The organism is Halomonas sp. 1513, from assembly GCA_001971685.1.
In the GTDB taxonomy this organism is placed as follows: Bacteria; Pseudomonadota; Gammaproteobacteria; order Pseudomonadales; family Halomonadaceae; genus Franzmannia.
Window position 1 is genome coordinate 3378592 of record CP019326.1, and the last position, 54039, is coordinate 3432630.

At 62.0% G+C, this 54039-nt stretch carries 60 protein-coding genes and 2 pseudogenes (2 of these 62 cut by a window edge); 35 read left to right on the forward strand and 27 right to left on the reverse strand.

What is annotated here, in order from left to right; translation table 11 throughout:
- Positions 1 to 497 (forward strand): annotated as a pseudogene (locus BWR19_15285) (integrase); it begins 124 nt to the left of the window's first position.
- A gap of 124 nt (positions 498 to 621) precedes the next feature.
- Here the strand turns inward: BWR19_15285 and BWR19_15290 are convergent.
- The 3 genes from BWR19_15290 to BWR19_15300 all read right to left on the reverse strand — a co-directional run bounded on the left by BWR19_15290 (position 622) and on the right by BWR19_15300 (position 2711).
- Complete coding sequence (locus tag BWR19_15290; protein ID APX94192.1) at positions 622 to 1239, reverse strand: hypothetical protein; 618 nt, start codon at positions 1237 to 1239, stop codon at positions 622 to 624.
- 92 nt (positions 1240 to 1331) lie between these two features.
- Complete coding sequence (locus BWR19_15295) at positions 1332 to 2150, reverse strand: Sir2 family NAD-dependent protein deacetylase (GenBank protein ID APX94193.1); 819 nt, start codon at positions 2148 to 2150, stop codon at positions 1332 to 1334.
- The gene (locus BWR19_15300; GenBank protein ID APX94194.1) at positions 2151 to 2711 is read right to left on the reverse strand and encodes a non-canonical purine NTP pyrophosphatase; all 561 of its coding nucleotides are present in this window, start codon (positions 2709 to 2711) and stop codon (positions 2151 to 2153) included.
- A 32-nt stretch (positions 2712 to 2743) separates the two neighbouring features.
- On the opposite strand from BWR19_15300, the gene BWR19_15305 reads away from it, so the two are divergent.
- Positions 2744 to 3046, forward strand: a complete 303-nt coding sequence (locus tag BWR19_15305; protein APX94195.1) for a hypothetical protein — start codon at positions 2744 to 2746, stop codon at positions 3044 to 3046.
- Positions 3047 to 3572: 526 nt separating this feature from the next.
- Here the strand turns inward: BWR19_15305 and BWR19_15310 are convergent.
- From BWR19_15310 to BWR19_15325, 4 genes and pseudogenes are all read right to left on the reverse strand, one after another.
- Entirely contained in the window at positions 3573 to 4688 is a 1116-nt protein-coding gene (locus BWR19_15310; GenBank protein ID APX95055.1) for a hypothetical protein, read from the reverse strand.
- Positions 4689 to 5051: 363 nt separating this feature from the next.
- Positions 5052 to 5666 (reverse strand): annotated as a pseudogene (locus tag BWR19_15315) (hypothetical protein).
- A gap of 134 nt (positions 5667 to 5800) precedes the next feature.
- Positions 5801 to 6643, reverse strand: coding sequence for a hypothetical protein (locus tag BWR19_15320; GenBank protein APX95056.1), 843 nt, complete (start codon positions 6641 to 6643; stop codon positions 5801 to 5803).
- Positions 6644 to 6975: 332 nt separating this feature from the next.
- Positions 6976 to 7665, reverse strand: coding sequence for a TIR domain protein (locus BWR19_15325; GenBank protein ID APX94196.1), 690 nt, complete (start codon positions 7663 to 7665; stop codon positions 6976 to 6978).
- A gap of 213 nt (positions 7666 to 7878) precedes the next feature.
- Here BWR19_15325 and BWR19_15330 point away from each other — a divergent pair, with 213 nt between their 5' ends.
- Positions 7879 to 8136 (forward strand): hypothetical protein, encoded by a 258-nt coding sequence (locus tag BWR19_15330; protein APX94197.1) that lies wholly within the window; start codon positions 7879 to 7881, stop codon positions 8134 to 8136.
- A gap of 378 nt (positions 8137 to 8514) precedes the next feature.
- Here the strand turns inward: BWR19_15330 and BWR19_15335 are convergent, their stop codons facing one another.
- The gene (locus BWR19_15335) at positions 8515 to 8847 is read right to left on the reverse strand and encodes a hypothetical protein (protein ID APX94198.1); all 333 of its coding nucleotides are present in this window, start codon (positions 8845 to 8847) and stop codon (positions 8515 to 8517) included.
- Positions 8848 to 9052: 205 nt separating this feature from the next.
- Between BWR19_15335 and BWR19_15340 the strand changes: the two genes are divergently transcribed.
- Entirely contained in the window at positions 9053 to 9514 is a 462-nt protein-coding gene (locus BWR19_15340) for a hypothetical protein (protein ID APX94199.1), read from the forward strand.
- Here BWR19_15340 and BWR19_15345 read toward each other — a convergent pair.
- Entirely contained in the window at positions 9477 to 9767 is a 291-nt protein-coding gene (locus tag BWR19_15345; protein APX95057.1) for a DNA polymerase subunit beta, read from the reverse strand. The two genes, BWR19_15340 and BWR19_15345, sit on opposite strands and share 38 nt — an antisense overlap.
- A gap of 216 nt (positions 9768 to 9983) precedes the next feature.
- Between BWR19_15345 and BWR19_15350 the strand changes: the two genes are divergently transcribed.
- Together BWR19_15350 and BWR19_15355 are read left to right on the forward strand one after the other, a co-directional pair.
- Entirely contained in the window at positions 9984 to 10385 is a 402-nt protein-coding gene (locus BWR19_15350) for a DUF2384 domain-containing protein (protein ID APX94200.1), read from the forward strand.
- Positions 10382 to 11062, forward strand: coding sequence for an RES protein (locus BWR19_15355; GenBank protein ID APX94201.1), 681 nt, complete (start codon positions 10382 to 10384; stop codon positions 11060 to 11062). The genes BWR19_15350 and BWR19_15355 overlap by 4 nt, the downstream gene beginning before the upstream one ends.
- A gap of 17 nt (positions 11063 to 11079) precedes the next feature.
- Here BWR19_15355 and BWR19_15360 read toward each other — a convergent pair whose 3' ends face one another.
- Together BWR19_15360 and BWR19_15365 are read right to left on the reverse strand one after the other, a co-directional pair.
- Entirely contained in the window at positions 11080 to 11376 is a 297-nt protein-coding gene (locus tag BWR19_15360; protein ID APX94202.1) for a hypothetical protein, read from the reverse strand.
- Between the two features lie 82 nt (positions 11377 to 11458).
- Positions 11459 to 12667 (reverse strand): cytochrome C, encoded by a 1209-nt coding sequence (locus tag BWR19_15365; GenBank protein ID APX95058.1) that lies wholly within the window; start codon positions 12665 to 12667, stop codon positions 11459 to 11461.
- A gap of 440 nt (positions 12668 to 13107) precedes the next feature.
- Here BWR19_15365 and BWR19_15370 point away from each other — a divergent pair, with 440 nt between their 5' ends.
- The 4 genes from BWR19_15370 to BWR19_15385 are packed head-to-tail and all read left to right on the forward strand — an operon-like array spanning position 13108 to position 15991.
- Complete coding sequence (locus tag BWR19_15370) at positions 13108 to 14733, forward strand: ABC transporter ATP-binding protein (protein ID APX94203.1); 1626 nt, start codon at positions 13108 to 13110, stop codon at positions 14731 to 14733.
- A 58-nt stretch (positions 14734 to 14791) separates the two neighbouring features.
- The gene (locus tag BWR19_15375; GenBank protein ID APX94204.1) at positions 14792 to 15103 is read left to right on the forward strand and encodes a hypothetical protein; all 312 of its coding nucleotides are present in this window, start codon (positions 14792 to 14794) and stop codon (positions 15101 to 15103) included.
- Positions 15078 to 15353, forward strand: a complete 276-nt coding sequence (locus tag BWR19_15380; GenBank protein APX94205.1) for a hypothetical protein — start codon at positions 15078 to 15080, stop codon at positions 15351 to 15353. Before BWR19_15375 ends, BWR19_15380 begins: the two co-directional genes overlap by 26 nt.
- Positions 15353 to 15991 carry a 5'-methylthioadenosine/S-adenosylhomocysteine nucleosidase gene (locus BWR19_15385; GenBank protein APX94206.1) on the forward strand — a complete coding sequence of 213 codons (639 nt, stop codon included), beginning with the start codon at positions 15353 to 15355 and terminating at the stop codon, positions 15989 to 15991. The genes BWR19_15380 and BWR19_15385 overlap by 1 nt, the downstream gene beginning before the upstream one ends.
- Before the next feature lie 9 nt (positions 15992 to 16000).
- Here BWR19_15385 and BWR19_15390 read toward each other — a convergent pair whose 3' ends face one another.
- Positions 16001 to 16540, reverse strand: a complete 540-nt coding sequence (locus tag BWR19_15390) for a superoxide dismutase (GenBank protein ID APX94207.1) — start codon at positions 16538 to 16540, stop codon at positions 16001 to 16003.
- 118 nt (positions 16541 to 16658) lie between these two features.
- Here BWR19_15390 and BWR19_15395 point away from each other — a divergent pair, with 118 nt between their 5' ends.
- Positions 16659 to 17303 carry a disulfide bond formation protein DsbA gene (locus BWR19_15395; GenBank protein ID APX94208.1) on the forward strand — a complete coding sequence of 215 codons (645 nt, stop codon included), beginning with the start codon at positions 16659 to 16661 and terminating at the stop codon, positions 17301 to 17303.
- Between the two features lie 13 nt (positions 17304 to 17316).
- On the opposite strand, the gene BWR19_15400 is transcribed toward BWR19_15395, so the two are convergent.
- Entirely contained in the window at positions 17317 to 18522 is a 1206-nt protein-coding gene (locus tag BWR19_15400; GenBank protein ID APX95059.1) for a hypothetical protein, read from the reverse strand.
- 315 nt (positions 18523 to 18837) lie between these two features.
- On the opposite strand from BWR19_15400, the gene BWR19_15405 reads away from it, so the two are divergent.
- Complete coding sequence (locus BWR19_15405; GenBank protein ID APX94209.1) at positions 18838 to 20259, forward strand: coniferyl aldehyde dehydrogenase; 1422 nt, start codon at positions 18838 to 18840, stop codon at positions 20257 to 20259.
- Positions 20260 to 20345: 86 nt separating this feature from the next.
- On the opposite strand, the gene BWR19_15410 is transcribed toward BWR19_15405, so the two are convergent.
- Positions 20346 to 21464, reverse strand: coding sequence for a hypothetical protein (locus BWR19_15410; GenBank protein ID APX94210.1), 1119 nt, complete (start codon positions 21462 to 21464; stop codon positions 20346 to 20348).
- Positions 21465 to 22029: 565 nt separating this feature from the next.
- Here BWR19_15410 and BWR19_15415 point away from each other — a divergent pair.
- The 4 genes from BWR19_15415 (at position 22030) to BWR19_15430 (ending at position 25032) form a co-directional block, all read left to right on the forward strand.
- Complete coding sequence (locus BWR19_15415; protein ID APX94211.1) at positions 22030 to 22518, forward strand: pyridoxamine 5'-phosphate oxidase; 489 nt, start codon at positions 22030 to 22032, stop codon at positions 22516 to 22518.
- A gap of 182 nt (positions 22519 to 22700) precedes the next feature.
- On the forward strand, positions 22701 to 23267 hold the full coding sequence (locus BWR19_15420; GenBank protein APX94212.1) for a TetR family transcriptional regulator: 567 nt from the start codon (positions 22701 to 22703) through the stop codon (positions 23265 to 23267).
- Entirely contained in the window at positions 23264 to 24571 is a 1308-nt protein-coding gene (locus BWR19_15425) for an MFS transporter (GenBank protein APX94213.1), read from the forward strand. The genes BWR19_15420 and BWR19_15425 overlap by 4 nt, the downstream gene beginning before the upstream one ends.
- A gap of 128 nt (positions 24572 to 24699) precedes the next feature.
- Positions 24700 to 25032 carry an antibiotic biosynthesis monooxygenase gene (locus BWR19_15430; protein ID APX94214.1) on the forward strand — a complete coding sequence of 111 codons (333 nt, stop codon included), beginning with the start codon at positions 24700 to 24702 and terminating at the stop codon, positions 25030 to 25032.
- Between the two features lie 20 nt (positions 25033 to 25052).
- On the opposite strand, the gene BWR19_15435 is transcribed toward BWR19_15430, so the two are convergent.
- Both BWR19_15435 and BWR19_15440 read right to left on the reverse strand, forming a co-directional pair.
- A complete protein-coding gene (locus BWR19_15435; GenBank protein ID APX94215.1) occupies positions 25053 to 25643 on the reverse strand; it encodes a hypothetical protein in 591 nt (196 codons plus the stop codon).
- Positions 25644 to 25849: 206 nt separating this feature from the next.
- Complete coding sequence (locus tag BWR19_15440; protein APX94216.1) at positions 25850 to 26278, reverse strand: aldehyde-activating protein; 429 nt, start codon at positions 26276 to 26278, stop codon at positions 25850 to 25852.
- Between the two features lie 210 nt (positions 26279 to 26488).
- Here BWR19_15440 and BWR19_15445 point away from each other — a divergent pair, with 210 nt between their 5' ends.
- The gene (locus BWR19_15445; GenBank protein APX94217.1) at positions 26489 to 27508 is read left to right on the forward strand and encodes a hypothetical protein; all 1020 of its coding nucleotides are present in this window, start codon (positions 26489 to 26491) and stop codon (positions 27506 to 27508) included.
- Here the strand turns inward: BWR19_15445 and BWR19_15450 are convergent.
- Positions 27429 to 28595 carry a mandelate racemase gene (locus BWR19_15450; protein ID APX94218.1) on the reverse strand — a complete coding sequence of 389 codons (1167 nt, stop codon included), beginning with the start codon at positions 28593 to 28595 and terminating at the stop codon, positions 27429 to 27431. The genes BWR19_15445 and BWR19_15450 overlap by 80 nt on opposite strands.
- Positions 28596 to 28697: 102 nt before the next feature.
- Here BWR19_15450 and BWR19_15455 point away from each other — a divergent pair, with 102 nt between their 5' ends.
- The 4 genes from BWR19_15455 to BWR19_15470 all read left to right on the forward strand — a co-directional run bounded on the left by BWR19_15455 (position 28698) and on the right by BWR19_15470 (position 32232).
- A complete protein-coding gene (locus BWR19_15455; GenBank protein ID APX94219.1) occupies positions 28698 to 29603 on the forward strand; it encodes a LysR family transcriptional regulator in 906 nt (301 codons plus the stop codon).
- Between the two features lie 147 nt (positions 29604 to 29750).
- Entirely contained in the window at positions 29751 to 30218 is a 468-nt protein-coding gene (locus BWR19_15460) for a bacterioferritin (protein ID APX94220.1), read from the forward strand.
- 206 nt (positions 30219 to 30424) lie between these two features.
- Entirely contained in the window at positions 30425 to 31630 is a 1206-nt protein-coding gene (locus BWR19_15465) for an MFS transporter (GenBank protein APX94221.1), read from the forward strand.
- Complete coding sequence (locus tag BWR19_15470; GenBank protein APX94222.1) at positions 31630 to 32232, forward strand: glutathione S-transferase; 603 nt, start codon at positions 31630 to 31632, stop codon at positions 32230 to 32232. Before BWR19_15465 ends, BWR19_15470 begins: the two co-directional genes overlap by 1 nt.
- A 13-nt stretch (positions 32233 to 32245) precedes the next feature.
- Here the strand turns inward: BWR19_15470 and BWR19_15475 are convergent, their stop codons facing one another.
- The gene (locus tag BWR19_15475) at positions 32246 to 33043 is read right to left on the reverse strand and encodes a class D beta-lactamase (GenBank protein ID APX94223.1); all 798 of its coding nucleotides are present in this window, start codon (positions 33041 to 33043) and stop codon (positions 32246 to 32248) included.
- Between the two features lie 128 nt (positions 33044 to 33171).
- Between BWR19_15475 and BWR19_15480 the strand changes: the two genes are divergently transcribed.
- Positions 33172 to 34065 carry a LysR family transcriptional regulator gene (locus BWR19_15480; GenBank protein ID APX94224.1) on the forward strand — a complete coding sequence of 298 codons (894 nt, stop codon included), beginning with the start codon at positions 33172 to 33174 and terminating at the stop codon, positions 34063 to 34065.
- 27 nt (positions 34066 to 34092) lie between these two features.
- Here BWR19_15480 and BWR19_15485 read toward each other — a convergent pair whose 3' ends face one another.
- Together BWR19_15485 and BWR19_15490 are read right to left on the reverse strand one after the other, a co-directional pair.
- Complete coding sequence (locus BWR19_15485; GenBank protein ID APX94225.1) at positions 34093 to 34431, reverse strand: hypothetical protein; 339 nt, start codon at positions 34429 to 34431, stop codon at positions 34093 to 34095.
- Between the two features lie 45 nt (positions 34432 to 34476).
- Complete coding sequence (locus BWR19_15490) at positions 34477 to 34959, reverse strand: YfcE family phosphodiesterase (GenBank protein ID APX94226.1); 483 nt, start codon at positions 34957 to 34959, stop codon at positions 34477 to 34479.
- Between the two features lie 384 nt (positions 34960 to 35343).
- Between BWR19_15490 and BWR19_15495 the strand changes: the two genes are divergently transcribed.
- Entirely contained in the window at positions 35344 to 35568 is a 225-nt protein-coding gene (locus tag BWR19_15495; protein ID APX94227.1) for a hypothetical protein, read from the forward strand.
- A 70-nt stretch (positions 35569 to 35638) separates the two neighbouring features.
- Here BWR19_15495 and BWR19_15500 read toward each other — a convergent pair whose 3' ends face one another.
- The gene (locus BWR19_15500; GenBank protein APX94228.1) at positions 35639 to 36208 is read right to left on the reverse strand and encodes a tRNA-specific adenosine deaminase; all 570 of its coding nucleotides are present in this window, start codon (positions 36206 to 36208) and stop codon (positions 35639 to 35641) included.
- Between the two features lie 233 nt (positions 36209 to 36441).
- Between BWR19_15500 and BWR19_15505 the strand changes: the two genes are divergently transcribed.
- Complete coding sequence (locus BWR19_15505; protein APX94229.1) at positions 36442 to 37317, forward strand: cobalamin biosynthesis protein CbiX; 876 nt, start codon at positions 36442 to 36444, stop codon at positions 37315 to 37317.
- A gap of 66 nt (positions 37318 to 37383) precedes the next feature.
- Here BWR19_15505 and BWR19_15510 read toward each other — a convergent pair whose 3' ends face one another.
- Positions 37384 to 38115, reverse strand: a complete 732-nt coding sequence (locus BWR19_15510) for a nitroreductase A (protein ID APX94230.1) — start codon at positions 38113 to 38115, stop codon at positions 37384 to 37386.
- 167 nt (positions 38116 to 38282) lie between these two features.
- Here BWR19_15510 and BWR19_15515 point away from each other — a divergent pair, with 167 nt between their 5' ends.
- From BWR19_15515 to BWR19_15560, 10 genes are all read left to right on the forward strand, one after another.
- Positions 38283 to 39173 carry a LysR family transcriptional regulator gene (locus BWR19_15515; GenBank protein APX94231.1) on the forward strand — a complete coding sequence of 297 codons (891 nt, stop codon included), beginning with the start codon at positions 38283 to 38285 and terminating at the stop codon, positions 39171 to 39173.
- A 131-nt stretch (positions 39174 to 39304) separates the two neighbouring features.
- Positions 39305 to 40108, forward strand: a complete 804-nt coding sequence (locus BWR19_15520; GenBank protein ID APX95060.1) for a hypothetical protein — start codon at positions 39305 to 39307, stop codon at positions 40106 to 40108.
- A 34-nt stretch (positions 40109 to 40142) separates the two neighbouring features.
- Positions 40143 to 41207, forward strand: coding sequence for a C4-dicarboxylate ABC transporter substrate-binding protein (locus BWR19_15525; GenBank protein ID APX94232.1), 1065 nt, complete (start codon positions 40143 to 40145; stop codon positions 41205 to 41207).
- Between the two features lie 63 nt (positions 41208 to 41270).
- A complete protein-coding gene (locus BWR19_15530) occupies positions 41271 to 41867 on the forward strand; it encodes a TRAP transporter small permease protein (GenBank protein APX94233.1) in 597 nt (198 codons plus the stop codon).
- Positions 41864 to 43150 (forward strand): hypothetical protein, encoded by a 1287-nt coding sequence (locus tag BWR19_15535; protein APX94234.1) that lies wholly within the window; start codon positions 41864 to 41866, stop codon positions 43148 to 43150. The genes BWR19_15530 and BWR19_15535 overlap by 4 nt, the downstream gene beginning before the upstream one ends.
- Positions 43151 to 43183: 33 nt before the next feature.
- On the forward strand, positions 43184 to 43861 hold the full coding sequence (locus BWR19_15540) for a hypothetical protein (protein ID APX94235.1): 678 nt from the start codon (positions 43184 to 43186) through the stop codon (positions 43859 to 43861).
- Positions 43858 to 45231 (forward strand): amidase, encoded by a 1374-nt coding sequence (locus BWR19_15545; GenBank protein APX94236.1) that lies wholly within the window; start codon positions 43858 to 43860, stop codon positions 45229 to 45231. The genes BWR19_15540 and BWR19_15545 overlap by 4 nt, the downstream gene beginning before the upstream one ends.
- The gene (locus BWR19_15550; GenBank protein APX94237.1) at positions 45225 to 46028 is read left to right on the forward strand and encodes a hypothetical protein; all 804 of its coding nucleotides are present in this window, start codon (positions 45225 to 45227) and stop codon (positions 46026 to 46028) included. Before BWR19_15545 ends, BWR19_15550 begins: the two co-directional genes overlap by 7 nt.
- Before the next feature lie 116 nt (positions 46029 to 46144).
- Positions 46145 to 47212: an oxidoreductase gene (locus BWR19_15555; GenBank protein ID APX95061.1), complete on the forward strand. Its 1068-nt coding sequence runs from the start codon at positions 46145 to 46147 to the stop codon at positions 47210 to 47212.
- Between the two features lie 140 nt (positions 47213 to 47352).
- A complete protein-coding gene (locus BWR19_15560) occupies positions 47353 to 48123 on the forward strand; it encodes a hypothetical protein (GenBank protein ID APX94238.1) in 771 nt (256 codons plus the stop codon).
- A gap of 31 nt (positions 48124 to 48154) precedes the next feature.
- Here the strand turns inward: BWR19_15560 and BWR19_15565 are convergent, their stop codons facing one another.
- From BWR19_15565 to BWR19_15575, 3 genes are read right to left on the reverse strand one after another with little or no spacing between them, the layout of a single operon-like run.
- Positions 48155 to 48757 (reverse strand): hypothetical protein, encoded by a 603-nt coding sequence (locus BWR19_15565; GenBank protein APX95062.1) that lies wholly within the window; start codon positions 48755 to 48757, stop codon positions 48155 to 48157.
- Between the two features lie 29 nt (positions 48758 to 48786).
- Positions 48787 to 50055, reverse strand: coding sequence for a peptidase M42 (locus BWR19_15570; protein APX94239.1), 1269 nt, complete (start codon positions 50053 to 50055; stop codon positions 48787 to 48789).
- Between the two features lie 56 nt (positions 50056 to 50111).
- A complete protein-coding gene (locus tag BWR19_15575) occupies positions 50112 to 51335 on the reverse strand; it encodes an amino acid oxidase (GenBank protein ID APX94240.1) in 1224 nt (407 codons plus the stop codon).
- A gap of 152 nt (positions 51336 to 51487) precedes the next feature.
- On the opposite strand from BWR19_15575, the gene BWR19_15580 reads away from it, so the two are divergent.
- Complete coding sequence (locus BWR19_15580; GenBank protein APX94241.1) at positions 51488 to 51901, forward strand: aminoacyl-tRNA hydrolase; 414 nt, start codon at positions 51488 to 51490, stop codon at positions 51899 to 51901.
- 9 nt (positions 51902 to 51910) lie between these two features.
- On the opposite strand, the gene BWR19_15585 is transcribed toward BWR19_15580, so the two are convergent.
- Together BWR19_15585 and BWR19_15590 are read right to left on the reverse strand one after the other, a co-directional pair.
- A complete protein-coding gene (locus BWR19_15585) occupies positions 51911 to 52957 on the reverse strand; it encodes a proline racemase (GenBank protein APX94242.1) in 1047 nt (348 codons plus the stop codon).
- Positions 52954 to 54039: the 3' portion of an alcohol dehydrogenase gene (locus BWR19_15590; protein APX94243.1), read on the reverse strand. Its footprint extends 90 nt past the window's final position; 1086 of the gene's 1176 nt are visible here — the last part of the coding sequence; its start codon lies off the right edge, out of view; the stop codon is at positions 52954 to 52956. Before BWR19_15590 ends, BWR19_15585 begins: the two co-directional genes overlap by 4 nt.

The window sequence follows — 54039 nt, forward strand, 5'->3', positions numbered from 1 at the left end:
CTCGAGATCTGGCGCTATTTGAGCTAGCGATCGATAGCAAACTGCGCGCCTGTGACTTAGTCAAGTTACGCGTCCGAGATATATCCCATGGCAACCATGTGTCTTCAAGAGCCATCGTCACTCAGCAGAAAACGAAGAGGCCAGTACAGTTTGAGATAACCGAGCAGACTCGCACTGTCTTAGAAGAGTGGATGCAGCTCGCAGATCTCCGTAAAGATGACTACTTGTTTCCAAGTCGCCGGAGTAGATAGTGTCACATGTCTACGCGGCAGTACGCGCGCATCGTTAAAAACTGGGTAACCGCTATTGGCCTGGAGCCTTCGGCCTATGGTACTCACACGTTGCGACGCACCAAGGTATCGTTAATTTATCGCCGAACGAAAAACCTGAGAGCCGTTCAAATGCTCTTAGGCCACACGAAACTCGAAAGCACCGTCAGATACCTAGGGATTGAGGTGGATGACGCATTGATCATAGCTGAGCAGACAGAGGTCTAACAGGAGCTAACGACGGCATAGGTGCTATGCCGTCGCTATCCGGCCAGAAGCGGTCATTCAGAAATAACGCCCAGCTCAGCGAAAAAATTTAGCGCAGAGAAATTTGATCCTCTGCAGTTACTTGTTAGCTATTCTTAAGCATAGCCTCGACTTCCGAGTATAATTGATCGGTTGCATCACAAGCTTCCGATGCTTCAGCAGTCATCCCCCAGAATTCATCACTGAAGATTTCGATAGCAATCAGCAGGTGTTCCGCAGCCAGACTAAGACTTATACTCTGTGCTGGTATATGCAATCCTTTATTAGTTCGCGCAAAATACAGCGACTCTTCCCTGAGCGATGAATAGATTCCCGACTCATAACCTTCAAATATTTCCTTGGCTCTTTCATTCCCAATACTGTTGGCAATGCGATCACCAATTAAGTAAATAGGGTCTACCGAAATCTTATGTTTCTTGCCGTGATGAAAGAGAGGGTCTCTTCCTCGATTTACTTTTTCTCGTTCGCCTTTCCACGAGCGCATGTGACCAGCTTTTATTTTGGCAATCTCTTCAAATATAGTGATAGATAGGAAAAGAGAAGGAGCGAAGCTACGATTCATAAATAAAGCATATGATGCTCGTATTAAATCACAAGCGTGAGCTACAGCAGCGTTGTATTCTTCATAACCATGTAAGCCTGTATATTCATCAGAAACTACCAAAGAGGCTTCATGCGCTATGCGATATCCCTTCTTCTTCACGGTGTCTCCTTTGAAACTAACGGTATGCTAAGGGGCATCAAAAGCATAGCGATGTACGAGCGCAGATTGTTGATGGCCCTTGGGGATAATTGTTAGAGAGCAGCGGTCTTACCATATGCCTCATGCATTAACTCCTTCAGAAACGATAGCGTCGCTTCCTTAGCGTCGTCAGACTCAGCCACAATCGGAGTAACCCCTCTAGCTCTCAGCAGTTCTTCTTGAACAATGTTGGGCTTCGTAAGGAAGATGTAAGACTTTGGACGCCCTTTGCCATTTGATGATTGTGTCCACTGCTTCTGTAGCTTGTGCAGCAAATACCGGATATTAATGTCGGACAAACTATAGCCAAGAAACAAGATTGTTTTACCCAGAACATCACTACGCAGCTTGATGTCCAGAGGCGACTCAAAATCCAGTCGATCAAAGTAGCTTGACTCCGTCAAAACGATGGATTCGTCATCGTCGAAGTCCCCGTGTAGCTTGACGATTTGTGGGAGAGAATCGTGTGCCGCCGCGAGATCCGAAACGCTCGCTATTTTGCAAAAGTCCTTTCCCCACAGCTCAAAAGCCCTCTCGATCCAACGGTCGTAATTAGTTGTATAGATCGTTGGAAATTCGAGCTCGACAATAGTCTTATGAATATCGGATCTTTCTAGGTCAATGTCACCTGAATGCCAAGTTGTGTCCATCCAACTTCTCAGCGGCCCCAAACTTCCCTTCTTCTGATAATAAAATTCTGCCAGTGCGAGATAGTCGCCACAACTGTGAAAGACCTCTGGATCAAAATCCAGATCTACAGCAAGCTTGTCGATTAGCCTTCCGAAAGAAGGCAAACCCAAGTTCATTGAGAGTCCCGCTCCAGCGAACAGAACGGCCCTCTTTTCTCTAATCGCCGCCGCTAGTTCTTGCATCTATACCATCCCCCGGTTCTTCAAGAATTCTGAGAACTGGTCTAAAGCACGTCTTCGCATTGAGATCTTATGCTTGTACTCGCCCATTTCCGCGAAGGTAGAATTATGCCCTTCAGGAACGAAGACACAATCCCACTGGAATGACCTATCCCCTCGTGGCTCACTCGCCACATGGCCACGAATAGCTCCTTCAAATGAGAAAAACTTTTGACCATCAATAAATCCGATTATGGTTTTTGCCTCGAGTGAGCTCTGAGAGGCCGCGCCAAACAGCTGACAAAATTTGTCCGCTTGAAGATTATCCCAGAATATTTGAGTTAAACCACCAGGCAGGCCATTCATGTAGTCGATATACAACCCTGTGTGCTCCACAAAAAGCGGGCGACCGACTTGCTTGAATGCCTTGATAGCCTTGTCCTTGACTAAACGCTTCGAGTCCTCTGTTTGCAGTTCCTCTACCTTGCTCGGTATTGGAACCACGGACACCCCGGTGTTTTCAAGAATCGAACGGGCCTCAGTAACTTTGAATTGATTCTGAGAGAGAAAGCGAATTTCTAGCACTTTTGTCCCTTTAGCATTTGTCGAGCGCTCTAATGCCGCGCTCTGCGGCAATTTTGGAGAGCAGCGGAAAATTGTCCGACAGCAGCGCTTTGTTAGGCTCAGTGACGGAGCACAAGAAACGGTGCGACTTTTTGCTCCAGGACTCGGAGCTGATCGGCAAGCCAGTCCTTGATCTCTCGTTGCTCACGGATGATCCTCGTGCGCTCCTCTCCGACTGGAAGGTTATCGAGTTCGGATTCAAGGGTACCAAGGTCAACCACCTTATGCCAGATATCCTCTTCAAGATACTTGACGATCTCTTCGTTATAAAGCCACCGAGCACCTCGGATACCTGACTGGTACTTGAACTCTGCCACTTGAGATACACGCCCCGACCCTCTGGCTGAAACGATTAGGTGGCGTGCAGCCTCGTAGATGGCAACGCGCCTATCAAAGAGGTCAAGCTTCAATTTATTCTGCGCTGTTCTCCACTGTCTGTAGGCTATGTACGAGCCAAAAATCGCTACCAGAGGGACAAGGAGGGCGCTCAGTACTGTTTTCCAATGTGGGCAGATCATAGAGCCTAACTGTTCAGCATTTGTCGGGAGGGCTGCTCTGGGTAGTCAACTACCTCAGCCATCCCATCAGCGTAGACTGAAGTTCCTCTCACGGCCAGGAGCGGACATGTCATGTGCTAGGTCCACGCTGGCATTTTGGTTTTGAAACAGTGTTAGAAAGGTTAGCCATCTTGTCATGCACCTTAAAACAGTGAATCGTAACGACTTGTAGGGGCGATGTCACAAGCGACTACAGTCAATGGACAGATACCTGATAACTTGTATCACTTTTCTTTAATGGACCGTGCCGATCATATCGGCGATATTATGACTGATCACTGACAAGTTCTTGCTGGGGGATAAGAGTAAAAAAATTAGGGCTCCGTTGGTAATCAACGTCTCCATTGATTGCGTCAACGGTGATCTGGCGGATGCAGGCTGTGCCGGGAAGCGCTCTAACAGCCAGACGCCCAGCAAGCTCTCTCGAGCGCGTCGGCCACGTGTTTACATGCAATGTCATAGGAAGATGGGGGATGGGTGTTGGATTCCATAGAACACGGCGATGTACCTGGACGCCGTCAACGAACCAGCGGATCTCATCTAGCCCCCACTCAATCGCGTAGGTATGGAGTCCCTTGGAGGCGTTGAACCCCAAGGCGATGCTCACGGGTGAGCCCCGATAGCCGTAGTCGTACTTCGCCCCTTCTGTCCCTGGGTTGTAGAAGACGTTGACTAGGAGGCGATCCGGTCGGTCGCCAGTAATTTCGATGTCGATCTCCTGTCGTGGTGAATCGCGGTGGAGGAAGAATCCGGTCACGAGGCCTGGCACATTCGTGGCCTGAAATGTCGCTTCAAAGCGGCCGAAGAGGAAGCGGCCCCTACTCGAGATAGATGCAGCGCTCAAATCCCGGACGCCCAGCGGTTCTTGCCGAACGGTAAGGATAGCGCCACCATCCGGCGCCATGGTTACATTTCCGGGCCGGAAGAGTCCGAGATTTCCGGGAAACGTATCGTCTCGGAACATCCAACGCGACAGGTCCACTACATTTAGATCATCCTGAAATCTCACCCAAAGCTCCTCACCGATAGTTCGCACATTAGACGGACTGACATCAATCCCCGTCCAGTTGTCACGCGGAGGTACGATCCAAGGTGACCTATCGTGCCGCCGCTGACTCGCGGTTCGGGACGGTGATCTATCGGCTCCGTGCCGACGAATCTTCCGGAGCCCCACATCAGGTACGATAGGATATGAAGCACTTGGTGGCGCAAGGTGAAGGTACTCACAGAGCGAACGCCAGCTCGGACTGTCATCCCCGGAAAGACTGAGCACGTCGTCTCCAAGGGTGCTGAGCACGTCGAAAGCTTCACCCCCGCCATCTAGAGGGCCAACTAAAACTATAAACTTGGCACTAGGATATTTCTGCCGTAGCACAGTAATATGAGAAGTGAGTGAAGCAATATTTACATAAGCGTCGAACCGACGGCTAGCTTGGCCATGGAGCAAGGCGGACATCTCGCTCTCAGGCAAGTCATCAAGGTCACTGCAGCAACGATAGCCCAGCATGGACAGCGCCATTGCAAGTGATGAGAGGCCGGAGCCAGCAGCACCCAATACGAATACAGGAAATACAGTAGGCCGTTGGTTAAAAGTTCCAGGCGTTTCGTCGTTAAGCACACCGATCTGGCTCAGTGCAGGAAGAATCGAGTACAAATTTGTCGACTGATAATCAAGTCTCTGGCTGATAACCGATCGCCGGACGGCTCGCACTTCAAGATCCCGAAATTTGTGGTTGATCCAGAGGTCAACGGGGCCGCGGCACGGGAGTAACCTGAGCAGACGCTGCGCCCCCCGTCTGGAGAGCACGTATCCGGATAAATACCAAAGGCCGCGTTCAGGACGATACACGCTTGGTGAAACCAGCACCTTTGGGGCACCGTACCTAACTTCCTTGTATGAAACGTAGAGAACGTCAAATGCCGCTTCAGCTTCGTCAGCATCCTCCAAAAGTTCTCCCCACGCTTGATCGACGAGTCTCCCGAATCTGTGATCGAATAACACGTCGTCCTCTAGCACTAGCGCATACGACGAGTTCGATGCTGCAACTTTCTTCCAGACGTCTACATGCGATCGGGCGACAGCGGCCTCTGCATCGCTCATCCCAATTGGGCGATCCAGATCGAATCCGGCCGGGAGTGTCTGAGGCTGTGGCTCAACAAACAGTTGGTCAGCTAGAGTGTAGTAAGAAACTAATTCAGGTATCTCGCTTCCTACGAAGCCGTCCGCCTGTGCGTCAAACGCCGGGTGCCGAATCAATCGTCGTGTAAGGGGATTGCCAGCCGCGTCTAAAATGCGGGCAAGCTCGCAATGAACGGCTGCCAAGCGATCGGGCTGTCGATCCAGATTGATGACGTAAATGTCATTGATCTGTGAACTACCTATCTCACTAATCGGGCCAAATGCAACACACCGCTGCCGGGGCAGAAAAGTGCGGCATTTTATCAGTAGTGAATGAACCAGACGCTGTGCGCCACGCAGAGGTCGTGAGAGATTCATTTCGCACTCTCTTCGGACACGTCAAACGACCTTTGATTGGAATGACGCCAGTTTCGCGCATCGCCGCGGTAGCTGAGTGGCCACTTTGAAATTGCAGTCGCTTCCCAGTCTTTCAGAATCAATAAATCACCTTCAATATCCGAGACCTTCCCCATCTCAAAGATGGTCCTTGACAAGTTCCCTGGCCCGGTTGCCGACTGGATCTCAAGAAGCTCGCCCCTTCGGGCTTCATTCAATCGTCTCGTCGATCTCATCAAAGATCGTTCGACGATGGGGTCTCCTTTTCTGCCGACAAGCGGATTATTATTGACATAGAAAATCCAATTTTTAGGCTGAGACGATTTCTTTAAAAAATCTGCAGGCTCAATCATCGTGTCCAAATCGATGTCGTAGCAAAGCGGCTGGACTTTAAGCTGCGGACCGCGAAACAAAAAACTAATGTCTGAGGCAATGCAGACATCATCAGCGTCGACGTACAGCCCACCTTCCACGAATATGTAGCATAGTCGAAAATAGTCGGCTTGCATGGCAGGGTGGTAGCAGCGACCGAACGCCAGTACATGCTCATGACCGAGCGTATGACTGATAAAATCTTCAGCACTCTGCCTATCGAAAAGTCTATGTACAAAGCCGCGGCTTTCCCACTTTGACCAAGACGAGATGCATTCTGCGACGTCTTCCGGAAGTTCCGAAATATCGTGCCAAAACTGCATGATCGTCTTAGGGATGCCGTGGGCATCATCCCTCGTGGATTGCGCTTTTTGTGTTTTCTGAACCAAGTTTCGGATGAATTCTGAACGCTGACGATGATGATCGGAACTGTCGGACTCGGATGGCATTTCGATAACCTCGGTGGCCTGGATCACATCACGTCCATCTTCTTATATAATTAAAGAAATTCCGGACAGGTAAAGGTATAACTTGACTTTCCAGTCTATCTTGATGCCTTTTTTCAAAATAGTGCGCCAGCTGCCAACCTGGCTCCATCAGCATAGACTAACATTCATCATTCGGCCAGAAGCGCCCATAGTGATCTTCCTGATGAATAACGCCCAGTGAAATCACAGTCAGCTCGAAGTGCCTTTTGTGTTAAGTTTAGCAATGGCGAGTAACATAAAAGGCGTGGATTATTGGCTGTTGTGCTGCTACTTCTTGTTTGAACACTAGATCGCTAGACGGTGACCAGCTCGGCGAGTTTGTCCACGACATCCGACATCGAACCTTCCGCCGTGCTAAGACCACTTCGCGAGCCAAGTAACGGGCTGACATCGCGGAGTGCTTCATAAGTTGTGTCGTGCACTATAGGAACGAGAAGGTCACGAGCCAGGAGTGTTGAAAGCTCTTTGTCAGCGATACCCTCTGCTTTAATACGGCTAAGAAACGCAGGAGTTACCAGAACGATCCCGACTCTCGACCTGGCCAGTCCTTTATCGATTTCGCGGAGTAATGGCGCTCCGAGCGTGACATCCTTTTCGCTGAACCATACTGAGACGTTGAGCGCTTCAAGTAAGTCGTGAAGCTCCTTTGCAGCCCCCTTCCGGTCGTCCCACGCATGGCAAAGAAATACGTCCCGACGTTCAGGCAGCTTCGCTCGCTCCTCGACGCTGCGCCGGATTGGCTTAAGTGCTCGCACCTCGGAAGGCGTGTACCCAACAGAGGAACCAGCTGGTGACCAGCTAGGCCTTGTGCTATGGGCGGAGCCTCCACTACTACTCCGACTGCTCCCCAACGAGGAGTCATAAGACGGGGATGGGTATGATCTGTAGCTGCTATAGCCATGGAAGCGGCCACCGCATGCAGGGCAGGCAGCTGCAGCAGCCGCTGAGCGATGACCTTGTACTGGTGCAGTGCATCTTGCCATGTTCTTTACCTCGTCATTTTGAACGAATCGATTCTAAAGCCTAAGCTCAGTCGCCGCTGTATCGGACGGCTGGGGCGCCTGGTTAGCGATTTACTGGGCCAATGTTTGACTTGCCTGATTATCTATTCGATCGGCTATTTCACTGATTAAATTTATGCAGCTTCGTGCTTGGGTGCGATGCACTCTGACTGTTTTTCCTTGATGGACAATTTCATGTCGCTTTATTGTCCACTCTTCCAACTCTTCCGCTGCATTTGCAAAGCCGCAGCCATTCAGAGAACTCCACAAATTCTGCGCTTTTCCGCCAAGCAACTCAACTGTTCTAGATGCGGCTTTTTTGCCGTGATTACTAACCCTATTGTGAAAGTGGTCCGCAACAGCCTCTTGGACTCGATGAACTCGGTCTTCATGGTCTGGCACAAGAGAAAGCTCGAGCGGGAGTGTCGGGATTTCGCTTTGAACACGTTTTAGCATATCCCTAACTTGTGCCTCGGGCAAATCTCGTTGCAAAAGTTTAACTATCACTTCTGCTGACACGTCGGACAGATACGAGTCGAACCCGCCAATTGCAAACACAACTGCAGCTCTCGGCAACTCTCGCACCGGATTACGAGGAGCGCCTTGCCCACCACCATGTACTGACTGATGCAAATCTAAAAAGTAGCCTGCCCTCGTCAAGTTCAGATCTAGAGTGGCTTTCGTTTCCGTTGGCATACCTATCCCTTTATCGCTAACTGTTCAGCATTATGTATAAATCGGCTGCATAACACCAATCATCGCACATGCTGCATATCCCCGATGTACGCGCTTGCTGTCTTTGCCGGCATGTCAGCTTTGGGTCGTCAGCTGTCATTCCACTATTTCCTCATAGAATGCCAACCTACCCGCAATCTCCTCCATACCCTCCAACGGCCGCTCATAACTCCACGCCACATTGGTCCGGTTACCAAACGAGAAATACGCAGCATTGCCCTTGAAGGGGCAATGGGTAACGGTATCGGAGGCCATCAGCAGCTCCATCCGTACGTCTTCGTGGGGGATATATTGCCGCGGCGGGTAGCCGCGTTCGCGAAGCTCGATAGCGCGGGTGGTGTCGGCGAGTAGGGTGCCATCAATGATGACTCGCACGCGTCGGGCGTGCGGGTGCAAGGTGATGCGGGGCTCTGTGGAAGCCGTTGCCATGGGGCCATCCATTGCGTTTTGGTTGTATCGTTATGTTGCTTTGTGTTTCACACTAGCACTTAAATATGGTTTGTCCCATTCTTGCCATCAACGGGCGCCTAGGTATCCGTCCTTCAGGCTGGCGACGATATAGGGGAAATGCATGCGGCCACCTGATAGCCACAAAACCAGCGCCTATGAGAGTTGGCGCCGTCGCCTTTACCTGATGCTCGAGCCCACCGCTCGTGACTCCCCTGGACTATCGATCACCAACCGCTTCATAGCCGGTCTGATCATCCTCGCAACGGCACTGACTGTTCTGGAGACGGAGCCGGTAGTCCGAGCGCTGGCTCCAAGCCTCTTCGTCACCGCCGAGGCAGCGCTGGCCTTGGCTTTCCTGGTCGAGTACGTCGCGCGCGTGATCGCGGCTGGGGAAGATCCTCGCTATCGCGGGCTGGCCGGGCGCTTACGCTTTATGGTCAGCCCATGGGCGATCATCGACCTGCTCGCTATCTTGCCGTTCTTCCTCACCATGGGGGCAGTAAACGCTTTCGCGTTACGTCTGCTCAAGCTGATCCGGCTGCTCAGGCTCGCGAGGCTGGGGCGCTTCTCCAACGCAATCGACGATCTCTATCAGCTTGGGACGAGAATCAGACACGCAATGCCTCACGCTCAACATGGGGCCTAAGCTCGGGACGAAGCGCCTTGTCGGTCACTAGATCTACTGGATGGCCCAGTAGATCCTCCAGGTAGAACTGCACCCCGAAATAACGAGCCGAAGTCGCCGGGCCGTCGAAGCTCACCAGGATATCGATATCGCTGTTGTCGCGAGCCTCATCGCGCGCCATGGAGCCAAAAAGCGCCAACGAGGTGACGCCATACTCGCTGGATAGAGACGGCAGGTGCTCTCGCAACAGCTGTAGCGTCTTGGTTCTGTCCATCTTGCCCCACCTCTGCAACGTCGAGCCTTCGGGAAGCTGATCACTATTTCTGCCCATGGCTTAGCCTAGCATGGGTGGCGGCCTGGGGCTGCTCGAGGGATAGGCTGTCGCAGCATCGCTTTTGCCGAGGCGTTCGGCATGCAGTCCAACCATTGGCGCAATATCGCCATTTGAGCGATAATTACGCATATCCGCCACTTGGCGAAGGAGGTTGTCATGGCCCTAACTCTGCTACCCGTCGAAAAGCGCCATCACATGAGCGCGGCGGCGATGCGTACCTACCCCAACATCGCCAACGACTGGGGGTTGAAAGAGCAGGAAGCCGCCTTGCTCCTTGGCGTGCCTGAGTCGACCTATCGGCGCTGGCGCAAGCAGCCCACGGCGGCGCGGCTCGACGTCAATCAGCTTGAGCGCATGTCATTGATCCTGGGGATCTACAAGGCCCTTCAGATCCTGCTGCCGCGGGCCGATGCCGCGGATTCCTGGTTGCGCCGGCCCAATCGCAACCCCCTGTTTTCAGGCCAGCCACCTCTGGATCGGCTGCGCAGCGGCCTGGTGCAAGATCTCTATGTGGTACGCCAGCACCTTGATGCAGCCCGAGGTGGGGGCCATGCATGACGTTTCCGCTGTCCCCTGTCTGCTGGCGCCCTTGCTACCGGATCATTCCTTCGCGTTTCCCGCCTATCGACTTGTTCGAGCGGGTTGCAGCAGCTGACGACTGGGATCTGCTCCAGGAACTTGAGGGCGAGACCTCGGCGCGTCTGCGCGAGCAGACCGGGGCAATTCACCTGGTACGCGACGAGGACCGCCGATACGGCCCCGGGTGGACGCCGGTAATGGCGGCGTTCTGTCACTTTAGCGAACACGGCTCACGGTTCACCGACGGCTCCTTTGGCGCTTACTACTGTGCCTTGACCGAGGCCACGGCCATCGCAGAAACCCGCTATCGCGCCGAGCGCTTCATGCAGGAATCCAATGAATCGCCCATGCAGCTTCAACAGCGGGTCTACCTGGCAGACCTTGAGGGCGAACTCTTCGACTTGCGCGGTAATCCTCCTGGGGCCGCCCCTCTGCTGGTCCCAGATGACTGGAGCGCTGGCCAGGCGTTTGGCCGCAAGGCCTGGGAGGCCCATGCCGATGGGATTGCCTACCCAAGCGTTCGTGATCCGGATGGTGAGTGCGCCGCGGTGCTACGCCCGCCGGTATTGTCGGCTACCTGGCAGGGCCGCCACCTTGGCTATGAGTGGGACGGTGAGAGAGTTCGCCATGTCCTCGAGCTGCGGCTGGTGGAGTGAGGGCTGTGTCGAGATGATCACACATGCGGATCGAACAGCCGCACCTCTTTGATATCGACGTGCTCCCATACGCGGCCGGTCATGTAAGGCTCGGTGGCGAGCCAGGCATCGAAGGCCTGCCGGTCGGCGAACTGGAAGTGGGCATTCGAGCCGATCATCTTGCCTTGTTCATTGAGAATCGCCCCGCCGCTGAGGAAACTCCCCCTCTTGGTGAGCTGGCGAATCCCGGCCAAATGCGCTTCGCGATTTGCCATGCGACGATCCAGCGCTTCGGGGTCGGTGTAGTCGTAGGCGATAACGGCATACTGCTTCATGTAGTGTCCTTTTTTGCTCATGTTCATCTGAATTGGATGAAGCAGCGTAACAGCACTTCCTGCGACGTTGTTGAAGGCCCGCCTACTTCGGATCGCTACCGTCCACGGTCACCCTGCCAATGTGGTTGGTGCCGCTCTGATGGATCAGCAGGGCTTCACCGTCGAGGGTGGTGCGCATATGGCGCAAGATACCGGCATAAACCTCGCCTGAGGGGATCGGCCAGCTCTGGAAGGTTTCCGCCTCAGGCTCGAAGCGCACCAGCATGTCCGGCCGCACGCCGCTTTCGTTATACCAGACCGCCCCGTCGAATATGGCGATGGCGTAGGGGTGAGAGCTCGGGCCGCTGGGTGAGTCCCACTCCTGGATATCACCGCTGTCGGGGTCGTAACGCCCCAGCCGGCCCAGCCCGGAATTGACCCACCAGATGATGCCATCTGCGTCGATGTCGAGCCGGCGCACCGTAGTGCCGGCCTCGGGCAAGGTGATCTCGCTCACTTCCATCGATTCGGGATCGACGCGCAGCAGGCAGTTCGCCCCGTTGCATGAGACCCAGACCGTGCCATCCGCAGCGATCTTCAGGCCATAGGGACGCGAGCCTTCACGCGGGCTGGTGGCCAGCTGTACATCTCCGGTTTCCGGGTCCAGCCGGCCGATCATGTTGCTCTGCTGCAGGCTGAACCAGAGAATACCGTCTTCCGCGAACTCGGCGGTGTGCGGATCGCGCGCGGCTTCGTCGGGCATGGGATATTCGGTGATCTCGCCGGTTTGCGGGTCGAATCGCCCCATGGTGGCGTTGCGGTTACCGGTGTACCAGGCTGCGCCGTCGGGGCCGATATTGACCGAGTGGGGCCGTGCGCCCGAGGGCAAATCGAACTCTTCCATCTCGCCAGTCTCGGGGTCGATCCGACCGAGGATGTCCAGCCACTGCCCTACCCACCAGATGCTGCCGTCCGGTGCCTCGACCGGATCTCGAGAGCGCTGCCCCAGCGTGGGCACCTTCCACTCTTCGAACTGGATGCCCAGCGGGCCATCGACCGGCGTCGCTGCCCGGTTCTCGCTGGGCGGGAAGTGCTCGGCCAGGTAGCCGGGGATGTCTTCCTGCTGGTCGGGAGCGCCCGACAGGTCGACCATGGTGGAGATGAGAAAGTCCCACTCCTGGTGGGAGTACCCTGAGCTGCGCTCAATCAGGTTGACGCCGTGGCAGGCAGCGCAAACGGCTTCGACCGTCTCCCGGCCTTCCCCGTCCGGCAGCGCGAGGGCTGCGAAGGGGTGGCAGAGCGCCGCTGCCAGAAAAACGGAACCAAGCGTTCTGCGAGCCATGTCGTTGTTCTCGGTGGTGGCGGGGTCCTCTGAGCGTAGCCAATAACCCCGGGCACCCCGTTATTTTCCTGCCGCGTCTTCAATGCAGCCGATGGAATCAGGCGCTCCATCATGGTCTCTCCCCAGTAGGTTTAAAGGCCCCTGTCCGTTCACGGGGCAGGGGCGGGGCAGCCTCCACCACTTGGTAGCGCGTGCTTCGCCCTCCTCCCGGCAGTTTCTCCAGGCAGCCCTTGGCCGGCAAGTCGCTGAGATCCGGGTTTTCTGACAGCTGAGGGGTGCGCTACACTCCTATCATCACCCTTCATCATGAGGTGTTCGTCCAATGCGCCATTGATGCCGCCGTCGGTATGACGGCCAGTCTCCACCGGCCCCTATCGCAGGGGGAGGACTAGGCATCGCAGGAATAGCGCATGACGAAACCCCATCTCGTACTTCAGGACGTATCCCTCGTTCTGCCAGACGGTAAAGAACTTTTCTCCGGCCTCAACGAGCAGTTCAACCTGTGCCCGACGGGGCTCGTGGGACGCAATGGCGTGGGCAAGACCTTGCTGGCACGCATCCTTGCTGGATTACTTCAGCCCACCACCGGGCACTGTCGGCGTTCCGGCAGAGTCCATTACCTCGCCCAGCTAGTGGCGCATCCTGATGATGCAACCGTGGCAAAGCTGGCGGGGTTACGGCACACGCTGGATGCGCTGGCGCGCATCGAGTCAGGCAGCACGGCAGCGGAGGACTTCGATGCCGTGGGCGATGACTGGGACATCCAGCCGCGGCTGCGCCTGGAGCTTGAGCGCAATGGCCTGAGCCACCTTGACGCCGAAACGCCCGCAGGTGCTCTTAGCGGCGGTGAGGCGATGCGAGTTTCGCTGATTGGCGCCATGCTCTCGGGAGCGGACTTTCTGATCCTCGATGAGCCGAGCAACCATCTCGACCGGCCGAACCGCCAAGCGCTGATCGAACAGCTGCGACGCTGGCCGCGTGGGCTGATTGTGGTCAGCCACGACCGGCAGTTGCTGGAATCCATGCAGCGCATCGTGGAGCTCTCTTCTCTGGGGCTGCACAGCTACGGGGGCAACTACTCGTTCTATGCCGCTGCCAAGGCACACGAGCGGCAGACCGCCCAGGAAGCGCTGGCCGAGCGTAAGCTCGAGCGCCAGCGCCAGGCACAGGCGATGCACAAGCAGCTGGAACGTCAGGAGCGGCGCCAGGCACGCGGCAAACGGCACGGCAAGGAGGCCAATCAAGCCAAGGTGCTGCTGGATGCGCAGAAAGAGCGCAGCGACGTATCGGCGGGCGCGCTGCGCAAGCACCAGACGGCCAGCTTGGCGCAGCTCAATCAGCGCGTGCGGGACGCCGCCCAGCAGGTCGAAGAGCAGACGCCGATCGCCCTGCATGACATCCCCGTTGCGCAGCCCGCAAAACGTCGCGTAGTCGAACTGGACGGCGTGGAGCTGCCTTACATAGCCGGCGCCACCCGCCATATCAGCCTGATCGTGAGTGGGCAGCAGCGCATCGCTATCGTCGGGCCCAACGGCTGTGGAAAGTCCACGCTGCTGCGCTCGATAGCAGGCAGGGTGGCGCCCTTGACCGGTGCCTGCAAGGTGACCTCCGAGCGTGCATACCTGGACCAGCGACTGCAGAACCTTGACCCGGAAAAGACAGTGCTCGAGCAGTTACTGTCAGCCAATCGCATGTCTAGCGAGGCGGAGCAACGCACGCGCCTGGCGCAACTGGGGCTCGATGCGCAGAAGATCGCGACGCCCAGTGGGTCACTGAGCGGGGGTGAACGTTTGAAGGCGGCTCTTGCCTGCATACTCTACGCCGATACGCCGCCGCAGCTGCTACTGCTCGATGAGCCGAACAACCACCTGGACTTGCCCTCGGCACAGGCACTCGAAAGCATGTTGTGTAGCTATCGGGGCACATTGATGGTGGTGTCGCATGATGACGCCTTTCTGGATAACCTCGGACTAACGGATCGCTTGCTGGCTGATGAGCAAGGCTGGAGGTTGGAGCCGCTGAGATTGGGGGGGTGAGGATTGTGGAAGGGCCAGCCTTTATTGACGCCTTTGTATATGGTGATAATATACATTCATGATCAATTGGGCACGAGTTACCGGCTTCGACTGGGACGAGGGCAACTCCCGCAAGAATGTGGAGAAACACGGCGTCGGCCAGTCCGAAGCGGAGTCGATATTTTTCAATGAGCCGCTTCTGGTTCTAGAAGACGCCAGGCATAGCCAGGCGGAAGCCCGTTTCCATGCCTTGGGTGAGACGGATGACACGCGGCAGTTACACATCACGTTCACGTTGCGACAGGGTGGGACGTTGATACGGGTGATATCCGCTCGCGCCATGCACCGCAAAGAGAGGGCCGTTTATGAGCAAGCTAAAAAAGACGCCTGAATTCAAGACCGAAGCCGAGGAACGGAAGTTCTGGGAAACCCACGACTCATCCGGCTACGTGGACTGGAGCCAAGCAGAACCCGCCTCTTTCCCGAAACTGAAGCCATCCACGAAAACCATCTCGCTGCGTCTTCCTGAAGCGTTACTCGACCGCATCAAGGTAGAAGCCAACAAGCGTGACATGCCCTATCAATCCCTGATCAAGGCCTGGCTTGCGGATGATGTCAATGAGAGCCGCCGGAGCGGGTAATGGTACCCAAACTGACGACACTGGGCGGCCGCAGCGTGCTCTTCGTGATGGCGGCCGAGGCCGAGTACGGCCCGCATCTCAGGCAGCGTTTTACCCCGTTCATGACCGGCGTGGGCCCGGTGGAGGCGGCGGTCGAGCTCAGCGCTGCGCTGGCTAGCCTGGCCCATCGCGGGCGCCTGCCGGAGCTGGTGGTGTCGCTGGGTTCGGCGGGCAGCCGGGTGCTGGAGCAGACCGAGGTCTATCAGGCGACCAGCGTCTCCTACCGCGACATGGACGCCACGCCGCTGGGCTTCGCCAAGGGCATCACGCCCTTTCTCGACCTGCCGGCGACGCTTCCGCTGCCGCTGCGCATCCCCGGCATTCATGAGGCCACGCTCTCCACCGGCGCCAATATCGTCTCGGGCGCGGCCTACGATGAGATTGCGGCCGACATGGTGGAGATGGAGAGTTACGCCTGCCTGCGCGCCTGCATGCGCTTCGAGGTGCCGCTGGTGGTGCTGCGCGGCATTTCGGACGGCAAGGCCGAGCTGCACCACGTCGACGACTGGACGGAGTACCTCCACGTCATCGACGAGAAGCTGGCATTGGCCGTCGACCGCCTCGGCGAGGCGCTCGCCGAGGGGTTGTTGGCACGCTGAGTGGTGGAATCAGCCGCCCTGCACGACGCCACAGGCGACCCGGTCGCCGGCACCGCCGATGGGCTGGCTCATGTGGTCATCGGGGTTCTCGTGGATGACCAGCGCACTGCCGTCATCGTCGAGCATGTTGCCACCGACGCTACCGTCGAGGCTTGCCCGCTCATTGAACATCTCGACCATCGCGCTGCCGTCGCTGTGGACGTAGAAGTTGGGCAGGTCGCCGGCGTCAGGTCCGTCAGGATTGAGGAAGCCGTGCTCTGAGTCATCGGGATTGAGGTGGCCACCAGAGTCCTGGAACCCCTCCTCGTGATCCTCGCAGGTACCGACGCTATGGATGTGAATGGCCTTCCAGCCCTCGTCCAGGCCATCGATGCTGAAGTTGATCAGCACCCCGGCCGGGCCCTGATCGATCGTGCCTTCCCCCACCACTTCACCGTGGTTATCGATGAACTCGACGCTGGCGGTCGGGCCGTTGCCCTCCTCGGCCATGCTCGTCAGGGAGAAGGCCCCAAGTGTCATACCGATCAGTACTGCATGTCCCTTTTTCATAACGTCTCCATATGGCTGAACGACCTTTGTTGGCCTTCCCCAGCATAGTCGCTGGGGGCGTGAATCACACCCGAGGATGGTATGGTGCGGGAAAACCTTAGCCGAGGGACCCGCTGCCATGCCCCAGGTCAACATCACCGTGATCTCCGATGCCATCTGCCCGTGGTGCTTCATCGGCAAACGCCACCTCGACCTGGCCTTGGCGGAACTGCCCGAGGACGTCAGCGTAGCGGTGGCCTGGCACCCCTTCGAGCTGAACCCCGATATGCCCGCCGAGGGCCTGTCGCGGCGTGACTACCGTACCGCCAAGTTCGGCTCCTGGGAGCGCTCCCAGGCGCTCGACGCCCAGGTGGAGGCTGCCGCCGAACAGGCCGGTATCGAGATTCACCATCAGCGCATGACGCGAACACCCAATACCTTCGACGTCCATCGGCTGATCTGGCTCGCCGGGGAGCATGGCGTCCAGTCGGCGGTGGTCGGCGCGCTCTTCCAGCGCTATTTCGTCGACGGGGAGGACATCGGCGACGGCGCAGTACTGGCCAACGCCGCCCGAGACGGCGGACTAGCGGATATCGACATCCCCGCCTTTCTCGCCAGCGACCAGGGCCGGGCCGAGGTAAAAGCCGGCCTCGATGAGGCGCGGCGCCTGGGCGTGAGCGGCGTGCCCACCTTCATCTTCAACGGCACCACCGGCCTGTCGGGCGCCCAGCCGCCCGAGGCACTGCGCCAGGCGATGCTCGAGACGTTACAGCATGGCCGGTGAGCGGTGTCTGTACTCACTGCTCCGCGATCCCGTCGCCGCACATCACCACCCGGTTCCTGCCGTCGCGCTTGCCCACGTATAGCGCCCGGTCTGCTCGCGTGATCAGCGCCTCGAGGTCGGCGTCTTCTCCACGCGCTGTCGCAATACCGATGGTGACGCTCAGGCTCAGCCCGCACATCTCTTCCGTTAACGGAAGCTCGGCGACCTTGGCCTTCAGGCGTTCCGCCACGATTCGAGCGTCGTCGGGGTCGGTATCGGGCAGGGCTACCACGAACTCTTCACCACCGAAACGGCCGATCACGTCCGTGGGGCGGAGAGAGTGCGCACAGACCTCCGCGACCTTGCTCAGAACCCAGTCACCGTGACTGTGGCCCCAGGTGTCGTTGATGCGCTTGAAATGATCCACATCGATCATGAAAAGGCTGAACGACCCCTTTTCCAGTCGCGACCTCTGCAACAGTGCCCTGGCCCGCTTCGTAAAGTGGCTCCGACTGTTCAGTCCCGTCAGCTCATCCCGCTCGGCGACCATCCGCAGCTGCTCTTCCAGTGATTTGCGATGCGCTATCTCCTTGAGCAGCTGGCGATTTTGGTCGCGCTCATCGTAAAGAAGCAAAAATTGATTGCGCTGCAGTCGCTCTAGACGCAGCAAGGCACAGAACCCCACGACATTGGTCATGCACAGCAGTAGGCCTATGCGCAGCGTCTCCACCGGTGTAATCCCGGCGAACAGTACGGCAAAGACCATGAAAGCGATGCTTAAATAGAGGCTGGCGAATGTCACCACCGTCAACAGGTTGGGGATCAGCAGATAGAACGCCATGGTGGCCAAGACCACGGCAGTTACCTGAGTGGAGAGACTCTCCGGCCGCAAGGGCACGATCAAGATGATGCCCGTCGCAAGTATCCAGAGCGGTAACGCATGCAACCAGAGTTTGTGGGAATAGCTGCCCCAGCGCGCGATGATGAATGCCAGGAGAAGGCAGAGACTGACCACCACGGTACGCATGGTGACCAATAGATAATATTCTCGCGTCAGACCTAGGAGGTAGTAGTCCGTAATGGCGAACATGCCAAAGACCAGGGCCGCGAGTATCAGCGAAAGGCAGGTCTCATACCGCACCCTGTCGTCGATGGATCGTCGATACATCGACTCCTTGCTATCTTCGCAAAACTGCCCGGTCAGCCAATGTACGCGGTATTGCGTTTTCAGAGATGACAAAGCCCCATGCTCCCTGTGAAAAGCGACGATTTCTGCCATGGTTCGATGAATAGCGTTCTTTCGTCACAACCTGGCTGCAGAAGGGCCTTCTCGACAATCGTCGTTTTTATATTATCTAAATTAATTTTTAATCATGACTGCTTTCAGCACGTCGGCACTTCTGATCACATGGGGGCGGTGAGACTGACCCTTCCGTATGGGCGGTGTCGTAATGGTTTCTGGGCTTCATCTTATCACCGAGGCATGATCCGTCTCATGCGCTGGATCAACGCAATGCCTGGGGATAGCCTGGGCAGCTAAACTAGGAGTTAGCTCGTGACCACTGCCTCTAGCGCCTCGCCTGCCGTCGACCTGGCACCGCTGCTCGCCGCCCAGCGCGCGGCCTATCGCCGCGACGGTGCGCCTTCGCTTGCCGAGCGGCGCGCCAACCTTGCAAAGCTGCGCGCCGCGCTGATCGACAACCGCACCCGGCTCGAGGAGGCCATCGACACCGATTTCGGTCATCGCTCACGCCACGAGACCAGCATCATGGAGCTCGGCAGCACCATCAGCGGGATCGACTACCTGCACAAGCACCTGCGCCGCATGATGCGTCCAGAAAAGCGCCAGGTGGCCGTTCATATGCAGTTCGGCTCGGCACGGGTGGAGTACCAGCCGCTAGGTGTCGTCGGGGTCATGGCGCCGTGGAACTACCCCTTGGTGCTCGCCGTGATGCCCCTGGCGACGGCGCTCGCGGCCGGCAACCGGGTGCTGTTGAAGCCGTCGGAATTCACCCCGACGATCAACGCCCTGCTCGAGGAGATACTCCGCACGCTGTTTTCAGCGGAGCAGGTGGCGGTGGTCAACGGCGATGCGGCGGTTGGTGCCGCCTTCTCCGCCCTGCCGTTCGACCATCTTATTTTCACCGGCAGCACGGCGGTGGGACGCAAGGTCATGCAGGCGGCCAGCGAGAACCTGGTACCGGTGACGCTGGAGCTGGGCGGCAAGTCGCCGGTCATCGTCGAGAAGGGCCATCCACTCGACCACGCCTGCGCCGGTATCGTGTTCGGCAAGCTTGTAAGCGGTGGCCAGACCTGCATCGCGCCCGACTATGCCCTCGTCCATGAGGATGACCTTGCCGGGTTCCTCACCCATTACGAGGCGGCCGTGGTAGCCGCCTACCCCGACGGCCCAGCGAGCGAGGATTACACCTGGGTGATCAACGACCGGCATCTGGCCCGCCTCAACGGCCTGCTCGAGGATGCCCGCGCCAAGGGCGCGACGCTACGCGAGATAGGCCGTGAGGCGCCGGGTGCGCATCCCCGCGCCATGCGCCCATCGCTGGTGCTCAATGTCACCGACGACATGACCATCGCCCATGAGGAGATCTTCGGGCCGATCCTGCCGGTGTTCCCCTACCGCACGCTCGATGAGGCCATCGACGTCGTCGAGGCGCGCCCCCACCCGCTGGCGCTCTACTACTTCGGCCACGACAAGGCGGCGCAGCGCCAGGTGCTCGACGGCACGACCTCGGGCAACGTCACCCTCAACGGCACGCTGCTGCACATCGCCCAGGACGACCTGCCGTTCGGCGGCGTCGGCGAGAGTGGTATCGGCGCCTATCACGGCATGGAAGGCTTCCGCCGGCTGAGCCATGCCAAGGGGATCTACGTGCAAGGGCGATGGAACGTCACGACGCTGCTGCGTCCGCCATTCGGCAAGATGGCGGAACGGCTGCTGCGCTTCGTGTTGCGCTGAACTGCGTTACCGCCCGGGGTACTGCACGCGCTGCCGGATACCGTTGCGATGCCTAACGTGGCCAGGACCTTGATCCATCCAAACGATCAGGACACCGGCTGCTGCTTGAGCCGATAGAGGACTCTTTCCGGTCTGCCATCGTCGTCGGTGTAGACCACAAAGGCCTTGTAGTGGTCGAAGAAGGTGCCGGTGAAGAAGATCCACTCGTCTGGCCGGAAGTTGACGATGTTGTCCAGTTGGACGTCCTCCTCTTCGAAGAAGTCCTCGCCAGTTAGGGTCATCAACAGTTCGCGGAAATCGTCGGCGGACGCCTCGTCGAGCACGAACTCGGAGTCGAGCAACCCACCGAAAAAGCGGCTCAAGTCGGTATCGCTGGAAGGCCGCTGGAAGGGCACCAGTTGCTCCCCGTCTCGGTAGAAGAAATGCTCGCGGGTGCTGCGCCAGCCGCTGTCGTCGGAGTGCGAGGCAAAGGTGTCATAGTCGTAGCGATAGACGCTGCACTGTACGATCTCGCTGCTATCCGGCGTAAGGACCAGCTCCACCTCCAGACGAATGTCATCACGAAACAGCGACTCGACCTCGGCGATTTCCTCCTCACTGACGGAGGGAGCGGAGGCATCGACCAGATCGTCACGCCCCCAGTCGACGACCCGCATCGAGGAGTCCCGGCTCAGCTCGCCCTCGAGCGTCAGGGATATCGCGGCGTCCTCCAGCGGCTGCTCGTCCATTCCAACCAGGCGGCCATCGAAGGACAGGCTCCACTCCAGGGTATCCTCTGTCGCCTGTTCGACGTGGACGCTGCCAGCCTCGGCAAGCACCTCGGCCAGTCCTTGCTGACGCTCTCCCAGCAGCCCCATGGCCATGAAAGTGTCGCCATCGAGGGTCTCGACGTCCGGGCCTACCAGGGCTGCCTCACCTTCCACCATCGACGTCTCGCTGTGGGGTGACAGCACCATGCACAGGTACTGCAGTTCGTCACTCTCGCTTCTCAGCATGAGCATGGTGCCAACCACCAGTCCGCTGCTGCTGTCGTTGAACCAGCCCTGGCCATAGACCCGCCAGCGCTCGTCCTGCCGCTCCCAGACACCGGCAATCGGGGGCGCCATCTCCGGATCGTCGCTATCGAGCATGGCGATGATCTCGGCATCGGACATATCCTCTGGTGGCGGCGCACAGAGCGTCGGGTCCACCATCTCGATCAGCATACCCGGAGGCATTCGCTCCTCAAGCGGGTCGGCGCTGGCTGGCGCCGTCGCGGCCACCAGCAAGCCAGCACCCATTAGACTGGTGGTCCAACGGGCGCCAGTAGATGAAAAGGATAAAAACGCCATCGTATGCACTCCCATTGTTATTGGCCGTTAGTACGCTGTTCAGCGTCAGCGCACTCGTCATCAAGCTACCAATGCACCGCGGATCACTCCCCATTCAAATGAACGGTATCTCCTTGGCTAGCTTCGGTGAGGACCATACGGATCTGACGTTGGCTTGGAGGGCATACCTGCGCCCAACACTTGGACGCTTACCCCGCAGCAGCCTGGCTCACATGCCACATGGTAGGCATGCGCATTCGTCAACGAGGCCCATGAGCCGCCCCATGACCACTGACTCCAGCGTGCGGCCCAACGTCGCGAGCGTGCTGCGCTGACTAGGCTACACGCCCTGTGTCATTTGCCCTGGCCGCTTCACATGACTAGGGTGGTCTCATCATGCTCGGTACTCCCAGCGTGATTGACTACTTCATCGCATCGCAATCGACAGGAGGTCGAAACCATGTCCAGCCCTGAGCACAAGCAGAAGATATGGAAGATGATCAAGGACATACAGGTCGGCATGCTGGTGACGCTCGACGGCGATATGCCGCGCGCCCGGCCCATGCACCTGGTTCAGAAGGAGTATGACGGCACCCTCTGGTTCTTCACCAAGCGCAGTGCCGAGAAGGTTTCGGAAACCAACCGCGACCATGACGTTTGCCTGAGCTTTTCCGATCAGGACGAGGGCGTATATGTCTCGCTGTCGGGCACGGCCAACCTGACCGATGATCGCGAGCTGATCGAGAAGTACTGGAACCCTTTCGTCGCGGCCTGGTTCACCGGCGGCAAGGATGACCCCGACATCGCCCTGCTGGAGATCGACGTGACCATGGGCGAGCACTGGAAGGCCAAAGAGAGCAAGGCGTTCCAGCTCTACGAGTTTGCCAAGGCCAACGTCAAGAAAGACGCCACCCCGAACATAGGGGAAAACGAGAAGTTCGGCGGCTGAGTGACCCTTCCAGACGGTTTTTGATGAATATACCGGAATGGCGTCATGCCATTTCGGTGCTCCCTTTCTCAGCCCCCTCCCTGCTAGACGATGGCGACTGACGCGCCGCTTGACAGCATCGCCTGCCGCGTACTTAGATGGCCGCATATTTAGATAGATCGGTCTATATAGGACGTCCACCGATGCCAGCTTCCAAGCGCGACCAACTGCTCGCCACCGCCGAGCGGCTCTTCCATGAACAGGGCTTCCACGCCACCGGCATCGACCGCATCGTCGCGGCGGCCGGCGTGGTGCGCATGACGCTCTACAACCACTTCGCTTCCAAGGAGGCGTTGGTAATGGCCGTGCTGGCGACCCGCCATACGCGCTTCCTGGCTCACCTCGATGCCGCAACGGCTAGCGCCCCGCCGGGCCAGGCCGCCTCGGCGCTGGTGGAAGCGCACGGCGACTGGCTGCAGCGCTACAGCCTGCATGGCTGCATCATGGCCAAGGCGATGGGCGAGTTCGCCGAGCACAGCGCCGAGATCCATGCCCTGGCAACGGCCGCCAAGACCGACTTGCTGGCACGCCTCGAAGATGCCGTGTCGCGCGACGGCCTGGAGCACCACGCCGGCCTGGCGCGGCATCTGTTCATGGTGCTGGAAGGCAGCAACATGGCGGTGGCCCTGCTGGGTGCCCAGACGGCCCTGGCAGACACCCGTGCCATGGTCGACACCCTGCTGGCATCAGCCCGGAGCAATACTCCATGAGGCCCCTGTCGAACATGGGGTTTGCCCTGTTTGGTGCCGGGCTCATCGCCATCAGCTACGGGCTTGCGCGTTTCGCTTTCGGCCTGTTCGTGCCCTCCATCAGCGCCGAGCTGGAGCTGACGGCCCACCGGGTCGGTATCATCGGGGCGCTGCCCTTCATCAGTTTCGTGCTTGCCACCCTGGTCGCGCCGCTCGCCGCCGAGCGCCTGGGGGCGCGCAACCTGGCGGTACTCTCCGGCAGCATCGGTGTCGGCGGCCTGACGCTGATCAGTCAGGCCGCGGACGCGCTATGGCTGGGTGCCGGGGTGTTCATCTGCGGCATCTGTACCGGCTTGATGATGCCGGCGCTGACCGCGGCCATGCAGGCCATGGTGAGCCGCACGATGCACGGTCGTGTCAGTTCGGTCATGAACGCAGGCACCAGCATCGGCATCATCGTGGCGGTTCCCACCGTGGTGTTCCTGTTCGATGCCTGGCGCTTTACCTATGCCATGTTCGCCGTGCTGGCGGGCGTCGGGGTCGTGGCGGCGTGGTTCTTGATCCCCTCGGTGTCGCGGATCGTGCCCGCCAACGCCGTACCGCCGCCGCCGATCAATCGACAGCAGTGGTCCCGTCTCACCCGGCTGACGCTGTTCGCCTTTGCCATGGGTTTCGTGTCGGCGCCCTATTGGCTGTTCGCGCCGGACCTGGCGGTGACCCTCGGCGCCCTCTCCCCCGGCCACACTGGCTGGCTGTGGTTCGCCGTGGGCATCGCCGGCCTCGGGGGAGCCATGGTGAGTGACCTGGCCGACCGCAATAACCCGCCGATCACCCAAGCCCTGATGCTGATGATGCTGGCCGCGAGCCTGGCGCTGCTCGCCGCGAGCCCGGGGCAGCTGGGGTTGGCGATCTTCTCTGCGCTGGTCTTCGGCCTGGCCTATATGAGCCTCACCGGGCTGTATCTGATGACCGGCATCCGCCTGCTGCCGGGGCGGCTCTCGATGGGGCCGGTGTTGCCCTTTATGGCGGTGGCGCTCGGCCAGGCAGCCGGCTCTCCGGTCATCGGCGCGCTGGTCGACAGGCTCGGCTATGCCGACGCCTTTGCCATCTTCGCGATGGTCGGCATCCTGGCATCGATGCTATCGCCGATCTATCCGGGCCATATCGACTACTGGGCAGACTGGACGGAGGAAACGCCAGAAACGGCACAAGAGGAACCACCCGCGGTGGAAGATACCGGCCTGCAGGCAGCGTATGACCAGCAGCTGGTGGATGAGAACGGCGACCCGGTCGAGCCGGCTGCGGAAGAGGACGAGACCGCCTAGATGCCGAGCTGTTTGGCCACGATCGGGCCGCATGAAGCGGTTCGATCCCGCTCCACCTTGTCCCCCACGGGGTAAGCTGGCATCGTCACCCGGACATCATTACCGCCTGGCCACAAGGAGCGACCGCCATGTTTATCGCCATGAACCGTTTTCGGGTCAACCCCGAGCGAGTAAAGGAGTTCGAGCAGATCTGGCTGGAGCGAGAATCCCATCTGCAGGGCCTGCCCGGTTTCGTCGAGTTCCATATGCTGCGCGGCCCCGAGGAGGAGGATCACGTCCTCTACGCCTCCCATACCATCTGGAAGTCGCGCGAGGATTTCGAGGCCTGGACGCACTCCGAGGCGTTCCGCGCCGCCCACGCCAACGCCGGCCAGAGCCGCCGCGAGGGCCTCTACCTCGGCCCGCCGAAGTTCGAGGGCTTCGAGGTCATTCAGACCATCAGCGAAGCCGGAGAGGTTTAAGGTACGAGGCGTTTGGACAATCAGCGCGACGCACCCAGCAGAGGCAGGCAACTCTCCTCGATATGACGCAAGGTGTACTGCGCCATGCGTTGCCACGCTTCGTCGCTATCACCTCGATAAGACAGGCGTTGCTCGCAGGCGAACGTGTTGTTGTCGTTCAAATCCAGCACCGCCAGATTTCCGCTCCCAATCAGCGTGCTCACCTTGTGAATCTCGCCGATAAGGAGATATTGCGCGCCGATGGCCTTGGCCTGCCCTGCAAGTGCGTCCAGGCCTGGGCTGCGGTGCGTACAGCGCTCCATCTCGCAGGTAAGGTCGACTAGCGTGACCTCTGGGTTCCCGGCAAGACCCGCGTGCAACGTCTCATTGAGAGACGTCAGCCGCGCTTCATGCGCGGCGCTTTGATCCTCGACTTCGCCAGAGGTGTCACGGAAATCGAAGTGAGCCAAGGCCAGGGTCGCTTTACCGCTATCGGCAACCACCATCGACGCCATCAACATCGTGCTGACCAAAAGCAGGAGAGAGCTTGCGCGCGCCATCCAGCAATAACCGTTCTGTGGGGTCATGACGCCTCCCGAGTGGATCCTCTGCAACATGCGCCTGGCAAGCAAGCCAGACCCTCGTGCCAACCTGGCACGCCCGAAGGAGATGGCTCGTTTTAGTCTTAGCGTATGATCGGCGTTACGGCCATCATCGGGCTGATGGGGCGGGCCTCACCAGATCTTGCTTCGATGGGCGCGCAGTGCTGCGGACACGTGGCTTCAAGGCCGATGTCGATTACCACTAGGCGGCATCGAGCGGTGTGATCCGCGCCACCTCATCCTTTATGCTCGCGGCGGGCACCTGGAGGTCGCGAGGCTTCCGGAAACTTGGGCAACTCATCGCCAAGATCGAACCACTCGGCCTTGGACGACACCCAGCCATGGTAGCGCTTGCTCGGCGATACCGGAGTATCCAGGGTGCCCAGCCGCAGTCGCTTGGCCTCGGGCCGGTCGTCGCGGGCGCTGTAGAGCGGGCTGCCGCACACCGAGCAGAACACCCGCGCCTTGTTGGGCGTGGCGCGGTACTCCGTCAAATATTCCGCGCCCTGCGTGATGCGGAAGTCGGCCGAGCGGATCGGCGCCACCGCGACGAAGGCCGAGCCCTGCGCTTTCTGGCACTGTTTGCAGTGGCACATGGAGACCTCATCGATCTCGGCGCTGACTTCGTAGCATATCTTTCCGCAAAGACAGCTTCCGTAGAGCATCACACTTCCTCCTGGTGGGCTTGTGTCACGATACCCATTTCGGCCTCGAGTGCCACTTTTCCTGCCCATGAGAATAGTGCGGATGCAGGGTGGTATATGGTTGGTAAAAGCCTCGGCGTGTCGTGACTACGCAGGCTGGGGACGTTTCCCGACCTGCGCTTATTTGGCAAGCGCCGAGACTAGCGGGACCGCTGCTCAAGGAGATACCCCATGTGGCAAGGACTCCCGAGGCGCGCCCGTGGCTACCTGATCACCGGCGCCGGCGTGCTGTTGCTCTCCCCGGATGCCCTCTTCGTCAAGGACACGCAGGTCGAGGTGGAGGTCTTCGTGTTCTGGCGGGCACTGCTGCTGGGTCTGGTGCTGGGCATGGTAGCCCTGGCCCGCTATGGCCGCGGGCTGCCCGGAGCAGTGCGCGCCTGTGGATCGGCGGCAGTGTGGTGCCCGCTGGCCTTTGCCGGCAGTGCCTGGGGCTTCGTGGCGGCGGTACGCCTGACCGCCGCCGGCAACGTGCTGGTGATCCAGAACCTGGCGCCCCTGGTGGCGGGGCTGCTGGGCCTGCTGCTATTTGGTCAGCGCCTCAGAATGCAGACCTGGTTAGTGATCCTGCTCTGCGTGCTGGGGGCGGGACTGATGGCCGCCGGTGAGATGGGACAGGGCTCGCCGCTGGGGATGGTGGTGGCCCTGGCAATCCCGCTGACGATTGCCGTCAACATGACCGTGGCCAGCGCCCAGCGCGGCGTGGATACCACCGTGATCCTGCCCCTGGGCTGCCTGGTGATGCTGCTGCCGGCCCTGGCCCTGGGCGGCATGCAGCTACCTCCCATGCAGGATCTGCTGCGCCTGCTGCTGATGGGGCTGGTGTTCCTGCCCGCGGCCTACTACCTGATCCAGACCGGGCCCCGCTACCTGAGCGGCGCCGAGGCCAGCCTGGTGATGCTGCTGGAGACCCTGGTGGGGACCCTGCTGGTGTGGTGGTGGGTGGGCGAGGTGCCGCCGCCACTGGCCTTCGTTGGCGGTGGCCTGATCCTCGCCGCACTGCTCGGCAGCGGCCTGCTGGACCTGCTACGTCAGCGCCGCAAGGTGGCCGATGGCGCCCCTGACCCGCAGCAGATCATCGCCGAAGCCGATGGGGCCCCCACCGATCTCCCGCTCAGGCCGACAGCGCCTGCATCTCGCGGTACAGGTCGGCCTTGCCCTCGAAGCCGATCCCCGGGAGGTCGGGGAGCGTGACGATGCTGTTCTCCACGCGCACGCCATCGGGAAAGCCGCCGAACGGTTGGAACAGGTCGGGGTAGGACTCGTTGCCGCCGAGGCCCAGGCCGGCGGCGATATTGAGCGACATCTGGTGGCCACCGTGGGGGATGCAGCGGCTCGCCGACCAGCCGTGCTCCTTGAGCATGTCGAGGGTGCGCAGGTACTCCACCAGGCCATAGCTCAGCGCACAGTCGAACTGCAGCCAGTCGCGGTCGGGGCGCATGCCGCCGTAGCGGATCAGGTTGCGCGCGTCCTGCATCGAGAAGAGATTCTCGCCGGTGGCCATGGGGTTGGTGTAGAAGCTGCGCAGGGTCGCCTGCAGCTCGAAATCGAGCGGGTCGCCGGGCTCTTCGTACCAGAACAGGTCGTACTGCGAGAGCGCCTTGGCGTAGGCGATTGCGGTCTCCAGGTCGAAGCGACCGTTGGCATCCACGCAAAGCTTCTGGCCGTCCTGCAGCACCTCCATGACGGCGTCGATGCGGCGCAGATCCTCCTCCAGGGAGCCGCCGCCGATCTTCTTCTTGACCACGCTGTAGCCGCGGTCCAGGTAGCTGCGCATCTCATCCTGCAGCTTGCGGTAGTCCTGCCCCGGGTAGTAGTAGCCACCGGCGGCGTAGACGAATACCTTGCGGTCGGGCTGGCCGTTGCCGTAGCGTTCGGCCAGCAGCTGGAACAGCGGTTTTTCTTCGATCTTGGCCACGGCGTCCCACACCGCCATGTCGATGGTGCCCATGGCGACAGAGCGCTCGCCGTGCCCGCCGGGCTTCTCGTTGATGAACATGGCATCCCAGATCTTGTGCGGATCGAGATTGTTGCCGCTGGCATCGAGCAGGTCCTCCGGGTTGGCCTCCATCACCCGGGGGATGAAGCGCTCGCGCATCAGCGTGCCCTGGCCATAGCGCCCGTTGGAGTTGAAGCCGTAGCCCACCACCGGCTTGCCGTCGCGCACCACGTCGGTGATGACGGCCACCAGGCTCAGCGTCATCTTGCTGAAGTCGATGTAGGCGTTGCGGATGGACGAACTGATGGGAACGGTCTTTTCGCGAATCTCGACGATCTTCATACTTGGCCTCCAAGGGTAACGACGTCTGGCCATCATCGCCCCACCCGGTAGTATCCTGCCAATGCGCAATTTCGCTGATGTCATGCACGGGACGAACCGACCATGAACTTCATCTGGCTCGAAGACTTTCTGGCCCTGGCGCCAACCGGCAACTTTTCCCGTGCGGCGGAGGAGCGTCACAGCTCCCAGCCGGCGTTCAGCCGCCGCATCCGGGCGCTGGAAGCGTGGGTCGGTGCCGAGCTATTCGACAGAAGCACTCAGCCCGCCAGGCTGACGGAGGTCGGCGAGTGGTTTCTCGGGGTGGCACAGGATCTGCTGGCGCGGGTCTCACGGGTGCCGGGCGATGCCCAGCGGGTCGCCGAAGCCAGCTCGGTGACGCTGCGCCTGGCCTCTACCCACGCGCTCTCCTTCACCTTCCTGCCACGCTGGTTGCGCGGTCTGGAAGCCACCGCCGCACTCGAGTCGGTACAGCTGATGTCGGATGTGCTGCAGCGCTGCGAGGCGCTGATGCAGGAGGGCAAGGCCCAGTTCGTGCTGAGCCATGCCCACGCGCAGGCGCCAGGCGCGCTGGATGCGGGTGCCTACCTCGCCATTCAGGTCGGCGACGACGAGCTGATCCCCGTCTGTTCACCCGACTCGCGAGGCGAGGCCCGCCACCGACTGGGCACCGGAGCGGGCGTGCCGCTGTTGCGCTACAGCGAGGAGTCGGGCCTGGGGCGCATCATCCGCTCGGTATTCGACCGACGCCTGGCAGCCGCGAATACGGTCTTCACTGCCCATGCCGCCTCGGTACTGCGCACCATGGCGCTGGATGGCAGGGGCATCGCCTGGCTGCCGCGCACCCTGGTGGAGGAAGACCTGGATGCGGCAAGACTGGTGGCGTCCGGCGGCGCGGAGTGGAGCGTCCCCGTCGCCATCAAGCTCTACCGCGAGCGTGAACTCAGCGGCCGAGCGGCGCAGGCGCTCTGGCAAGCCGTGACGATCCAGCAGGCCAGTGCGGTAGATTAAGTCCATTCGGCTTCCGGCACGCTGGAAACCGAATGCAAATCGCACGCGAAATTAATATCAAGACACTGAATTTAAAGGAAAAATTGACCAGAAGCGCAATTCTCTCTAGGATGCACTACCTATACATCGCGCTACTAAGGTAACCCCATGAAAGGCAACCAGAACATTATCGACGCCTTGAACGGCCTGCTCGCGGCAGAGCTCGCCGCCATGGATCAGTATTTCATCCACTCCGAGATGTATGCCGACTGGGGCTTCACCAAGCTCTACGAGCGCATCGCCCATGAATTCGACGATGAGAAGGACCATGCCAAGCAGCTGATCGAGCGGATCCTGTTCCTTGAAGGCAAGCCCGACATGCACACCCGTACCCCGGTGCGCGTGGGTCAGGACGTGGAGGAGATGCTCGGCAACGACCTGCAGCTCGAGTACGAGGTGGGCGACGCCCTGAAGGACGCCATCGCGCTGTGCGAGCGGGAGAGCGACTTTCAGACCCGCAGCGTGCTGCTGGGGCTGCTGGCCGACACCGAAGAGGACCACGCCTACTGGCTGGAGCAGCAGCTGCGGCTGATCAAGATGCTGGGCAGAGAGAACTACCTGCAGGCGCAGATGTAAGCCAAAACGCCTGGCAGCGCTACCCGCCACCCGACTCTGCACGGCGGGTATCGCTAGCCGCCACTTGACGCAGTGTGTCGACGAAGCGCGCCAGCTGCACGCCCGTTCATCTTCGAGCTTCTTGATAGTCGCCGTGACGTTGGTCTGCACCGTATGCAGCCGCCGCGTACTCTTGGGGTACTGCCGCTGATTCAGGACCGCCCTGCATGGTCGATAAGCGAGATATTCCCGCCCTGCTAACGGGCATCATGGCCACCCTCGCCGGGATCGGCCTCGCTCGCTTTGCCTACACCCCGCTCCTGCCAGCGCTTGTCGAAGCGCAGTGGTTCAGCGCCAGCGCTGCGGCCTATCTCGGGGCAGCCAACCTGCTCGGCTACCTGATCGGCGCACTCTCAGGCCACGTCCTCTCCGAACGCTACCCACCGCGGGCGCTGCTCGGCGTCTGTTTTGCGGCCATCGCCCTGAGTTTTGTGCTCTGTGCATGGCCTGCCGGCTTTGCCTGGTTCTTCGTCTGGCGGCTGGTCTCAGGCATCGCCGGGGCGATCCTGATGGTGGTCGGCCCGTCCCTGGCACTGACGGCCACACCGACAGGCCGGCGCGCCCATGTCGGTGGCCTGGTGTTTACCGGCATCGGCCTGGGGGTGCTCCTCTCGGCCTGGGTAGTGCCGCAGCTGCTCGAGACCAGCCTGATGGCGACCTGGCTGGCCCTCGGCGTGCTGACCCTTGTCGCGGGGTTACTCGGCGACCGCGGCCTGGCGCGCCTGGCGATACCCGCGCGCGCTTCGCCCGAGCAAGCAGGCGCCCCCCGGGCACACCCCGGGGTGGCCATCGCCGTGCTGCTGGTGATAGGCGCCTATGCCCTGGATGGCGCGGGGTTCGTGCCGCATACGGTGTTCTGGGTCGACTACCTGGCCAGGGAGAACGCCCTCGGCCACTCCCCCGCTGCCCTGCAGTGGGGCCTATTCGGGGTGGGGGCGGTGTGCGGCCCGCTGCTGGCCGGCGCCGTTGCCCGGCGGCTAGGCTGGCACCTTGGGCTGGCCTTGGCGTTCCTGGCCAAGGCCGCCGCAATTGCCCTGCCGCTGCTGTCGCTGGACCTGCTCAGCCGCTCGCTCTCCTCCTTCGTGGTCGGTGCCATGATCCCCGGCATCGTGGCGCTGACCTCCGGCCGGCTCGCCGAGCTGGCCGGCCCAGCGGCTCACAAGCGACTCTGGGGGCGCGCTACCGCGGCGTTCGCCGCGGCACAGGCGGCTTCGGGTTACGGCATGTCCGCCCTCTATGATGGGTGGGGCAGCTATACGCCACTCTTCGCCATCGGCAGCGTAATGCTGGCCGGCGGATTCGCTCTGATACTCCTCAGCCGTGGCCTGCAGGCACGCCACGGCGCTCTCTCCACCCCACCCAGGAGGCACTGATGGAACTCTTTCTCAACGCGACCTCGCCCTATGCCCGCATGGTTCGTATCACGCTGCTGGAGAAAGGCCTGGCCGAAGCGGTGACGCTGCGCTGGTGCGATCCCTGGGCCGACGATGCCGCGCTGCTGGAGGCCAACCCCGCCGGGCGCATTCCCGCACTAGTGACGGAGGATGGCACGACGCTCAGCGAATCGCTGCTGATCGCCTTCTACCTCGACGAGGTCGGCCCCGGAGAGCCGCTGATTCCGCAAGCACGCTCGAGCGAGGTGCTGCATCTTGTCGGCCTCGGCCAAGGGCTGATGGATGCCGCCTTCACCACGGTGATCGCGCGCAAGCATCACGGCGGCGAGGCCGACGACAGCGTACTGGGCCAGCGCCGCCAGCGCGCCTTTCAGCGCATCCTGGACCGGTTGGAGCAGGAGCTCGATGAGGCCCAGGCGGCGTCGGCCATGACCCTTGGCAATATCGCCGTTGCCGTCGCGCTGGATTACCTGGCGTTCCGGCTGCCCGAGGTGGCGTGGGCCAAGGGCCGCCCCAGGCTAGCGGCCTGGCAGCGCCAGATCGTCCGCCGCGAGAGCTTCACGCAGACGGCGTTTGCGTGAGGCCGGATAGCCTTTAAGGCAGCGCCTGCAACTCGCGAAGGGCTTCACGCACAATGGCATCGCGCTTGGGGATATCGTCCATGCGATTAGGGGTGTCAATGTTGAGGGCGAAGAACACCGGCCCGCTGGGCCATTCGACCCAGCCCACCCACCAGGCCAGCTCGCCGGACCAGCCGGTCTTGGCGCGCAGGATCCAGTCGCGGCCGGCCTCGCCGATCATCAGGTCCTTGACCAGCCGCTGGTCGGCCTCGTCGAACGCTAGCTCGTTGCGATAGAGCTGCTGCAGGAAGCCGATCTGCTCCTCGGCGGAGACCTCCAGGTGGCCAGGGGCGAGCCAGAAGTTCTCGAGGTCGCTGCCTATCTCGGCGTTACCGTAGTCGATCTCTGCCAGGTAGCGCCGCTCGCGCTCCTCGCCCAGCTCCCGGGCGAAATGCTGATAAAGCCACACCGTCGAGTTGCGCATGGCAGAGCGCAGGGTCTGATCGGCGTTCCACGCCGCAGCGGTGCGTTCGGTGCCGTCCCAGGCAAACACCTGAAACTCGTCGTCCGCCACGCCAGCATCCAGCGCAAACAGGGTGTGGGGCACCTTGAAGGTGGAGGCCGGCACGAAGCGCTGGCGTGCACGCTCGGCGTCATGCACCCAGGTCGCTTGGGCATCCTGACGCTGATCCACTATCAGCAAGGTGCCCTCGGCGCCATGTTCCTGAAACAGCGCCGCCCAGTCGTCCCGCTCCTGCCAGGTGTCGGCCATCGCGCCTAGTGGGGCCAGGCCCAGCACCAGGGCGCCGGCCAGTAAAAATTTTAGGGTCATGATTCCATCTCGCTGTCGTCGTTTTGATCCAGAAGCAGGCAATACGCTGCTGATGGCTAGATTAGTAGGTCGCGAAACGGCTCCACAAACTATGTTAACTTGCATCAGCCATAAACTGGATTTGGGCTATGACGAGACCTTACCTGCCGCTCAATGCCCTGCGCGCCTTCGAGGCTTCCGCCCGCCTGCGAAGCTTCACCCGCGCGGGTGACGAGCTGAACGTGACCCAGGCTGCCGTCAGCCATCAGGTCAAGCTCCTGGAACAGCGGCTGGGCGTGGTGCTGTTCAAGCGCCTGCCGCGGGGCCTGATGATTACCGCCGAAGGCGAGGCGCTGCTGCCGGTACTGGGCGATGCCTTCGACCGCATGGCCGAGATGCTGGGGCGCCTGGAGGGCGGCCAGGTCAGGGAGATCATGATGGTTGGCGCGGTGGGTACCTTTGCGGTGGGCTGGCTGCTGCCACGTCTGGCCGAGTTCCAGGCACGCCACCCGCTTATCGATGTGCGCCTCTCGACCCACAACAATCGGGTCGACATGGCCGCCGAGGGGTTGGATTTCGCCATTCGTTTCGGCGACGGCGCCTGGTACGGCTGCGATGCCGAGCCGCTGTTCGAGGCGCCGCTATCGCCCCTCTGCACACCGAGAGTCGCGGCAACGCTGGGCGCCCCTGACGACCTGATCCAGCACACCCTGCTGCGCTCCTATCGCGAGAACGAGTGGCCCAGCTGGTTTGCCGCGGCGGGCATCCCCCACCCACCACCGCTGGTGAGAGGCATCACCTTCGATTCCTCCCTGGCGATGATGGAGGCGGCCACCCAAGGCGCGGGCGTGGCACTGGCACCGCCGCGGATGTTCGAGCGCCAACTGGCAACGGCCAGCATCGTTCAGCCATTTGCGACCACCACGTCACTGGGCCGCTACTGGCTGACACGTCAGATATCCCGCGCCCCCAGCGCGGCAATGGCGACCTTCCGGGACTGGCTTCAGGATGCCGTGCATCAGGCCTATGGCGAGGCGGCCTGACCTTCGCTCGCCGACTTGTCGTAATACCTAGCCCGTCAACACCTGCGCCAGCTCGTGCCGATAGGCGGCTGCGTGCTGCGCCGGGTCGGCAGGAAAACGGCCAAGCGCCACCGCCAGCTCGAAGAAGCCCTGCCGCGGCAGATCGCCTCGGCGGCTGACCACCAGCGCCGCGATCAGCGGGCGACCGGCAGCCACGTCCTCGTGCATCAGGGCCTCCAGCGCCCGGGCAACGCGCTGGATGGTCCCCGGCGGCGTCAATCCCAGGGCCTCGGCGGCCTGCTGGTAGGTGATCGGCACGGCCTCGCTCGGCAGCTGGGTAAGCAGCGCGCGTAAGCGCGGCGCCAGCGTGGCTTCCTCGGTGGACATGTGTCTCGGCTCCAGGTCACGACAGGGTGGTCACCGCCGCTTGTCTCACAGCGGCAGATGCAGGATGGCGCCGCGCAGGCCGCGTTCATCGGCCCATAGCTTGCCCAGGGTGATGGGCAGGCGGAAGCGCCGCTTGCCGGCGGCACCGGGGTTGAACAGCAGCCGGTCATCCCGCCACTGGTTGCGCGGTTTATGGGAGTGGCCGTGGAGCACGGCGTCGCAGGGCGTGGCGGGGTCGAACGCCTCGAGGATATGCACCAGATGCAGGCGCCAGCCGTTGACGCTGAGGCCCAGCGTCGTCGGCAGTGCCTCGGCCCAGGGCGCGGTGTCGATATTGCCGCGCACCGTGGCCAGCGGGGCGAGCTCCCCCAGTCGTTCGAGGATGGCGGCGTCTTCTTCCCTGCTACCCACGTCGCCGAGGTGCAGAATCACGCCACAGCCTTCGAGCATCGCCAACGCCTCGGGACGCAGCAAGCCGTGGGTGTCGCTGATCACCCCGATGGGCCGTGCGCTGCTGATGGCCTGCATGATCGCCTCCTTCTTACCCTTCCGGTAGCCCCGCTACCTGCCCAGTGGTGCAATGCACAATATGTCGTTTTACTACAACGAGGCGTGCGGCTAATGGCGCTTTGTGCAGTGCATGATCCTGACCCATAGTGAAATCACGGTTCAGGACAGAGTATCGCTACCTCGATCCACTGACCTGACCCCAGCTACCAACTGAGCGCCATGCCTTATTTGATCCAGGCGCCAGAGCGAAGGTCTTGGAACGCTTGTGAACCTGTCGCAGTTGCAGCATTGGGCGCTTACCCGGCCCGGCATGAGTAGCTAAGGCACCAGAACGCCATCGTCGATGGCAACCCCAAGACGGGATGCTCCCGGGGGATGATGACCTTACACGAGGATGTAACCATGAACTGCACCCAACTGACCCAGCAAGCCGACGCCATTGCCAACACCTTCAGCAAGCTCGACCTTGCCAAGCTGGTGGTTGCCCTTAAGGGCAACGGCGAGTCCCTGCAGCATGCCGTCGAGGTGCTCGACACCATCGACGCCTGCCAGGGCTACACCCTCGACCAGGCCTGGGATGAAGTGCGCACCGGCGAGGCCCGCCTGCTGGCCGCCAGCGACGACTGACACTCCCTTACCGAGTCTCTCTTAGCATCAGCCTGCCCCCTCCTCGGAGGGGGCGTTTTCATTTCCCCCTTCACTTCCCGCCACTAAGGCCCTGCCAGTCTTCACGGTCAAGCTCGGGCTTCTCGGCGCGGAAGCGCGCATACAGCTCGATACCACGAGCGTCTTCCAACACTTCTACCTCTACGCCTTTGCTGCGCAGCAAGGCTTCGGTGCCCGAGGCATTGGTGACATCGCCCACCACCACCCGGTCAAAGCCGCGCATATGCACCAGGGTCGCGCAGATCTCGCAGGGGCTAAGCGAGGTAAATAGCGTGGTGCGGCTGAAGTCGATGCGGCCGGCATCGCGGATCGCCGAGGTCTCGCCGTGGTGATAGGGGTGGTTCTCCTGCACCAGGGTGTTGTGGCCCTTGCCGAGAATCCGCCGCGTGGCGTTGTCGATGATCACCGCCCCAATCGGGCAGCCGCCCTCGTCATAGCTCTTCTGCGCCAGCAGCACCGCGATACGCATCATGTCGGCGTCGCTCAGGCGCTGGGCGAAAGGCTCATCCATCAACGCCGGCAGGCTGGCCGTTGGCATATGCGCAATGGCGCTGAGTGCGGCGTCCGAGAGCTCCGCGTTTGCGTTGAGTAGCGTTTCCATCACATCTCCCAATAATCGAATAGCCACCCCGCCCGCGGGCCTGGGTGCCTATCAGGCTACTACATGCGCGGAGACGCGGCATGCGGCAGCCATTTTTCCCTGAAGGGAAAAACATGTCGTCCCATCGCGCTTTCCTTGCAATATGTCCCTATTGGGAAAATCATCGTTGATCGTGTGATTGCACGAACCGCCCAACGCAGCGCCACTCCGCCTGCCCCAGCCAAGAGACCTCCATGCGCAAGATTCTGCTCGTCGACAACGGCTCACTGCGCCCCCAGGCCGCCCTCAACCTGCGTCGCCTGGCCGATGAACTCAGCCAGGCCAGCGGCGAGGCCGTCGAGGCCGCCTCGCTGCTGCACTCCTACAAGATCCCCCCCGAGCAGCTCGGCGGCCGCAAGGCGGTATCGATGGGCCCGCTGGCCGAGCAGGCCGCCGCCCAGGGCGTCACCGAGCTGGTGATCGTGCCGTTCTTCTTCGGCCCCAGCCAGGCGTTGACCCGCTACCTGCCGGAGCGCCTGGCCGAGGTACAGGCCAGCCACCCCAAACTGAGCATCAAGGTGGCGCTGCCGCTGGTCGACAGCCAGGCGCCACTGGACCTGCGCTTGGCCCAGGTATTGGCGGACAACGTGCGCGAGCGTATGCCGGGCCTGGCACGACCCAAGGTGGTGCTGGTCGATCACGGCAGCCCGATTCCCGAGGTCACGGCGGTGCGCAACTACCTCGCCGGCCAGCTCAGCGTACTGCTCGCCGAGGAGGCCAGCTGCGTCACCTTTGCCTCCATGGAGCGCCGCGACGGCGACGCCTACCGCTTCAACGAGCCACTGCTGGAGACCCTGCTGGCCTCTCCCGCCATGGCCCAGGGCGACGTGATCCTGGCCATGCTGTTTCTCTCCCCCGGGCGCCACGCCGGCGAGGGCGGCGACATCGCCGAGATCTGCGAGCAGGCGATGGCTCACGCCCCCGCGCTCAACGTCACCACCACGCGTTTGGTGGGTGAGCACGACGGCATCATGGAGATCCTCGCTACCCGTCTGCAGCAGGGCCTGGCAGGCGAGCCGCTGCTGCTGGAGATGACGCCCTCTGCCTCGGCTTCATCCCGGCCCGTCTGATTTAAGCCTGAGCCGACAAATTCACATCCAGTGCCGGCGGGCCGAGCACTGGAAGGCGCGGGGCGCCTACTTCATCTCGAAGCCGCGCTTGACCAGGAACTCTCGCATATGCGGGCGCAGCTTGGTGTCGAACAGCGGCGACAGGTTGCGTGACCAGTCGGTGTCCTTTTTGCCGCCGCTACGCTCGCTGTAGTAGCGGTTCATGGTGGCGTCGAAGGCCGCGACCTGGCCATCCTCCTCACGGTAGGTGTTCTCCATCAGGATCGCTTCCACCGGCAGGCGCGGCTTGACGTCGGGGTCCTGGGCCGGGTAGCCGAGGCACAGCCCGAACACCGGATAGACGTGATCCGGCAACTCGAGCAGCTCGCTGATCTGCTGGGGGTTGTTGCGAAGGCCGCCGATGTAGCAGATACCCAGCCCCTCGGACTCGGCAGCCACGACCACGTTCTGGGCCATCAGGGCGGCATCGATGCTGGCCACCAGCAGTTGCTCGGTCATGCCCCGCACGACCTTGGCGCCGGTGCGCTCGGAGGCCTCGGTGGGGCGCTTCATATCGGCACAAAGTACCAGGAAATCCGAACAGCTGGCGATATAGCCCTGGCCACCGGCCAGCTCGGCGATCATCTCGCGCTTGGCCGGATCCGTGACATGGATGACGCTATACGCCTGCACGTGATTCGAGGTCGCCGCCGCCTGGCCGGCCCTGATCAGCTCCAGCAGCAGCTCGCGGGGAATCTTCTGATCAGTGAACTTGCGGATCGAGCGATGGGACTTCAGCAATTCGATGGTGGGATTCATGGGGCCTCGCTAAACGTTGCGTTGCTAACGGGTCAAATCGATAACTGCCAAGATACCACCCACACCTCCGCTCTGGCATGCTCCCAGTGCCGGCCTCGGCGGCAAGTACCCCGAGGCGGTAGTCATCATTTGCTGGCAACGCCCCCGTTTCAGGAGCAGGGATTCCGATGAATATTCGTACGCTGGAGACCTTTGTCTGGATTGCCCGGCTGGGCAGTTTTCGAGCAGCTGCCAAGCGCTTGTACGCTTCCCAGCCATCGGTATCGGCACGCATTGCGGGGCTCGAGGATCAGCTCGGCGTGGAGCTATTCGACCGCATAGGCAGGCACGTGAAACTGACGGCCAAGGGGCGCGAGCTGCTGGTATATGCCGAGAAGATGTTGAACCTGCATAGCGAGATGCTACAGGTGGTGGCTACGCCAACGGCCATCCACGGCACCATTCGCCTGGGCGTATCGGAAACCATCGCTCATACCTGGCTACCGCAGATGATAGAGCGCGTCAGCGAGGCCTACCCGGCGATCAACCTGGAGCTTGATGTCGACATTTCCGTCAATCTGGCCGACAAAGTGGCGAATCACGATATCGACATCGCCTTCCTGATGGGCAAGGTCAATCAGCCGGGCATGATCAACCGACGCCTGTGTCGCTACTCGCTGGTATGGGTGGCGAGCCCGCGCCTGGCGATCCCTGACACACCCTTATCACCGGCCGATCTGGCCAAGTGGCCGATCATCACCTACCCGCGCAAGAGCGAACCCTATACCAACATTCGCTCATTGGTGGATCCCATGAATCACTCGACCCAGATTCATTCGAGCTCGTCACTCTCCACTATCATCCGCATGACGGTCGACGGCATCGGCATCAGCGCCCTGCCCCGCGAGATCATTCAGCAGGAACTGGCCTCGGGGCGACTCAAGCAGTTCGACGTGGAGGTGTCGATTCCAGACCTGGTCTTCAATGCGGCCTACGGCGCGGCACCAGGCGGCAATGTCGTGCACGCTGTGGCCGAGCTCTCTTTTCACACCGTCTCCGAGTGCAACGTCGATACCTGACTCCGCCAGGCGTACCCACTGACGCAAGCTACTGATCCAAATCTTGGATCAATACTGATCTTAATTTTCGAATTGTATAAATCATTGTTTCTGCCTTAACTGTAATGACGTGCATTCAGAGGCAGATCTCCATGTCGTCCGCTAGCTCACTAGATGCTTATTCGACCCCACTGGCCGTTCGCCTTGCCGCCAGGGAAGGCGTATTGACAGGGCCTACCGCAGGCCTGGCCAATGGCTTCGTGCAGGTCAATCTGGTGATACTCCCCGAGGCCCAGGCCAACGGCTTTCTGCGCTTTTGCCAAGCCAATCCCAAGCCGTGCCCGGTACTCGCGGTCAGTGAGCCAGGGGCGAGAGGGTGTGAGGCGCTTGGCGATGACATGGATATTGCTCGAGATGTGCCCGCCTATCGGATTTATCGCAACGGTCAGGCAAGCGACAGCGTCGCTGAGGTAGCAGAGGTGTGGCGCGATGACCTGGTGACCATTGCACTGGGCTGCTCGTTTACCTTCGAGCATGCCTTGCAGCAGGGGGGACTCGAGGTGCGACATGTCGAGCAAGGTCGCAATGTGCCCATGTTCAACACCACGCTCCCCCTGGCCACGGCGGGGGGATTCGGTGGCAACCTGGTGGTGTCTATGCGCCCTTATTCGGCGGCCGACGCCATTCGGGCCATCCAGATCACCACCCGCTTCCCCCAGGCTCACGGTGCACCGGTGCACCTTGGCGATCCCACCCTGATAGGCATCACCAACATCGATTCCCCCGACTACGGGGAAAGCGTGTCAGTGGCTGATGACGAACTGCCGCTTTTCTGGGCCTGCGGCGTGACCCCGCAGCAGGTGTTGATCGATGCGGGTATCACGTTCGCTATCACCCACAGCCCAGGGCATATGCTGCTCACCGATATTCCTGACAGCTGCCTGTCCCTGTTGTAGCTCTACACAAACCCAAGAAAGTGAGGAAAATGCGATGATTACAAGAAACTCCCTCGTCTCCGCTGCTGCCGTCACCCTGGCCGTCGCAGGCTCCCATGCCGTGGCCCAGGAGATCGACGAAACCAGCCTTTCCTATGTCGGCAGCTGGAGCAGCCTGTCGCTGTACCAGAACTTCGAGCGTCCCTTCTGGGAGCGCCATATCCCCGAAGCCTCCGGCGAGCGTATCTCGACGGACGTTACCACCTTCGATCAGATGGGCCTTAGCGGTGGCGAGGTCTATCGTCTGATGGGACGTGACGTGGTGGAGATTGCCTCTACGGTGATCAACTACGCCGTGCAGGATGCACCTGAGCTCGAAGGCCTGGATATGCCGATGCTGGCACCGGATGTGGCAACCGCCAGGGAAGTCGCGGAAGCCTATCGCCCGGTACTGGCCGATGCCTTCGCCAAGCGCTACCAGGATGCGCAACTGCTGGCGGTGGTGCCCTACCCCTCGCAGATGGTGTTCTGCAACGTCGAGATCGATGGCCTCTCGGACCTGGAAGGCAAGAAGGTACGCGCTAGCGGGCGCACCACCGCCGAGTTCCTCGAAGCGCTGGGCGCCGAAGGCATCACGCTCAACTTCAGCGAAGTGCCCGGCGCCCTTCAGCGCGGCGTCGTCGACTGCGCCGTGACCGGCTCGCTGTCGGGCTTCAGCTCTGGCTGGCACGAGGTCTCTACGCACCTCTATCCGCTTCCAGTCGGCGGCTGGGATCACGTCGTCACGGCCATGAACGGCAACAAGTGGGCGTCGCTTTCCAGCGAGACCCAGGAGTGGCTGATGAGCGAGATTCGCGACAACTACGAGAACCCGGTGTGGGAGTCTGCCGTCGAGGAGACCCGCGAGGGGATTGCCTGCCTGACCGGCGAAGGCGAGTGCACGCGAGGCGATGCCGGCAGCATGGTCCTGGTCGAGGCAACGGATGAGGACTACGCCGAGGCCACTCGTCACCTCGAGGAAACCCTGCTGCCTAACTGGGCGAACCGCGTTGACCAGGAGTGGGTCGATCGCTGGAACGAGACCATTGGTTCAGTGACCGGCCTGACAGCGGCCAAGTAATCGCACTGGATCATTGTCGACGACCGGGCTGCCAGCCAGCCCGGTTTCGCTCTGGAGAGAGACATGTTCGCACGGGTCAACACTACCCTCGACAAGCTGCTGGATATGGTACAGATCGGCTCGCTTTGGTTGGCGCGCGCCGGTGGCGTACTGATCCTCGTGACCGTCGCCATGGTGACGATAGAAGTCCTCTCGCGGCGCTTCATGGGACGCTCTGCCGTTCATGCCACCGAGCTCACGGGCTATATCATGGCGATCAGCGCCAGCTGGTCGTTCGCCTTCACCCTGATGCGCAAAGCGCATATCCGCATCGATGCCTTGTACCTGAATTTTCCTGTCAAGGTGCGTGGCGTGCTTGATCTGATCGCGCTGCTGGCCATGGCACTGTTCTGCATCCTGGTGACAGGCGCTGCCTTCGAGATCACCAGCGACTCCTATACCGGCGGCGCCACCGCCAATACTCCCCTCGGCACCCCCATCTGGATACCTCAGGCGCTGTGGTTGCTTGGCCTGACCTGGTTCAGCATTGCGGTCGGCCTGGTCACGCTCCGCGTGCTGTTTGGCCTGCTGGGACGAGATATCGAAGGTGTTCAACGGATCGCCGGTAGCCCGACGCTCGATGAGCAGATAAGCGAAGAAAACAAGGAACCCCTGTCATGATCTTGCTCGCACTGCTGGTACTCCTTGTCCTCCTGCTGATCAGCGTACCGGTCGCGGCAACGCTTATTGCACTGGGGCTTTTCCTGGATGAGTTCTTTTCTCCCCTCCCGCTGGTCAGAGCCATGGGCGACGTGCTCTGGTCGGCCTCGGACAGCTTCCTGCTGATCGCCATCCCCCTTTTCATCCTGCTCGGCGAGATCCTGGTGCGCACCGGTATTGCCAAGGGTACCTATCGTGCTCTTGAGAGCTGGCTATCGTGGCTACCGGGCGGCTTGTTGCATGCCAATATCGGCACCGCGACGCTGTTTTCTGCCACCTCTGGCTCCAGCGTGGCAACCGCCGCCACCATCGGCACCGTGGCGATCCCTCAGGGCAAGGAGATGAAATACGATCCCAAGCTGTTCACCGGGTCGATTGCGGCCGGGGGCACGCTGGGGATCATGATTCCTCCCTCCATCAATCTGATCGTCTACGGCTTCCTGACCGAGACCTCGATTCCTCAGTTGTTTGCGGCGGGGTTGCTTCCCGGGCTTCTGCTGGCGGTGCTGTTCATGGCCGGCACCGCGCTGATCTGCCTGTGGCGCCCAAGCCTCGGCGGCCCCAGCACGCACCACAGCTGGGGAGAGCGCTTCTCGGGGCTCAAGCATCTGGTTCCGGTGCTGCTGCTGTTCGGCATTGTGGTGGGCTCGATCTATGCCGGCTGGGCGACCCCCACCGAGGCGGCCTCCCTGGGGGTGATCGGCGCGCTGCTGATCGCGCTGTTCATGCGCAAGCTATCGCTTGGCATCATCATTGAGGCATTGGACGGCACCATGCGCACCACCGGCATGATCATGCTGATCATAATCGCCTCATATTTCCTCAATTTCGTGCTGGCCTCCACCGGCGTGACCCGTGAGCTGGCCGGCTTTCTGGAGTCGGCGGGCCTCGGGCCCTACTCGACGCTGATGCTGGTGATCGTGCTCTACATCGTACTGGGCTTCTTCATCGAGACCCTGTCGCTGATGGTGATCACCATCCCCATCGTGGCGCCGATCATAATCGCCATGGGCTTTGACCCGGTGTGGTTTGGCATCCTGTTGATCCTGCTGATCGAGATGGCGCTGATCACCCCGCCGGTGGGACTCAACCTCTACGTGGTGCAGGGGGTTCGCCAGGGCGGCTCCTTCAACGACGTGATGCTGGGCGCCATGCCCTACGTCGGCATCATGTTCCTGATGGCCATCGTGCTGATCCTGTTCCCGTCGGTCGCCATGTACCTGCCCAACCTGCTGCGCGGATAGCACCGCACACCACCGACAACCAAGGAGACTCCAATGACAAGGTTTTATCTATCCGAGACAGCGCAGCCCATCGACGTTGAGATCAAGGAGCTGATCATTGCCGGCTGGGCCGGCCGTGAGCAGGCCGCCATTGACGAGCATATCGAGGAACTCAAGGAGATTGGCGTCACGCCACCTTCCTCCACGCCACTGTTCTACCGCGTAGCGGCCAACCAGCTGACCACCGATGCGGCCATTCAGGTACTCGGCGAGGCCTCGAGCGGAGAAGTGGAAATCGTGTTGATCGGCACGCCCCAGGGCACCCTGATGGGCATCGGTTCAGATCATACTGATCGCGAGGCCGAAGCCTGGTCGGTGGCGCACTCCAAGCAGGTCTGCGCCAAGCCCATCAGCCAACAGCTGTGGCGCCTGGACAGCGTGATCGAGCATTGGGATGAGCTGCAGATGAGCGCCTACGCCACCTTCGACGGCAAGGAAGTGCTGTACCAGCAAGGTGCCGTGACGGGGCTGCTGCATCCAACCGAGTTGCTCAAGCGCTTCGGCCTCGAGCAGCCGCAGCTGGCCCCCGGTCAAGCGATGCTGTGCGGTACCCTGCCGGTGATCGGTGGGGTGCGCGCCTCAGAGGCATTTCGTATGGTGCTCGAGGATCCCGTCACCGGTCGCAAACTGGAGCACCGCTACGCCGTCCAGACGCTTGAGGTGGTGGCATGAGCAACACCACACCCTTGAGTCAGCCGAATGGACGCTCGGCGACCCTCGAGGCCTTGCTCGATGGCATGCAAGACGGTCGATGGCAGGCCAGCGACCTGCTCGACGCCAGCCTCAAGAACGCCGACGCTCGGGACGATCCCCGAGCCCAGGTCTACACCCGCCGTTTCGAGCGCACTGCCCGCGCCGAGGCGGCGGCGGCCGATCGACTGCGTGCCGACGGCGTGCCGACGGGCCAGCTGGCCGGGCTGCCGATTGCCCTCAAGGCGCTGTTCGATGTGGCCGGCGAAGTCACCCATGCCGGCTCCCAGGGGTGGCAAACGGCAGCGCAGCGGGATGGCGTTATCGTCGCCCGCCTGCGCCGCGAGGGGGCGGTGTTGACCGGGCATACCAACATGACCGAATTCGCCTACTCCGGGCTGGGACTCAACCCCCACTACGGCACCCCCGACAACCCACTCGCCCCTGGGCGTATCCCCGGCGGCTCCTCGTCGGGGTCTGCCGTGGCGGTAGCTCAGGGCATGGCCGCGGCGGGCATCGGTACCGACACCGGCGGCTCGGTGCGCATCCCCGCCGCGTTCTGCGGGCTGGTGGGTTTCAAGCCCTCCCAGGCTCGCGTTCCCCGTGAGGGCACCTTCCCGCTCTCGGACAGCCTCGACTCGATCGGCCCCATCGCCCGCAGCGTGGCCTGCTGTGCCCGCCTCGATGCGGTGCTCGCCGGCCAGCCCTGGCAGCCTCTGTCAGCCCTGCCCTTGAAGGGGCGGCGCTTCGTCGTGCCTGGCGACTATATGCTCGACGGCATGGATGCAGCGGTGGAAGCCGCCTTTACCCGCAGCCTGGCACTGCTGCGCGACGCTGGCGCCACGCTCATCGAGGCCCCAGCGCCGGTCCTGGCCAGCCTACCGGAGCTGCTCGAAGGGGGCGGCTTTACCGCCGCCGAGAGCTACCACCTGCACCGCCAATGGCTTGGCGAGCATGGCGAGCGCTACGACCCGCGGGTTCGCTCGCGGATCGAGAAGGGCGCTGCCTTGAGCGCGGCGGACTACCTCGAACTGCTGCAGCGCCGGCGCGAACGCCAGCGTCAGGCCGATGCATGGCTCGCCGACTTCGATGGCCTGTTGGCCCCCACCGTGCCGGTGGTCCCGCCGCGCCATGAAGAGGTCGCCAGTGACGATGACTATGCCCGCCTCAATCTGCTGATCCTGCGCAACCCGACGGTGGCCAACCTGCTCGACCTGTGCGCAATCACACTGCCCAATCACGCTCCGGGAGAGCTGCCCAGCGGGTTGATGCTGATCGGCCGCAACGGCGAGGATGCCACCCTGTTGCGCCAGGCGCTGGCGATCGAAGCGGCCATGGAACAGCGATGCTGATCGTTCTGGCGATCAAGCTGGTGGCCACCGCGGTGGTGGTCATCGGCGTGTCCATTGCGGTGGGCAAACTGGGACCTAGACTCGGCGGCATCATTGCCGGCATGCCGATCGTGCTGGGTCCCGGCTACTTTTTCATGCTTCAGGAGCAGTCGCCGGCGTTCATTCGCGAGGCGGCACTCTCGACGCTGCATGCCCTGGTCGCCACGCTGGTATTCAGTATCTGCTTCGTGGTCTCGGCCAGGCGGCTGGGCGCCAGGGCAAGCCTGGCGCTGGCAACCCTGTGCTGGGTCCCTGCGGCACTACTCTTCTCGCAGCTACCGGGCGGGGCGGCCATGGCCGTGCTGATGTACGCCGTGGTGCTGCTGCTGGCCGAGGGCGTGAAGCGCTACCTCAGGCTGAGTCCGCCGCGGGTGGTCGCCGTCTCGGGCTGGTTCGACCTGATCTTGCGCGGCGTGCTAGCCGGCGTGCTGGTGAGCGTCGCCACCACCCTGGCGGCCAATGCCGGTCCGCTGCTCTCCGGCCTCTTGGTGGGCTTTCCCATCGGCCTGCTGACCATCGGCTGGACCCTTCACCAGCGCTATGGCGTCGAGGTGGCCCGCGCCACCGTGAGCATGGCGCAGCAGGGCATGCTGAGCCTGGTGGCCTTCGGCCTGGTGACGGCCGTCCTGGCGGGCACGCTGCCCCCGCTGATCACATTTCTGTCGGCACTGCTTGCCTCGATGGGGGTGAGCGCCGGCCTGTTCATGCTCAGTCAGTGGCGCACCAGACGAGCGTGTGCCAATCCCCCCGCCCTATAACAGAGGAAGCCGATAATATGACGACGCCTGCTCCCGACAACGCCAGCGCGGTGATCGACTCCCGTTCCGGCGGCGAAAACGCCCGCCGCATCCTCAAGCGCGACCCCAACCCACAGCTGTTTCGCCCGGCCAGGTTCCGCTCGGTGGAGAGCCGCAACCGCATCATGATGTCGCCCATGTGCCAGTACTCCGGCCATGACGGACTCTCCAACGATTGGCACTTCGTGCACCTGGGTGCCCGGGCCACCGGGGGCGCCGGCTGGGTGTTCACCGAGGCGGTGCATATCGAGCCGCGGGGCCGCATCACTCCCAACTGCCTGGGACTGTGGAACGATGAGCAGCGCGATCGACTCGCCCGCATTGCCGCCTTCGTCGATGCCCAGGGCGCCGTGCCGGGAATACAGCTGGGACACGCAGGCCGCAAGGCCTCGGTGGGCCGCCCCTGGGAAGGCTCGCACCCCCTGAGCGCAGCACAAGGTGGTTGGGACGATCTGGTATCGGCCTCCGCCCTGCCCTACGCCCAGCAGTGGGGCGTTCCCGCCGCCATGACACCCAGCCAGATAGACGACTCCATGGCCAGCCTCAGGGAGAGCACCCGCCGCGCCCGGGAAGCCGGCTTCAAGGCACTCGAGCTGCACGGCGCCCACGGCTATCTCATTCATCAGTTCCTGTCGCCATTGAGCAACCGGCGTAATGACGACTACGGCGGCTCGTTCGACAATCGGATTCGCTTCCTGCTGCAATCGATCAGTGCGGTCAGAGAGGAGTGGCCCGATACGCTGCCGCTGTTCCTGCGCCTCTCCTGTACCGACTGGGTCGAGGGCGGCTGGACGCTCGAGGATACCGTGCGCCTGGCCAGGCTGCTCAAGGATGGCGGCCAAGTCGACCTGATCGACTGCTCGTCCGGCGGTAACGACCCGCGCCAGCAGATTCCCATTCATCCCGGCTACCAGATTCCCCTGGCCCAGGAAGTTCGCACCCAGGCGGATATCGCCACCGGGGCCGTGGGCCTGATTCACAGCCCCGACCTGGCCGAGTCGGTTATCGCCAACGGCCAGGCCGACCTGGTCATACTCGGCCGCGCCTTGCTGGCCGACCCTGCCTGGCCGCTGAGAGCAGCGGCCACCCTCAAGGCGGAAAACGTCGAGTGGCCCAAGCAGTACGAGCGCTCGAATATCTTCTGAGCACCTGGCGGGCTTGGCTAGATGTCCTCCCGCCCGCTCTTCAATGCCGAACCCCGGATAGATTCCATCTATCCGGGGTTCGGCATTTGGCAGGAGGCACGAGTATGCTTAGACAAAACAAGTCGAAATGACCAGGAGTCATGATGTCGAAGTTATCGCTGAAGCCGCGTCCTCGCGGCGGCCGCTGGCCGGTCGCCCTCGCCTGGCTGAGCCTGCTGCTGCTGGCCGGCGCGGCACTGATGATGGGCGGTGCGGGCCCCGCCCACCGGATGGGGCTTGTGGACCTGGGGAGCGCCTTCGGCTGGCTGCGCCAGGGCGCCTATGTGGCACTGGCCGCCGCGGCCCTGGGGCTGGTCACGCTGCTGGTGGCGAGCCTGTGCAAGCGGGTCAGGCCGGCACTAGCGGGCGGGCTGGTGATCATCGCGGTGGCGGGCATGATGTGGGTGCCCTACCAGCTGCAGCAGCGCGCCCAGCAGGTGCCGCCGATCCACGACATCTCCACCGACCTGGACAACCCGCCGGGCTTCGTGGCGCTGGTCGAGGCGCGAGAGGCCGCGCCCAACGCCGTCGACCACCCCGGCGAGCGCACCGCCCGCCAGCAGCGCGAGGCCTACCCGGATATTCAGCCCATCACCCTCGAGCTCACGCTGACCGAGGCCCTGAGCGCCGCCGAAGCGGCGGCCCTGGATCAAGGCTGGGAACTGGCCGACGTGGGCGGCGACCGCCTCGAGGCGACCGCCACCACCCGCTGGTTCGGCTTCAAGGACGACGTGGTGATTCGCCTCAGCGAGGTCGAGGGCGGCACCCGAGTGGACGTGCGCTCGGCGTCGCGGCTCGGGCGCAGCGATATGGGCACCAACGCCCAGCGCATCCGTGACTATATGGCCGCGCTACGCGCCCGGGTCGAATAGCGCCGCCCCAAACGGCAGCCAGGAGCAACCGCTAGTCGGCCGGGCTCACTTCGCCACTCGCCGGATCGAGTCGATAGCCCTCGCCGTCCACCTCGAACAGCAGCAGGTCGTCCTGCCATTCCCGTACGAGGTACTCGCTTTCCGGCGGGACCTCCTCGGCGTGGGCCGGGATACGCACCGACTGGGCATTGGCCTCCACCGTCTGACCCTCGGCGTCACCGGCGACGACCACCAGGCTGCGACTCGGCGCCGGGCCCTCCAGGGCGAACACCGCATACTCGCCATCGTCACGCCACGGCCCCGGCTCGACCTGGCCACCATACTGAAAGGCCGCCGGACGCAGCGTGCCGTCCTCGATGCTGAGCAGCCAGCCGGCGGCATGGGCTGCGCCTTGCGTAGTGAGCGCCAGGCGGGTCTCATCCGGCGACAGCTCGGCCGCCACGAAGCGCTGCGCGGCGCCAAACTCGGCGTCGTCATCGATCGGAATATTGCTGGGCACCTCGCCGATATCCAGCAGGCGCTCGTCATCGGCGCCCCGAATCGCCTCATCCGATACTGCCAGCGGCATCAGGCTGGCAGTGGCCGTCTCGTCTGGGGGCGAATCGCTACAGCCGGCAGCGAAGGCGATGACCATCCCCAGCGCGCCGCCGCGATACACTGATCTCACGCGCCCTCCTTCTGCTCCTTGTCCTCTTTATCGGGCTTGGCGTGGCCCTGGTGGGCCAACGCACCGGCCTCGTCCAGACGCGGGTGGTTGTCGAGGAACTCGCGGTGGATATCGGGCAGCGCATCCAGCGCCTTGAGGGTGTGGGTCAGGGCATGGATGGCAGCCAGCACGTCCTGGGTATTGCCGGTCTCGGAGATGGTGTGCATGTTGCGGATCGGGAAGCCGATCGAGGTCGCCGCACAGTCCACCGCAGCGAGCACCCCGGCCATGCCGTCGGTGCCGGTGTCGGCGCCGACGATATCGCGCTGCAGCGGGATGCCCTGCTCCTTGGCGGTGGTCGCGATAAGGCGGTTGAGCTGCTCGCTGGCAATAGAGCCCACCGACATGGTGAAGCCCTTGCCCATCTCCAGCGGCTGCATGCGCCGGTCGCCGATGCCCGGCGCGGCCACGTAGTCGTGATTGACGTCGACGCCGATCAGCGCATCTGGCTTGAGCTCGCCGGCCAGCACCCGGCTGCCGAAGCGGCCGATCTCTTCATAACTGGCGATGGCGAACATCACCCTCACCTGCTCGGTGCCGCCAGCCTCGGCGATCAGCCGCGCCACCTCGGCGGTGACGAAGCAGCCCAGGCCGTTGTCCAGGTAGGCGCCGTAGAAGGTGTTGGGGCTGAAGCCGGGGCGGATCGGACGGTCGAACAGGATAGAGTCGCCGGGGCGCACGCCGAGGTTGAGCACCTGCTGCTTCTTGTTCTCGCCGTGAATCTGCAGGTCGAGGTAGATCTGCTCCTTCTTGAGGCCCTTGCTGCCGTCGCGCTGGGCCGGGTCGGAGAAGTGGATCGCCCCCAGTGCCTCGACGGTGCCGCCACGAATCACCCGGTAACTGCCGGGCTGCTCAGGGTCCTCGCTGAACAGCTTGACCTCGTGGCCGATCAGCACCCCGGGCAGGAAGGAGTCGGTGTTGATCCAGATCTTGCCGTCGTCGCCGATGCTGCGCACCTGCATGCGGATCTTGTCGGCGTGGCCGATGATCATCACCTTGAACATGTCGTCGCGGCCGGGATGGGTATCCAGCACCACGCCGGCATGCCCCTTGTACTGGTGCAGATGCCACCCCTTGGGCGCAAAGCCGTCAAAGTAGGGCTTGAGCACGCCGTAGGTCATGGCGCCCTCAAGGCCTATCGGACTCGGCGCATCGAGGATGCGGCGCATCAGGGTGAACTGCTCGTCCGGCATGGGTTGAGTCCAGGGCTTGGTCGCGTCGCTCATCTAGGTCTCTCGCTGATTGAGGAAGTATCTCCCCAGTCTGCCAGATTTCGCGGCGCCTAACCTGCCGCTGGGCGAAGCCGCGCGAATGAAAACAGCGCCGCCAGCGGGTGATCGCGTCCTTCGATCGAGGCGCGCAGCAAGCCGGCCCCTATCATGCTGTAGCTGATACCGTTGCCGCCGTAGGCCATGGCGAAAAGCACGCGGGGGCCATATTGCGCGTGGGGGCCGAAGAACGGCAGGCCATCCTCGGTCTCGGCAAAGGTCCCGCCCCAGGAGAAGGTCGGGGTCATGGGCAGTGCGGGGAACAGTGACTCGACCTTTTCGGCCAGCCCCTGGGCCTTGTCCTGGACCCGCTGGTCTCGACGCGAGGGGATATCCTCATCGTCATCGTCGCCGCCGACCAGCAAGCGGCCATCGCCGGTAGTGCGCATATAGAGGTATGGCCGCGCCGACTCCCAGACCATGGTCGTGGCCAGGCGGCCAAGCGCCTCTGGCGCGATGGGATCGGTAATGAAGGCGTAGCTGCTGCGATTGACGGCGAACGACTCATTCAGCCAGCGCTGTGACTCATAGCCGGCGGCCACCACCAGCTGCCTGCAGCGCAGCGTATAGCCCGCCATCGTGCTCAGCGTCACGCCGCCGCTATCGGCAGCGACCGTTTCGACCTCGGTACGATCGAAGACCTGACCGCCATGCTCGGCCACGCGCATGAACAGCTTGTAGGCCAGGCGGTAGGGGTCCACCCGCGCCGCGAGATGGGTCAGGATGGCGCCCGGCGCCTCGATGCCGAAGGCGCTCTCGAGCCCCTCGCGGCTCAGCCAGTCGGCCTCGAAGCCATGCTGCCGGCGCAGGTCATACTCCTCGCCCAGGCTCGCCAGGTCCTCATCACCGCTGGCGTAGTACAGGCTCTGCTGGTAGCCGAAATCCACATCGCCCAGCTGATCGGCCAGTGCGGAAAGATCCGTGATGGCATCGGCACAGGCGCGATAGGCCAGCACGGCATTGTGCTCACCATAGCGCTTGGCCAGATCGACCATGTGGGTATCGATTTCGTACTGCAGCAAGGCGGTACTCGCCGCCGAGCTTCCCCAGCCCACCTCGCGGCGCTCCACCACCACCACATGCTGACCATGGCGCGCCAGCTCATCGGCGATCAGGGCGCCGGTGATGCCGCCGCCGATGACCACCACATCGCAATCCAGGTCTTCGGCGAGCTTGGGGAAGGCGTGCATCAAGCCATTCTTGACGGCCCAGAAGGGGTAACCGCTTTTCAGGTCCATGCGCTTGTCTCTTTCCTTGAGATGATGTCATGCCAGAAGGCAGACGCTACCACGAGCGTAGCCGTAAACCTGGCGTGGCACTGTGCGGGCCAAGTGCGCGCTAGGTCTATGCTAGGCTAGCGCTTTTCCCTTCTGCCATTAATGAGACCCACATGCTTCGTATTTCCAACAGCGTGGAGCTGGGCGACTGGGAAATCGAGATCAGCCAGATCCGCGCCCAGGGCGCCGGCGGACAGAACGTCAACAAGGTCGCCTCGGCGGTACATCTGCGCTTCGATATCCCCAACTCCAGCCTGCCGCCCTTCTACAAGGAGCGGCTGATGGCGCTCTCCGATCAGCGCATCAGCAAGGAGGGGGTGGTGGTGATCAAGGCCCAGAGCCACCGCACCCTGGAACTCAACAAGGAGGATGCGCTGGCGCGCCTGCGCACGCTGATCCGCGAGGCGGTCAAGCAGCAAAAGGTGCGCAAGCCCACCAAGCCGACCAAGGGCTCGCAGCGCCGCCGGGTCGACAGCAAGACCCGCAAGGGCAAGACCAAGTCGCTGCGCGGCAAGGTCGACGTATGAGCGGGCGGCTCACGACCGCTCGGGGTGAGCGCTGGTCAGGATATGGTGCAAGCCGCCGCACTCGACCATTACATCGTCGCAGTTGACGACGATCTCCGAGCGCGCCAGCACGTAGCTCTTGCCGGTGATGGTGTTCTCCACCACGTGGCCGTTGCCCTCTTCACGCGCAGCGATGAACTCGCCGATGAAGCCGGTCTCGCGCAACGACACGGTCTCCAGCTTGTCACCGGGCTGGATGCTGCCCTCGTAGTGCATCAGCGCCAGCCGCGCCGAGGTACCGGTACCGGTGGTGCTGCGGCAGATCACCCCGGGATGCACGTAGGTGGTCGAGCGTGAGCGGTAGAAGTCGTCGGCGACCTGTTCCACCGGCCCCATGAAGTGCAGGAACGGCAGCGGCCCCACGTCGCCCAGGGTGTAGTGGGAAAAGCCGCGCTCGGCCTGGATCGCCTCGACGATCTTGTGGGCACACTCGGCCAGCTGGCGCTCTTCGGCACGGTTGAGCGAGAAGCCAAGCTCGGCGGCATCGACCAGCGCATAGAAACCGCCGCTGTAGGCCACGCTATAGGTCACGTCGCCGATCTCCGGCACATGGATCTTGGCGCGGTAGGTGTCGATGTAGCTGGGCAACCCGCCGCAGGTGATCGCCTCGACCACGCCGTTCTCGACCCGCGCCTCAATGTTGACCAGTCCGGCCGGCGACTCGAGCACGAAGTGCTGGGTGCCCTCCTGCTTGGGTACGATGCCCGCCTCGAGTACCGCGGTGGCGGTACAGATGGTGTTGGAGCCGGAGTAGATCGGGTAGCCCATCACCTCCATGATGATATAGCCGGCGGCGGCGGCCGGGTCGGTGGCCGGCACGATAAGGTCCACCGACATCTCGGGTATGCCGTAGGGCTCTTCCAGCAGCAGCCGGCGCAGGCCGTCGGCGTCATCGCGCAGGTAGTGCATCTGCTCGCGTACCGTGGCGCCGGGCAGCGGGTCGATGCCGCCGGTGACGATGCGGCTGACGTCGCCGCCGGCGTGGGTATCCATCAGCTGCAGGGTCAGTTCACTCATGGGCGTTGCTCCAGGGCAAAGGGGGCGCCGTGTTCGTCCCACTCGGCGTCGGGCACGATCACGATCTTGCCCAGGTAGTTGCTGCCACGATTGACGAAGTAGCGCTCCGCGGCGTGCAGCTCCGAGAGCTTGAAGGCGGCGTGGAGTACCGGCTTGAGCTGGCCGGCGCGAATCCACTCCACCAGCTGTTCGGCCTCTTCCCGCGTGCCGTGGGAAACGCCGAAGATCTGCACCTGGTAGAGGTAGATGCGCGTCCACATGATCTCGCTGAGGTTGCCGCCGCTGGCGCCGGCGATCGACAGCCGCGGATAGTCGGCGCGGCGGTTCATGTCGACGATCATGGTGTCGATGAAGCGGTCGGTCATCTCGCCGCCAACCAGGTCCATCACCGCATCGATGGGCGCCCCGCCGGTGGCGGCGAGCACCTGATCGGTAAAGTCATCCATGCGGGTACGGTCGAATACCGCCTCGGCGCCCAGCGCCTCGAGCGCCTCGGCCTTGTCGGCCTGACTCAGCGCATAGGGGATGGCACCGACGATGCGGCACAGCTGGATCAGCGCCGTGCCCACGCCGCCGCTGGCGCCGGTGACCAGCACATGCTCACCGGCCTTGACCCGCGCCGAGGTCATCATGTGGTAGGCGGTCTGGTAGGAGCACATGCCCATCGCGGCGAGCTCGGCATCGGCCAGCTCGGGGTTGGGCACAGGGTGGAACTGGTCCGCCGGCACCGCGACGTACTCGGCGTAGCCGCCGTCGGCGCCGTGGCCGTAGTAGTCCGGGGTCAGGTTGATGTTGCGCCGGCCGTCGGCGTAGAGGTTGAAGTCGAGCAGGCCGCGCTCGCCGATGCGCGCCGGGTCTACGCCGTCGCCCACCGCCGCCACGCGCCCGGCGATGTCGGCGCCCTGGATGCGCGGAAAGGTCAGGGTCGCCTCGCCGCCCATGGCGAACGAGGTCACCTCGCCCTTGTCCTTGGTCGGGTAGAGCCCCTCGCGGGCCTTGCGGTCGGTATTGTTCTTGGCGGTGGCGGTGACCCGCACCAGCACCTCGCCGGGGCCAGGGCGCGGGGTCGCCACGTCATGGCG

What these genes read in the sequence shown, in the direction of transcription:
- BWR19_15295 (APX94193.1), bottom strand. Translation starts at nt 2,150, where the DNA reads ATGCAAGAACTAGCGGCGGCGATTAGAGAAAAGAGGGCCGTTCTGTTC.
- BWR19_15305 (APX94195.1), top strand. Translation starts at nt 2,744, where the DNA reads ATGCCGCGCTCTGCGGCAATTTTGGAGAGCAGCGGAAAATTGTCCGAC.
- BWR19_15320 (APX95056.1), bottom strand. Translation starts at nt 6,643, where the DNA reads ATGCCATCCGAGTCCGACAGTTCCGATCATCATCGTCAGCGTTCAGAA.
- BWR19_15325 (APX94196.1), bottom strand. Translation starts at nt 7,665, where the DNA reads ATGGCAAGATGCACTGCACCAGTACAAGGTCATCGCTCAGCGGCTGCT.
- BWR19_15330 (APX94197.1), top strand. Translation starts at nt 7,879, where the DNA reads ATGTCGCTTTATTGTCCACTCTTCCAACTCTTCCGCTGCATTTGCAAA.
- BWR19_15335 (APX94198.1), bottom strand. Translation starts at nt 8,847, where the DNA reads ATGGCAACGGCTTCCACAGAGCCCCGCATCACCTTGCACCCGCACGCC.
- BWR19_15340 (APX94199.1), top strand. Translation starts at nt 9,053, where the DNA reads ATGCTCGAGCCCACCGCTCGTGACTCCCCTGGACTATCGATCACCAAC.
- BWR19_15345 (APX95057.1), bottom strand. Translation starts at nt 9,767, where the DNA reads ATGGACAGAACCAAGACGCTACAGCTGTTGCGAGAGCACCTGCCGTCT.
- BWR19_15350 (APX94200.1), top strand. Translation starts at nt 9,984, where the DNA reads ATGGCCCTAACTCTGCTACCCGTCGAAAAGCGCCATCACATGAGCGCG.
- BWR19_15355 (APX94201.1), top strand. Translation starts at nt 10,382, where the DNA reads ATGACGTTTCCGCTGTCCCCTGTCTGCTGGCGCCCTTGCTACCGGATC.
- BWR19_15360 (APX94202.1), bottom strand. Translation starts at nt 11,376, where the DNA reads ATGAAGCAGTATGCCGTTATCGCCTACGACTACACCGACCCCGAAGCG.
- BWR19_15370 (APX94203.1), top strand. Translation starts at nt 13,108, where the DNA reads ATGACGAAACCCCATCTCGTACTTCAGGACGTATCCCTCGTTCTGCCA.
- BWR19_15375 (APX94204.1), top strand. Translation starts at nt 14,792, where the DNA reads ATGATCAATTGGGCACGAGTTACCGGCTTCGACTGGGACGAGGGCAAC.
- BWR19_15380 (APX94205.1), top strand. Translation starts at nt 15,078, where the DNA reads ATGAGCAAGCTAAAAAAGACGCCTGAATTCAAGACCGAAGCCGAGGAA.
- BWR19_15385 (APX94206.1), top strand. Translation starts at nt 15,353, where the DNA reads ATGGTACCCAAACTGACGACACTGGGCGGCCGCAGCGTGCTCTTCGTG.
- BWR19_15390 (APX94207.1), bottom strand. Translation starts at nt 16,540, where the DNA reads ATGAAAAAGGGACATGCAGTACTGATCGGTATGACACTTGGGGCCTTC.
- BWR19_15395 (APX94208.1), top strand. Translation starts at nt 16,659, where the DNA reads ATGCCCCAGGTCAACATCACCGTGATCTCCGATGCCATCTGCCCGTGG.
- BWR19_15410 (APX94210.1), bottom strand. Translation starts at nt 21,464, where the DNA reads ATGCTGATCGAGATGGTGGACCCGACGCTCTGTGCGCCGCCACCAGAG.
- BWR19_15415 (APX94211.1), top strand. Translation starts at nt 22,030, where the DNA reads ATGTCCAGCCCTGAGCACAAGCAGAAGATATGGAAGATGATCAAGGAC.
- BWR19_15420 (APX94212.1), top strand. Translation starts at nt 22,701, where the DNA reads ATGCCAGCTTCCAAGCGCGACCAACTGCTCGCCACCGCCGAGCGGCTC.
- BWR19_15425 (APX94213.1), top strand. Translation starts at nt 23,264, where the DNA reads ATGAGGCCCCTGTCGAACATGGGGTTTGCCCTGTTTGGTGCCGGGCTC.
- BWR19_15430 (APX94214.1), top strand. Translation starts at nt 24,700, where the DNA reads ATGTTTATCGCCATGAACCGTTTTCGGGTCAACCCCGAGCGAGTAAAG.
- BWR19_15440 (APX94216.1), bottom strand. Translation starts at nt 26,278, where the DNA reads ATGCTCTACGGAAGCTGTCTTTGCGGAAAGATATGCTACGAAGTCAGC.
- BWR19_15445 (APX94217.1), top strand. Translation starts at nt 26,489, where the DNA reads ATGTGGCAAGGACTCCCGAGGCGCGCCCGTGGCTACCTGATCACCGGC.
- BWR19_15450 (APX94218.1), bottom strand. Translation starts at nt 28,595, where the DNA reads ATGAAGATCGTCGAGATTCGCGAAAAGACCGTTCCCATCAGTTCGTCC.
- BWR19_15455 (APX94219.1), top strand. Translation starts at nt 28,698, where the DNA reads ATGAACTTCATCTGGCTCGAAGACTTTCTGGCCCTGGCGCCAACCGGC.
- BWR19_15460 (APX94220.1), top strand. Translation starts at nt 29,751, where the DNA reads ATGAAAGGCAACCAGAACATTATCGACGCCTTGAACGGCCTGCTCGCG.
- BWR19_15465 (APX94221.1), top strand. Translation starts at nt 30,425, where the DNA reads ATGGTCGATAAGCGAGATATTCCCGCCCTGCTAACGGGCATCATGGCC.
- BWR19_15470 (APX94222.1), top strand. Translation starts at nt 31,630, where the DNA reads ATGGAACTCTTTCTCAACGCGACCTCGCCCTATGCCCGCATGGTTCGT.
- BWR19_15475 (APX94223.1), bottom strand. Translation starts at nt 33,043, where the DNA reads ATGACCCTAAAATTTTTACTGGCCGGCGCCCTGGTGCTGGGCCTGGCC.
- BWR19_15480 (APX94224.1), top strand. Translation starts at nt 33,172, where the DNA reads ATGACGAGACCTTACCTGCCGCTCAATGCCCTGCGCGCCTTCGAGGCT.
- BWR19_15485 (APX94225.1), bottom strand. Translation starts at nt 34,431, where the DNA reads ATGTCCACCGAGGAAGCCACGCTGGCGCCGCGCTTACGCGCGCTGCTT.
- BWR19_15490 (APX94226.1), bottom strand. Translation starts at nt 34,959, where the DNA reads ATGCAGGCCATCAGCAGCGCACGGCCCATCGGGGTGATCAGCGACACC.
- BWR19_15495 (APX94227.1), top strand. Translation starts at nt 35,344, where the DNA reads ATGAACTGCACCCAACTGACCCAGCAAGCCGACGCCATTGCCAACACC.
- BWR19_15500 (APX94228.1), bottom strand. Translation starts at nt 36,208, where the DNA reads ATGGAAACGCTACTCAACGCAAACGCGGAGCTCTCGGACGCCGCACTC.
- BWR19_15505 (APX94229.1), top strand. Translation starts at nt 36,442, where the DNA reads ATGCGCAAGATTCTGCTCGTCGACAACGGCTCACTGCGCCCCCAGGCC.
- BWR19_15510 (APX94230.1), bottom strand. Translation starts at nt 38,115, where the DNA reads ATGAATCCCACCATCGAATTGCTGAAGTCCCATCGCTCGATCCGCAAG.
- BWR19_15515 (APX94231.1), top strand. Translation starts at nt 38,283, where the DNA reads ATGAATATTCGTACGCTGGAGACCTTTGTCTGGATTGCCCGGCTGGGC.
- BWR19_15520 (APX95060.1), top strand. Translation starts at nt 39,305, where the DNA reads ATGTCGTCCGCTAGCTCACTAGATGCTTATTCGACCCCACTGGCCGTT.
- BWR19_15525 (APX94232.1), top strand. Translation starts at nt 40,143, where the DNA reads ATGATTACAAGAAACTCCCTCGTCTCCGCTGCTGCCGTCACCCTGGCC.
- BWR19_15530 (APX94233.1), top strand. Translation starts at nt 41,271, where the DNA reads ATGTTCGCACGGGTCAACACTACCCTCGACAAGCTGCTGGATATGGTA.
- BWR19_15535 (APX94234.1), top strand. Translation starts at nt 41,864, where the DNA reads ATGATCTTGCTCGCACTGCTGGTACTCCTTGTCCTCCTGCTGATCAGC.
- BWR19_15540 (APX94235.1), top strand. Translation starts at nt 43,184, where the DNA reads ATGACAAGGTTTTATCTATCCGAGACAGCGCAGCCCATCGACGTTGAG.
- BWR19_15545 (APX94236.1), top strand. Translation starts at nt 43,858, where the DNA reads ATGAGCAACACCACACCCTTGAGTCAGCCGAATGGACGCTCGGCGACC.
- BWR19_15550 (APX94237.1), top strand. Translation starts at nt 45,225, where the DNA reads ATGCTGATCGTTCTGGCGATCAAGCTGGTGGCCACCGCGGTGGTGGTC.
- BWR19_15560 (APX94238.1), top strand. Translation starts at nt 47,353, where the DNA reads ATGATGTCGAAGTTATCGCTGAAGCCGCGTCCTCGCGGCGGCCGCTGG.
- BWR19_15565 (APX95062.1), bottom strand. Translation starts at nt 48,757, where the DNA reads ATGGTCATCGCCTTCGCTGCCGGCTGTAGCGATTCGCCCCCAGACGAG.
- BWR19_15570 (APX94239.1), bottom strand. Translation starts at nt 50,055, where the DNA reads ATGAGCGACGCGACCAAGCCCTGGACTCAACCCATGCCGGACGAGCAG.
- BWR19_15575 (APX94240.1), bottom strand. Translation starts at nt 51,335, where the DNA reads ATGGACCTGAAAAGCGGTTACCCCTTCTGGGCCGTCAAGAATGGCTTG.
- BWR19_15580 (APX94241.1), top strand. Translation starts at nt 51,488, where the DNA reads ATGCTTCGTATTTCCAACAGCGTGGAGCTGGGCGACTGGGAAATCGAG.
- BWR19_15585 (APX94242.1), bottom strand. Translation starts at nt 52,957, where the DNA reads ATGAGTGAACTGACCCTGCAGCTGATGGATACCCACGCCGGCGGCGAC.